The 57,671-nt window shown below is 36.5% G+C and carries 58 protein-coding genes (1 of these 58 cut by a window edge); 10 read left to right on the top strand and 48 right to left on the bottom strand.

Annotation, left to right across the window (positions count from 1 at the left end; translation table 11 throughout):
• On the bottom strand, positions 1 to 269 hold the beginning of the coding sequence (locus tag ACIQ7T_RS05775; RefSeq protein ID WP_402869104.1) for a DUF2201 family putative metallopeptidase. It extends 1,531 nt beyond the left edge of the window; the window shows 269 of its 1,800 coding nt (coding positions 1-269); its start codon is at positions 267 to 269; its stop codon lies off the left edge, out of view.
• A 3-nt stretch (positions 270 to 272) separates the two neighbouring features.
• Positions 273 to 1,277 (bottom strand): AAA family ATPase, encoded by a 1,005-nt coding sequence (locus ACIQ7T_RS05770; protein ID WP_402869231.1) that lies wholly within the window; start codon positions 1,275 to 1,277, stop codon positions 273 to 275.
• 362 nt (positions 1,278 to 1,639) lie between these two features.
• On the opposite strand from ACIQ7T_RS05770, the gene ACIQ7T_RS05765 reads away from it, so the two are divergent.
• On the top strand, positions 1,640 to 2,386 hold the full coding sequence (locus tag ACIQ7T_RS05765) for a glucosaminidase domain-containing protein (protein WP_402869103.1): 747 nt from the start codon (positions 1,640 to 1,642) through the stop codon (positions 2,384 to 2,386).
• Positions 2,387 to 2,578: 192 nt separating this feature from the next.
• Here the strand turns inward: ACIQ7T_RS05765 and ACIQ7T_RS05760 are convergent, their stop codons facing one another.
• The 21 genes from ACIQ7T_RS05760 to ACIQ7T_RS05660 form a co-directional block, all read right to left on the bottom strand.
• The gene (locus tag ACIQ7T_RS05760) at positions 2,579 to 3,436 is read right to left on the bottom strand and encodes an NlpC/P60 family protein (RefSeq protein ID WP_402869101.1); all 858 of its coding nucleotides are present in this window, start codon (positions 3,434 to 3,436) and stop codon (positions 2,579 to 2,581) included.
• On the bottom strand, positions 3,433 to 4,218 hold the full coding sequence (locus ACIQ7T_RS05755; protein WP_370077597.1) for a serine hydrolase: 786 nt from the start codon (positions 4,216 to 4,218) through the stop codon (positions 3,433 to 3,435). Before ACIQ7T_RS05755 ends, ACIQ7T_RS05760 begins: the two co-directional genes overlap by 4 nt.
• 9 nt (positions 4,219 to 4,227) lie before the next feature.
• Positions 4,228 to 5,160, bottom strand: coding sequence for a S66 peptidase family protein (locus ACIQ7T_RS05750; protein ID WP_402869099.1), 933 nt, complete (start codon positions 5,158 to 5,160; stop codon positions 4,228 to 4,230).
• Positions 5,157 to 6,104, bottom strand: a complete 948-nt coding sequence (locus tag ACIQ7T_RS05745) for an ATP-binding cassette domain-containing protein (RefSeq protein WP_402869097.1) — start codon at positions 6,102 to 6,104, stop codon at positions 5,157 to 5,159. Before ACIQ7T_RS05745 ends, ACIQ7T_RS05750 begins: the two co-directional genes overlap by 4 nt.
• The gene (locus ACIQ7T_RS05740) at positions 6,094 to 7,149 is read right to left on the bottom strand and encodes an ABC transporter ATP-binding protein (protein ID WP_402869095.1); all 1,056 of its coding nucleotides are present in this window, start codon (positions 7,147 to 7,149) and stop codon (positions 6,094 to 6,096) included. The genes ACIQ7T_RS05745 and ACIQ7T_RS05740 overlap by 11 nt, the downstream gene beginning before the upstream one ends.
• Positions 7,150 to 7,163: 14 nt before the next feature.
• Complete coding sequence (locus tag ACIQ7T_RS05735) at positions 7,164 to 8,138, bottom strand: ABC transporter permease (protein WP_370077589.1); 975 nt, start codon at positions 8,136 to 8,138, stop codon at positions 7,164 to 7,166.
• Entirely contained in the window at positions 8,138 to 9,082 is a 945-nt protein-coding gene (locus ACIQ7T_RS05730) for an ABC transporter permease (RefSeq protein WP_402869093.1), read from the bottom strand. Before ACIQ7T_RS05730 ends, ACIQ7T_RS05735 begins: the two co-directional genes overlap by 1 nt.
• 161 nt (positions 9,083 to 9,243) lie before the next feature.
• The gene (locus ACIQ7T_RS05725) at positions 9,244 to 11,067 is read right to left on the bottom strand and encodes a peptide ABC transporter substrate-binding protein (RefSeq protein ID WP_402869091.1); all 1,824 of its coding nucleotides are present in this window, start codon (positions 11,065 to 11,067) and stop codon (positions 9,244 to 9,246) included.
• A 165-nt stretch (positions 11,068 to 11,232) separates the two neighbouring features.
• A complete protein-coding gene (locus ACIQ7T_RS05720) occupies positions 11,233 to 12,297 on the bottom strand; it encodes a dipeptide epimerase (RefSeq protein WP_402869089.1) in 1,065 nt (354 codons plus the stop codon).
• A 23-nt stretch (positions 12,298 to 12,320) separates the two neighbouring features.
• Positions 12,321 to 13,115: a M55 family metallopeptidase gene (locus tag ACIQ7T_RS05715; RefSeq protein WP_402869087.1), complete on the bottom strand. Its 795-nt coding sequence runs from the start codon at positions 13,113 to 13,115 to the stop codon at positions 12,321 to 12,323.
• Positions 13,112 to 13,804, bottom strand: coding sequence for a M15 family metallopeptidase (locus ACIQ7T_RS05710; RefSeq protein WP_402869086.1), 693 nt, complete (start codon positions 13,802 to 13,804; stop codon positions 13,112 to 13,114). The genes ACIQ7T_RS05715 and ACIQ7T_RS05710 overlap by 4 nt, the downstream gene beginning before the upstream one ends.
• Before the next feature lie 775 nt (positions 13,805 to 14,579).
• Positions 14,580 to 15,329 (bottom strand): creatininase family protein, encoded by a 750-nt coding sequence (locus ACIQ7T_RS05705; protein WP_370077580.1) that lies wholly within the window; start codon positions 15,327 to 15,329, stop codon positions 14,580 to 14,582.
• Positions 15,301 to 15,951, bottom strand: coding sequence for a bifunctional 4-hydroxy-2-oxoglutarate aldolase/2-dehydro-3-deoxy-phosphogluconate aldolase (locus ACIQ7T_RS05700; RefSeq protein ID WP_370077579.1), 651 nt, complete (start codon positions 15,949 to 15,951; stop codon positions 15,301 to 15,303). Before ACIQ7T_RS05700 ends, ACIQ7T_RS05705 begins: the two co-directional genes overlap by 29 nt.
• 10 nt (positions 15,952 to 15,961) lie before the next feature.
• Positions 15,962 to 16,879 (bottom strand): phosphotriesterase family protein, encoded by a 918-nt coding sequence (locus ACIQ7T_RS05695; protein WP_370077577.1) that lies wholly within the window; start codon positions 16,877 to 16,879, stop codon positions 15,962 to 15,964.
• Positions 16,880 to 16,899: 20 nt separating this feature from the next.
• Positions 16,900 to 18,168 carry a PTS ascorbate transporter subunit IIC gene (locus tag ACIQ7T_RS05690; protein ID WP_370077575.1) on the bottom strand — a complete coding sequence of 423 codons (1,269 nt, stop codon included), beginning with the start codon at positions 18,166 to 18,168 and terminating at the stop codon, positions 16,900 to 16,902.
• A 3-nt stretch (positions 18,169 to 18,171) separates the two neighbouring features.
• Positions 18,172 to 18,459: a PTS sugar transporter subunit IIB gene (locus ACIQ7T_RS05685; RefSeq protein WP_370077573.1), complete on the bottom strand. Its 288-nt coding sequence runs from the start codon at positions 18,457 to 18,459 to the stop codon at positions 18,172 to 18,174.
• A gap of 1 nt (position 18,460) precedes the next feature.
• Complete coding sequence (locus ACIQ7T_RS05680) at positions 18,461 to 18,901, bottom strand: PTS sugar transporter subunit IIA (RefSeq protein ID WP_370077571.1); 441 nt, start codon at positions 18,899 to 18,901, stop codon at positions 18,461 to 18,463.
• Positions 18,902 to 18,919: 18 nt separating this feature from the next.
• On the bottom strand, positions 18,920 to 19,672 hold the full coding sequence (locus ACIQ7T_RS05675) for a GntR family transcriptional regulator (protein ID WP_370077569.1): 753 nt from the start codon (positions 19,670 to 19,672) through the stop codon (positions 18,920 to 18,922).
• A 476-nt stretch (positions 19,673 to 20,148) separates the two neighbouring features.
• Complete coding sequence (locus tag ACIQ7T_RS05670; protein WP_402869083.1) at positions 20,149 to 21,192, bottom strand: DmpA family aminopeptidase; 1,044 nt, start codon at positions 21,190 to 21,192, stop codon at positions 20,149 to 20,151.
• Between the two features lies 1 nt (position 21,193).
• Entirely contained in the window at positions 21,194 to 21,892 is a 699-nt protein-coding gene (locus ACIQ7T_RS05665; RefSeq protein ID WP_402869081.1) for an aspartate/glutamate racemase family protein, read from the bottom strand.
• Positions 21,893 to 22,062: 170 nt separating this feature from the next.
• Positions 22,063 to 22,341 (bottom strand): hypothetical protein, encoded by a 279-nt coding sequence (locus ACIQ7T_RS05660; RefSeq protein ID WP_402869079.1) that lies wholly within the window; start codon positions 22,339 to 22,341, stop codon positions 22,063 to 22,065.
• A 276-nt stretch (positions 22,342 to 22,617) separates the two neighbouring features.
• Here ACIQ7T_RS05660 and ACIQ7T_RS05655 point away from each other — a divergent pair, with 276 nt between their 5' ends.
• Complete coding sequence (locus ACIQ7T_RS05655; protein ID WP_370077561.1) at positions 22,618 to 24,012, top strand: alanine/glycine:cation symporter family protein; 1,395 nt, start codon at positions 22,618 to 22,620, stop codon at positions 24,010 to 24,012.
• Between the two features lie 52 nt (positions 24,013 to 24,064).
• On the opposite strand, the gene ACIQ7T_RS05650 is transcribed toward ACIQ7T_RS05655, so the two are convergent.
• The 3 genes from ACIQ7T_RS05650 to ACIQ7T_RS05640 form a co-directional block, all read right to left on the bottom strand.
• Positions 24,065 to 26,026, bottom strand: coding sequence for a methyl-accepting chemotaxis protein (locus ACIQ7T_RS05650; protein WP_402869077.1), 1,962 nt, complete (start codon positions 26,024 to 26,026; stop codon positions 24,065 to 24,067).
• Between the two features lie 582 nt (positions 26,027 to 26,608).
• A complete protein-coding gene (locus ACIQ7T_RS05645; RefSeq protein WP_370077557.1) occupies positions 26,609 to 28,570 on the bottom strand; it encodes a methyl-accepting chemotaxis protein in 1,962 nt (653 codons plus the stop codon).
• Positions 28,571 to 28,868: 298 nt separating this feature from the next.
• Positions 28,869 to 30,548: a methyl-accepting chemotaxis protein gene (locus ACIQ7T_RS05640; RefSeq protein ID WP_402869075.1), complete on the bottom strand. Its 1,680-nt coding sequence runs from the start codon at positions 30,546 to 30,548 to the stop codon at positions 28,869 to 28,871.
• A gap of 329 nt (positions 30,549 to 30,877) precedes the next feature.
• Between ACIQ7T_RS05640 and ACIQ7T_RS05635 the strand changes: the two genes are divergently transcribed.
• Complete coding sequence (locus ACIQ7T_RS05635) at positions 30,878 to 31,432, top strand: delta-aminolevulinic acid dehydratase (RefSeq protein WP_370077553.1); 555 nt, start codon at positions 30,878 to 30,880, stop codon at positions 31,430 to 31,432.
• A gap of 49 nt (positions 31,433 to 31,481) precedes the next feature.
• On the opposite strand, the gene ACIQ7T_RS05630 is transcribed toward ACIQ7T_RS05635, so the two are convergent.
• The 7 genes from ACIQ7T_RS05630 to ACIQ7T_RS05600 all read right to left on the bottom strand — a co-directional run bounded on the left by ACIQ7T_RS05630 (position 31,482) and on the right by ACIQ7T_RS05600 (position 35,042).
• On the bottom strand, positions 31,482 to 32,018 hold the full coding sequence (locus ACIQ7T_RS05630; RefSeq protein WP_370077551.1) for a DUF1572 family protein: 537 nt from the start codon (positions 32,016 to 32,018) through the stop codon (positions 31,482 to 31,484).
• Between the two features lie 111 nt (positions 32,019 to 32,129).
• Positions 32,130 to 33,044: a hypothetical protein gene (locus ACIQ7T_RS05625; RefSeq protein ID WP_402869072.1), complete on the bottom strand. Its 915-nt coding sequence runs from the start codon at positions 33,042 to 33,044 to the stop codon at positions 32,130 to 32,132.
• Positions 33,044 to 33,556 carry an RNA polymerase sigma factor gene (locus tag ACIQ7T_RS05620; protein ID WP_370077547.1) on the bottom strand — a complete coding sequence of 171 codons (513 nt, stop codon included), beginning with the start codon at positions 33,554 to 33,556 and terminating at the stop codon, positions 33,044 to 33,046. The genes ACIQ7T_RS05625 and ACIQ7T_RS05620 overlap by 1 nt, the downstream gene beginning before the upstream one ends.
• Positions 33,557 to 33,666: 110 nt before the next feature.
• On the bottom strand, positions 33,667 to 34,275 hold the full coding sequence (locus tag ACIQ7T_RS05615; RefSeq protein ID WP_402869070.1) for an SCO family protein: 609 nt from the start codon (positions 34,273 to 34,275) through the stop codon (positions 33,667 to 33,669).
• A gap of 104 nt (positions 34,276 to 34,379) precedes the next feature.
• A complete protein-coding gene (locus tag ACIQ7T_RS05610; RefSeq protein ID WP_082337366.1) occupies positions 34,380 to 34,502 on the bottom strand; it encodes a YvrJ family protein in 123 nt (40 codons plus the stop codon).
• An 87-nt stretch (positions 34,503 to 34,589) separates the two neighbouring features.
• Complete coding sequence (locus tag ACIQ7T_RS05605; RefSeq protein WP_402869068.1) at positions 34,590 to 34,814, bottom strand: DUF2922 domain-containing protein; 225 nt, start codon at positions 34,812 to 34,814, stop codon at positions 34,590 to 34,592.
• A gap of 12 nt (positions 34,815 to 34,826) precedes the next feature.
• Complete coding sequence (locus tag ACIQ7T_RS05600; protein WP_370077541.1) at positions 34,827 to 35,042, bottom strand: DUF1659 domain-containing protein; 216 nt, start codon at positions 35,040 to 35,042, stop codon at positions 34,827 to 34,829.
• A gap of 118 nt (positions 35,043 to 35,160) precedes the next feature.
• Between ACIQ7T_RS05600 and ACIQ7T_RS05595 the strand changes: the two genes are divergently transcribed.
• On the top strand, positions 35,161 to 35,589 hold the full coding sequence (locus ACIQ7T_RS05595) for a DUF2621 domain-containing protein (RefSeq protein WP_370077682.1): 429 nt from the start codon (positions 35,161 to 35,163) through the stop codon (positions 35,587 to 35,589).
• A gap of 174 nt (positions 35,590 to 35,763) precedes the next feature.
• On the opposite strand, the gene ACIQ7T_RS05590 is transcribed toward ACIQ7T_RS05595, so the two are convergent.
• The 5 genes from ACIQ7T_RS05590 to ACIQ7T_RS05570 all read right to left on the bottom strand — a co-directional run bounded on the left by ACIQ7T_RS05590 (position 35,764) and on the right by ACIQ7T_RS05570 (position 40,356).
• Positions 35,764 to 36,930 (bottom strand): M56 family metallopeptidase, encoded by a 1,167-nt coding sequence (locus tag ACIQ7T_RS05590; protein ID WP_370077539.1) that lies wholly within the window; start codon positions 36,928 to 36,930, stop codon positions 35,764 to 35,766.
• 8 nt (positions 36,931 to 36,938) lie between these two features.
• Positions 36,939 to 37,319, bottom strand: coding sequence for a BlaI/MecI/CopY family transcriptional regulator (locus ACIQ7T_RS05585; protein ID WP_402869229.1), 381 nt, complete (start codon positions 37,317 to 37,319; stop codon positions 36,939 to 36,941).
• 1,384 nt (positions 37,320 to 38,703) lie between these two features.
• On the bottom strand, positions 38,704 to 39,201 hold the full coding sequence (locus ACIQ7T_RS05580; RefSeq protein ID WP_370077527.1) for a CcdC family protein: 498 nt from the start codon (positions 39,199 to 39,201) through the stop codon (positions 38,704 to 38,706).
• A 22-nt stretch (positions 39,202 to 39,223) separates the two neighbouring features.
• Positions 39,224 to 39,592, bottom strand: coding sequence for a response regulator (locus tag ACIQ7T_RS05575; RefSeq protein ID WP_370077526.1), 369 nt, complete (start codon positions 39,590 to 39,592; stop codon positions 39,224 to 39,226).
• Between the two features lie 53 nt (positions 39,593 to 39,645).
• The gene (locus ACIQ7T_RS05570; RefSeq protein ID WP_370077524.1) at positions 39,646 to 40,356 is read right to left on the bottom strand and encodes a cytochrome c biogenesis CcdA family protein; all 711 of its coding nucleotides are present in this window, start codon (positions 40,354 to 40,356) and stop codon (positions 39,646 to 39,648) included.
• Positions 40,357 to 40,794: 438 nt separating this feature from the next.
• On the opposite strand from ACIQ7T_RS05570, the gene ACIQ7T_RS05565 reads away from it, so the two are divergent.
• The 4 genes from ACIQ7T_RS05565 to ACIQ7T_RS05550 all read left to right on the top strand — a co-directional run bounded on the left by ACIQ7T_RS05565 (position 40,795) and on the right by ACIQ7T_RS05550 (position 44,557).
• Positions 40,795 to 41,523 (top strand): FadR/GntR family transcriptional regulator, encoded by a 729-nt coding sequence (locus ACIQ7T_RS05565; RefSeq protein ID WP_370077522.1) that lies wholly within the window; start codon positions 40,795 to 40,797, stop codon positions 41,521 to 41,523.
• A 158-nt stretch (positions 41,524 to 41,681) separates the two neighbouring features.
• Complete coding sequence (locus tag ACIQ7T_RS05560) at positions 41,682 to 42,398, top strand: (Fe-S)-binding protein (protein ID WP_402869064.1); 717 nt, start codon at positions 41,682 to 41,684, stop codon at positions 42,396 to 42,398.
• Positions 42,399 to 42,413: 15 nt separating this feature from the next.
• Complete coding sequence (locus ACIQ7T_RS05555) at positions 42,414 to 43,841, top strand: LutB/LldF family L-lactate oxidation iron-sulfur protein (RefSeq protein ID WP_402869062.1); 1,428 nt, start codon at positions 42,414 to 42,416, stop codon at positions 43,839 to 43,841.
• Positions 43,841 to 44,557, top strand: a complete 717-nt coding sequence (locus tag ACIQ7T_RS05550; RefSeq protein WP_402869227.1) for a LutC/YkgG family protein — start codon at positions 43,841 to 43,843, stop codon at positions 44,555 to 44,557. Before ACIQ7T_RS05555 ends, ACIQ7T_RS05550 begins: the two co-directional genes overlap by 1 nt.
• A 203-nt stretch (positions 44,558 to 44,760) precedes the next feature.
• On the opposite strand, the gene ACIQ7T_RS05545 is transcribed toward ACIQ7T_RS05550, so the two are convergent.
• A complete protein-coding gene (locus tag ACIQ7T_RS05545; protein WP_402869060.1) occupies positions 44,761 to 46,050 on the bottom strand; it encodes an MFS transporter in 1,290 nt (429 codons plus the stop codon).
• Between the two features lie 138 nt (positions 46,051 to 46,188).
• On the opposite strand from ACIQ7T_RS05545, the gene ACIQ7T_RS05540 reads away from it, so the two are divergent.
• Positions 46,189 to 47,439, top strand: a complete 1,251-nt coding sequence (locus ACIQ7T_RS05540; RefSeq protein WP_402869058.1) for a helix-turn-helix domain-containing protein — start codon at positions 46,189 to 46,191, stop codon at positions 47,437 to 47,439.
• Between the two features lie 49 nt (positions 47,440 to 47,488).
• Here ACIQ7T_RS05540 and ACIQ7T_RS05535 read toward each other — a convergent pair whose 3' ends face one another.
• The 6 genes from ACIQ7T_RS05535 to ACIQ7T_RS05510 form a co-directional block, all read right to left on the bottom strand.
• Positions 47,489 to 49,393, bottom strand: coding sequence for an endonuclease MutS2 (locus tag ACIQ7T_RS05535; RefSeq protein WP_402869056.1), 1,905 nt, complete (start codon positions 49,391 to 49,393; stop codon positions 47,489 to 47,491).
• Between the two features lie 552 nt (positions 49,394 to 49,945).
• Positions 49,946 to 50,335 (bottom strand): DUF302 domain-containing protein, encoded by a 390-nt coding sequence (locus ACIQ7T_RS05530; RefSeq protein ID WP_370077512.1) that lies wholly within the window; start codon positions 50,333 to 50,335, stop codon positions 49,946 to 49,948.
• 131 nt (positions 50,336 to 50,466) lie between these two features.
• Positions 50,467 to 51,372, bottom strand: a complete 906-nt coding sequence (rarD, locus tag ACIQ7T_RS05525; RefSeq protein ID WP_370077510.1) for an EamA family transporter RarD — start codon at positions 51,370 to 51,372, stop codon at positions 50,467 to 50,469.
• A gap of 124 nt (positions 51,373 to 51,496) precedes the next feature.
• Entirely contained in the window at positions 51,497 to 52,030 is a 534-nt protein-coding gene (locus ACIQ7T_RS05520) for a hypothetical protein (protein ID WP_370077508.1), read from the bottom strand.
• A 168-nt stretch (positions 52,031 to 52,198) separates the two neighbouring features.
• Positions 52,199 to 53,371 carry a toxic anion resistance protein gene (locus ACIQ7T_RS05515; RefSeq protein ID WP_370077506.1) on the bottom strand — a complete coding sequence of 391 codons (1,173 nt, stop codon included), beginning with the start codon at positions 53,369 to 53,371 and terminating at the stop codon, positions 52,199 to 52,201.
• Between the two features lie 67 nt (positions 53,372 to 53,438).
• A complete protein-coding gene (locus tag ACIQ7T_RS05510) occupies positions 53,439 to 53,699 on the bottom strand; it encodes a hypothetical protein (protein ID WP_370077504.1) in 261 nt (86 codons plus the stop codon).
• Positions 53,700 to 54,074: 375 nt separating this feature from the next.
• Between ACIQ7T_RS05510 and ACIQ7T_RS05505 the strand changes: the two genes are divergently transcribed.
• The gene (locus tag ACIQ7T_RS05505) at positions 54,075 to 54,470 is read left to right on the top strand and encodes a VOC family protein (RefSeq protein WP_370077502.1); all 396 of its coding nucleotides are present in this window, start codon (positions 54,075 to 54,077) and stop codon (positions 54,468 to 54,470) included.
• Between the two features lie 335 nt (positions 54,471 to 54,805).
• Here ACIQ7T_RS05505 and ACIQ7T_RS05500 read toward each other — a convergent pair whose 3' ends face one another.
• From ACIQ7T_RS05500 to ACIQ7T_RS05490, 3 genes are read right to left on the bottom strand one after another with little or no spacing between them, the layout of a single operon-like run.
• On the bottom strand, positions 54,806 to 56,056 hold the full coding sequence (locus ACIQ7T_RS05500; protein ID WP_370077501.1) for an ABC transporter permease: 1,251 nt from the start codon (positions 56,054 to 56,056) through the stop codon (positions 54,806 to 54,808).
• Entirely contained in the window at positions 56,034 to 56,939 is a 906-nt protein-coding gene (locus tag ACIQ7T_RS05495; RefSeq protein WP_370077499.1) for an ABC transporter ATP-binding protein, read from the bottom strand. The genes ACIQ7T_RS05500 and ACIQ7T_RS05495 overlap by 23 nt, the downstream gene beginning before the upstream one ends.
• An 11-nt stretch (positions 56,940 to 56,950) precedes the next feature.
• Positions 56,951 to 57,481: a DUF2812 domain-containing protein gene (locus ACIQ7T_RS05490; RefSeq protein ID WP_402869052.1), complete on the bottom strand. Its 531-nt coding sequence runs from the start codon at positions 57,479 to 57,481 to the stop codon at positions 56,951 to 56,953.
• Positions 57,482 to 57,671: the final 190 nt, after the last annotated feature.

The following is a 57,671-nucleotide window of genomic DNA, read 5'->3' as shown; positions in this document are numbered from 1 at the left end:
GGTTGCTTATGGTTTAAACCTAAATGCAATAAGCAATGAGCTATAACATAAGCCCATTCATTTGGCTGGCCATTTTTCTCATTATTAATATATATATTGCCAGAGCTTGTTACATACGCCCAATCTTTTAATGGCATTTCTTTGTACTGAACATAAACAGCTTCAAATAATGCTTCAAATAAAGGATGCTCGCTTACGATCGCTTTTCCTCGAGCAATATTCTTTTCATTTTTATGTTCAATATTCGATTTACTCTTTTTTTTCGCCATTTGCTAATCACCCTTTTTAGCTACTAAACGTGGTAAATCTCTTATAACCTCAAGCATAAACCATGCAGGTAATACCTCACCTTTTTGCTCAGAGACAACCATTTGAGCTATTTCTAGACTTATTGAGGATAATTCTTTAATGAGATCCTTAGAACGGAATGCCAGTTCTCTTTGATTGCCCTTCAGCATTGTATTTTCTTTTGGAAGTTCCTTTATAAGCTGTGCCCGGAAAGATTGGGCCATAAAATATAACAGATCTCTTTCTTCAGGTTGGTCTGGCCAACGCAACTCACCATTCATTATTTTGGCTAAATCGTATTTACTTTGAACTTGTTTAATAAATGCTTTAAACTGACCTGCAACATGTGGAGAAAGGCAACTACTTGCTAGTATTTCAATATCTTTTTCTTGTAGGCTCTTACCATATGCATATAAGCAATCGCTGAGCATATGCCATGATCTCGGTGTTGAAAAGGGCTCCTCGGTTTTAGGAGGCTCACTCCATAAATGGTCGGGGCGCATCTGAATATATTCGATGACATACGGATGAATTTCATGTTCATACGCCCATTCAAGCCAATCTTTATGAGATGCTCTTAGCTGTACGTGAACCATACGGTTGATTAAAGCTGATGACATTGGCTTTACGATGGCACTATCTTGTGCCCGGTTTCCTGCACCAATCACAATTGTTCCCTCTGGTAGTATAAATTCTCCGATTCTTCGATCATGAATCAAACTATAAAAGGCTTTTTGAACCTCTTGTGAACAAGCATTTAATTCATCTAAAAATAAACAATATGGTTCATTGCGTGCAATCATTTTTGGTGGACAAAATACGCTGTAACCGTCCTTTATTTGAGGCACACCAATAATATCTTCTGGCGCCAGTTGACTGCCTAATAAAGAAACACAATTCATGCCTAATTCTGCTGCAAAATTTTCTACAATCGCTGACTTTCCAATACCTGGAGCTCCCCAAATAAAAACTGGTCTAACCGGCGCGATATTTAATATCGTATAATTGTTTTTGAGTAACGTTAAAAATAGTATTCAATAAAGACTTCCTTTCGAGATTAATAGCTTATGAAAGGTTAATAATATCATTTTTTATTTTTTCATGGAACTATTGTAAACTTCTTCTCATTTCAAAAATAGCTGGTAATCGAGGAACAAAACGAAAGCTTTTTTCGTTCTATGAATGATGTACTCTATGCTTACAAAAAATTTGCTGAATGAAGATAAAAAAATATACATGTCTTTATTTCTATTTATGACTCTGTATAATGAGAAATATATGAAACTCGTTATTGAAAAGAAAGGAGGGAGATGTGGTAATCTACCAACATCAATGAACAATGAAATACTTCATGAATTTTTTCAAAGGTCTTCTGATTACTGTTATTGTTATCTGTATTTCGTTTTTTATGGTGACACAATTTTTCAATACTCATGAAACTGAAGAGCCTGTAGTTGTCGATAATAGTCCTAGTGTAGAAGAGTTTATTGGCTCTATTGCTGAAATTGCTCGGAAACAAGGTTCCGATAATGACTTGTATGCATCGGTTATCATTGCGCAAGCGGTGTTAGAAAGTGAGCATGGACAAAGTGGCCTTGGATCCGCACCAAATAACAATTTATTTGGTATGAAAGGCAGTTACCAAAATAACTCCGTAACATTGGAAACATCTGAGGATGATGGTTCAGGTAATATGACGAGGGTGATGGCTGCATTTCGTAAATACCCTTCCTATGAAGCTTCCATACAAGATTATGTGAAATTAATGCGTAATGGGGTTTCCTGGAACAAAAATTTCTATGCAGGAGTTTTTAAAAGCAATGCAAAGTCCTATACAGATGCTACGAAGTTTTTAACAGGCTCCTATGCAACAGATTCACAATACAATGAAAAGCTTAATGCCGTGATAGCAAAGTATGATTTACAACAGTATGACAGTCCAGTCAAAGATAAAAAAACAATTACCGTAGCTGATGGTGACTCTCTTATGCATATTGCAGAGGCTCATAATGTTAAAGTTACATCCATTAAACAATGGAATCAGCTTCGATCTGATAGACTTGAAGCCGGTCAACAATTAAATATTTATAAATATTAATGTAAAAAATCTCCATGTATAATTTTGACATGGAGATTTTTTTATTTCCCGATTCATCTCAAAAATTAAAAAAGAGAAGCCAAGTCAAGCTTCTCTAAATTTTTCATGCTTAACACCATAACGTGTGGTTGATTTCTGTTCCGACAGGGCGCTTTCCTGGGGGCGTCCAGTCTCCACTCCAATCAACTTATATCAATTTAACCTTGGGGTAATTCTAGCTGTTCCTTTGCTTTCGCTACAGAACAAGCTACCAACAGCGGTAATAGATGTCGCCAAATCTTGTCGATATTGCTGATGCTGTTTGTCCAAACTATTAATATTAACCTCATTACCACCAAGCGAAGAATGTACATAAAGGTTGTCACCTATATATAAAGCCATATGTCCTGGGAAGTATAATAAGTCTCCCTTTTTTATGTGCTCTAAAGATATTTCCTTGATAGGAAATCCTTCAATGATTTTGGCATCGCGATAAATATTTACCCCGTTTAGCATATATGCCATCGAACATAGCCCTGAGCAATCAATACCTAGCGGCGATTTACCTCCCCAGCGATAGGGTGTTGCTAAATAGCTAAGCGCCGTTTGAACAACATTTTCTCGTAATTGTTGCTCCGATAAGCTGTTTTCTGGAATTTTTTCTTGCAGCCATTGCCTACGTACATAACCGATCTTGCCCGATACTAATTGCACTGCTGCCCATTCAGGATCTAGCTCATCAATAGTTATCGAACAGATGATTGAGCCTTTAACGATTGTCATCATTTTGCTACTCTGAATTCGAGGCTCCTGCAAAACATCGGCGAAACTTTGGCTAATAAAATGATTTGCTTCTTGTAACCAAGTATCCGTTTTGGCTTCATCAATTAATAGGTTATCCTTTTGGCAATAACCTCCATAGCGATAAGCAGTTTCTATACGTACCCAGCTCTCGTCTATTTCTTCCGTGATTTGAACCGTCATTCCGAATAGTACCTCATCCACTAATTCTGAGGCCGCATCTGGCTTTGCATGTAAATTTGCAATCATTGACGTCACAATGGCATTCATTCTATCATCTCCTTCCGCTTCACCAAGTAATCGTAAACAACTTTGGAAAGACGACCAATTAGCTGTCTCGCTTGATCATTATTAGTAACCTCTGTTATGAAAACGCCAATAAGATAATCCCCCGAGTTGCTGTAGACAATCCCAACATCATGATCTACCGTATCAAGACCACCTGTTTTATGAGCAAGTTTCACATCATCTACTAAATAACGCTTTAGTGATTCGTGTACACGTTGACGACATAAAATATCTATCGTTAGCTCACTAAATGCTGATGATAACAAGTCCCCGCGGTAAATTCTTGAAAATAGCAGTGCCATATCTCTTGCCGTCGTTGTATTATCAAAGCCTTTTGCTAGCCCTTCGAAATCCATCATCTTGCGTTGAATGGTAGTTTGCAGCAGCCCAATTTTACGACAATATTGATTGAGTGCCTCCATCCCTAGATAATCGATTAATACATTTGTTGCTGTATTATCACTCGTAATAATCATCCAAACTAAAAGCTCATATATAGTACTTTGCTCTAGACGCTGTTCACTAATAACACTAAAATCAACCCATTCTTCGGGTGCTATCTTAATCTCTTGCTCTAATGATAGGTTGTTGCTTTCTACATAATTTAGAACAGCAAGCAATATAGGCACCTTAATTAAACTTGCACTGGAAAATGTGTCTTCTAGTTTTTCGCTAATGAAAAAATGCTCAGTCTTACAATCTTTCACAAACATATGCACTTTATAGGGAGCTTTTTGAAGAATGTGTGTAATCGTTTGCTTCATATTTCACACCTACTCTATGACTTTTATCAACTGATTCTCCGTGTCCATTGTGATCGTTCGGCCTAATGGCAGGGACATCGTTGGTAAACAGTGGCCACAAGTAATGTCCTTAATGATAGGTATATTAAGTGGACCTAAAATTTCTTGAAAAATTGTTTGTAGTGATAGGCTGTGTTCGGGATGTTTTGGATTTTCAGGACCACAATTTGTCCAAGCTCCTAATAAGATACCTGCCACTTCATCTAGTTTGCCTGCCAATTTTAGCTGTGTAAGCATCCGATCAACACGTTGCTCACTCTCATCTACATCCTCTAAAAATAAAATTTTGCCCCTTGTATCTATTTCATAAGGTGTCCCAAGAGAAGCCGTCACCAGTGTTAAGTTCCCTCCAATAAGTGGCCCTGTCGCTTTTCCAGCTACAAGCGTCGTCATTGTACGTCCTGGTGGATTTACTAGACAATAGTCCGTACGTTCTGTTGCTGCCACACTTTCGATAAAGGATTTCCAAGTATACTGATCCATCTCCGGCCGAATAAATTCTGTAGAGGGCATTGGTGTATGATACGTGACGAAGCCACATTGTTGGTTAAAAGCGATATGTAATGCCGTTACATCGCTATAGCCAGCAAATACTTTTGGGTTGGCCTTTATCATATCGAAATCCAGAAGCGGTAAAATTTTCGTCGCCCCGTAACCTCCACGTATGCAGAAGATGCCGTCAATATTAGAGTCCCTAAACATTTGATTAACTTCAGAAGCTCTTAATTCATCAGAGCCCGCTAAGTAGCCATGCCTTGCCCGACATGTTTCCCCAGCTACAACATTAAAACCTAGCTTTTCAATACTTTGAACGGCTGGGAGAAATTTTTCAGTTGGGGTTGCACCCGAAGCACTTATTAGACCAATTGTGTCACCTTTTTTTAATGCCTTTGGACGAATCATTTACTTACCTCCATTTTTAGTGAAGTTCGATATTTCTCCAATTCCTCTTCATTAGCCAATACAAAATGACCTTCTTCTATTTCGGTAAATGATGGTGGCTGAATATCATAGTTATGCTGTGACGGATCATAGATTTCTACGACTTTATCACGCTCCTTATAAGGATTTGGCTCCGGTACTGCCGATAATAACGCCCTTGTATAAGGATGAAGGGGATTAGCAAACAGCTTTTCTGTCTCTGCTAGCTCAACAATGTTCCCTTTATAAATAACAGCTGTTCGGTCCGTAATAAATCGGACTACAGATAAGTCATGCGCTATGAATAAATAGGTTAAATCATTTTGCTGCTGTAGGTTTGCTAGTAAATTTAATACTTGTGCACGAATGGATACGTCTAATGCTGAAATTGGTTCGTCCGCAATAATAAACTCTGGCTCCATTACAAGTGCACGCGCAATGCCGATACGCTGACGCTGCCCTCCTGAAAATTCATGTGGGAAGCGACTAGAAAACTCCGGTAATAATCCTACATTTAATAAGGCATTGCGTACCTTCTGTTGACGCTCAGCCTCATTTTTAAAGTTTTTTGTATTAATAAGTCCCTCTGAAATAATATAGTCTACCTTTGCGCGTTCATTTAGCGAAGCCATAGGATCTTGAAAAATCATTTGGATTTTCTGTGTAATTTCTCGATCCCACTCTTTCGATATTTTGCCATTTAGTTTTTTACCGTGATACAGTATTTGTCCTTCAGTGACTTCATTGATACGCATAATAGCTCTGCCGATTGTTGTTTTTCCAGAGCCTGATTCACCTACTAAACCAAATGTTTCACCTTTAAAAATATCGAAGCTGACATCATCAATCGCTATAAATTTATGTTTACCTTTCCCAAAAACAACCTTTAAATTTTTCACCTCAACTAATACTTCTTTATGACTCATGCGCGTATCGTCTCCCTTCTTCGAAAAAGGCTTGTAGCGCTTCAGGAGGCTCTACTTTCGGCGCAAGTGGATCTAATAGCCATGTACGAGCATAATGCGTGTCACTGACCTGAAAAAATGGTGGACGTTCCACAAAATCAATCTTTAACGCATATTGATTGCGAGGAGCAAAGGCATCTCCTTTAATTTCTTGAAAAAGATTTGGTGGAGTACCCTTGATAGAATAAAGCTGCTGCCCTTTTGAGCCTAGTTGCGGTAAAGAAGAAATGAGTGCCCATGTATAAGGATGCTTGCCATTAAAGAAAATTTCATGCGTCTTCCCTATTTCGATGACATCACCTGCATACATCACTGCAATACGGTCAGCAACCTTCGCTACAACGCCTAAATCATGCGTTATATAAACGGTCGTTAGTCCATATTTTTGTTGTAGATTTTTTAAAAGTTGCAAAATTTGTGCTTGAATTGTTACGTCTAATGCAGTTGTCGGCTCATCACATATTAAGATCTTAGGCTTACACGCTAGCGCAATAGCTATTACAATTCGTTGACGCATGCCACCTGAAAATTCGTGAGGATATTGCTTATAACGCTTTTCAACATCGTGAATGCCAACATCTTTTAACAATTTTAAAGTTTCTTCGTATGCTGCCTTGCCCTTTAAATTCTGATGTAAAATAACACATTCCTCAATTTGCTTACCAATCGTTTTCAGTGGATTTAATGATGTCATTGGATCCTGTGTAACCATTGCCACTTCTTTTCCACGAATGCTTAGCCACTCCCGCTCGGTTTTAAACTGCGCTAAATCCCGATCTTTGTAGATAATTTCCCCCTGATCGATGTAGCCATTTTTATCGAGCAAGCCCATGATTGATTTCATTAGAACAGATTTTCCTGAACCTGACTCGCCAACGATTGCTAGACTTTCACCTTTGTATAAATCAAGGGAAATATTACGAATGGCCGTTAGTACTCTGCCACGAAGTGTAAATTTTATGACAAGGTTTTGGATGGTTAAAATAGGTGATTTATTTTGTGTCATTTCCATCATCCCCCTTATACGTGATTTTTCGGATCTGCTGCGTCTGCAAATGAATTTCCTATAATATAAAATGCAATTGTAATGATACTTAATACAATACTTGGGAAAATGAGCTGATATCTTAATTCTGGAGACATCATGAGTACTCGTCCTTCATTAATTAAATTTCCTAAAGACGGCTCACTAATCGGTAGTCCTAATCCGATATATGTTAAAAATACTTCTGAGCCAATAGCAAATGGGATGGCTAGACTCATTCGTAACATAATGACGGAAATGAGATAGGGTAATAGGTTTTTTAAAATAATTCGATAATCAGGTGTTCCTAAACATTTTGAGGCTAAGTTATACTCACGATCACGCAAAATAACAATTTGATTGCGTATAAATCTTGCCATTTCTACCCAGCCCGTAATACACATGGCAATAATAATGGTTGAAATACTTGGGCGCAAAATATAGGACATTAAAATAAGTACAATCGTTGTCGGTATGTTATCCACGACGTTGTAAAGCTGTGTGATAGGCACCTCTAATTTCCGTGAAAAGCCCCAAAGCGTACCTATCGTAATACCGACGATAGCCTCTACTAAAGCAACCACACAGCCGATAAATAACGAGGTCCTTGTCCCTGCCCAAATACGTGACCATAAATCCTGCCCAATGGAATTTGTCCCAAACCAAAATTCAGCGTTTGGTGCAACATTACGCGCTTGGAAACCTGTCTGCTCATCTAAATATATTTCAGTTGGTGATTTTTGCGCTGGTAAATACGGCTGTAAAATGGTAAAAGCTACGATAATTAGCACGCCAACTAATAAAAAGACAGCGATGCGATTTTTCAAAAAGGATTTCCACGTTGAACGCCAATAGGAATAATTAGAATAGGCTGTTTCTTCAGCTTGACGTTCATCTACTTCCGCAAAATCGAACAATGTTTCACGTGATTTGTTTGAAATATTGTTTATTTCTTCTGAATACATTCCCATTAACGTACACTCTCCCCTTTCCCTAATTTAATGCGCGGATCAACAAGGGCCATTGCAATATCACCTAAAATTAGTCCGATAATTCCAAGTGAAGAGAACACAAGCACTAAGCCTTGTACAATCGTATTATCTTGTCGCTGTATAGCATCTACGAGTAAGCCCCCCATACCAGGAATGGAATATAAGGATTCAATGTAGATGGAACCTGTAATGGTAAAAAGAATAGTTGCTGGTAAATACTGTGCCATCGGAATAAAAGCGTTTCGTAGTACATGTTTAAACATTAATGTACGCTCTTTAACCCCTTTTGCTCTCGCTAGCTTAATATAATCTTTGTTTAGTTCATCCACCATGTAACGACGCATCCACATGGCATAGGAAGCAGTCGGTGCTAACGCCATTGAAATCAGTGGTAAAATCCAAGTAATAGGATTGTACTCATCAAAAAGCATTGGTAAATGAAAAATTTCTGTAATATACATTTGAATGACTAAATAATAGACGGCGGCTGGCACTGCAACGACAATGACAATATAGCCAGTCCCTAAGCGGTCTAGCCAACGTCCCTTCATCTGGGCCATCAATATGCCGAGCGGAACTCCAATTAGAAGAGATAGCACAACTGCACCTAAACCAAATAGCAAGGAATACATGATCTTATCTGCAATAATCGTAACGACTGGTACATCTGTCCGATATGTAACGGATTTACCTAAATCACCATGAAACAGCTTAGCGTAAAAATTCCCCAATTGTACAAGTAACGGGTCACGCAAACCTAAATTCGTTAAATATATTTCTTGTTGTGCAGGTGACATTTTATTCGCTGCTGCTCCTAAATAACCTTCTTCTGGCATTAAACGTAGTAATGAAAAAACAATCGTAATAATAATAAATAGTGTTAAAACTGATTGTAATAAACGTTTCCCTATATACCTCAGCATCATTTCATCCTCCTTCTTCAGAAAGACAGAAGGAGATGCCGACTTGTTTTTTCGGTATCTCCTTCATCAATACTCACCGCTTTTGACTGTTTCTTGAATGTAGCAATGATCCTAATATTTATTCCAGCATTAACTGCCCTAATGCCCGATTGTTTCAACTATCATTTCGCTGCTTTAGCTAACGCATCCGCACGTTCTTGCTCCCACTTCGTTAAAGCTGCTTTAAACTCATCGTTACTCATTGGTTTGTCTAAAATTTGCTGACCTTTAAATTTCTCGGAAGTCACACCAAATGGAGAATATTGACCTTCAAATGGATTTAATTTAGAAGCAACATAGCCGCTACCCCCTACTGAATAAGGAATAACAAATGCCTCATCAATTAAAAAAGATTCCGCTTTGGCAAACAGTTCGTAACGTTTTGCTGTATCAATCGTCGCATTTGCTTCGTCCACTAAGCTTTGATATTTTGATTTTCCGTTTGCTTCGGTATAGCCTTCAGCTAGCTCCGGTTTATTATAAGTACCTTCTGCAGTGAATGGATCCGTATACGTTGATGGGTCGGCATAGTCTGGACCCCAGTTTGCTTCGAGCAATGCAAATTTACCAGGTTTACGAACCTCTGATAAAAAGCCTGTAGATGGTCCGGCCTCTATGATAATATCCACATAATCAGTACCTAATAATCTTTCAATCTGCTGTTTCACTACTTGTGAGCGATTTGCCCAATCTGGCATACCGGAGTTATAAGGCATCAACACTTTTACTGGGAAAGTTACTTTTCCTTCTAGCGCTTTTTTCGCTTTTTCCTTGTATTCCAATGCCTTCTCTTTGTTGAAGGAATCGTTCTTTGTAATATCAGCTAATGGTGCTAACTGTGTATAGTCAACCCCCTCCACATTGACAAAGTTTTTCGGAGTAATCGTGTTGCTAAGCAAATCTTTTGGATTATAAGGTTCTAAAGTTAGCATTGCAGATTCACGGTCGAATGCATGGAACAATGATTTTCGGAAATCTTTATTATTGACCGCTTTCTTCCAATTATCAGGCTCATATTCTGCATCAAATTGCGGGTTAAAGTTTAATGCATAGAAATACGTATAGAAGTTATTTTGTGTTTGACGAATTTGTGATTTTTTCTTTTCATCTTTAAACCACTCATCAATAATAGAAGTTGGAATAATCGCTGAATCGACTTCTCCTCGTAAAAATAATTCAGGTTCAACTGTAGCCGCTTCTTTATTGTATTTATAACGAATACGATCAATCAGAACATTGTTTTTATCCCAATACTTATCATTTTTCACAAGTACTCGTTCATTTTGCGGTTCAAATTTATCTAAAATATAAGATCCGTTATAAAGGAAATTATCATTAGTTGTACCGAAACTATCACCTTTTTCCGCTATAAACTTACCATTAACAGGGAAGAAACAGACATAGTTCAACATAGATAGGAAGTAAGGTGTTGGCTTTTCTAAAGTATATTCTACTGTATGTTCATCTATTGCCTTTATGCCAACCTTCGTAAAATCTGTCATATCACCGTTATAGAAGGCTTCCCCATTTTTTACGACCGTAGCAATCCAAGCTGTTGATGATTCATTTTTTGCATCAAGTACATAATGTAAGCCATCTACAAAATCTTGAGCAACAACATCCGCATACTCTTTCCCATCATGAGTAACCCATTTTGCATCGTCACGTAGCTTGAACGTCCAAACTGTAGCATCGTCATTTGATGACCATTCTTTGGCTATGCTTGGTTGTACAACACCATACTTATCATACTCAATTAATCCATCGACCAAGTTCGCAGCCATAGCAAACTCATTCGTTTCAGAGGTCTTTAAGTAATTTAACGTTTTTATTTCCCCTGAATAAACCACGCGATACTCTGATTTTTTTTCACTTGAAGAATCATCGCTACAGGCTGCACAAAGCATTACAACAAGACACACGAAAAGCAACCAATACCTTTTCATCATAAGCATCCCCCTAGTAATCTTAGTTATCTACATAAAGTGACAGTTAAAAACCCAACTATAGCGAAAAAAAAAGTGAGAGATCAACTATCCATAAAGCCAGATTTGTTCTATTTACAGTCAGTAAGGGTGACGAACCCCCGCCCTGATTAAAGCAACACTTTATTATGAAAATCCTATTCCAACTGCATCCGTCATCCTAATTCGATCATTTTCAAATATTGGACCACCTGCAATAGGATCTTTCAAACATAAACTTGGTCCGTCTAAATCTACCATCGTGATATTTTTCTGTGATGCGGCAAAATGTGCAGCGGCACTTACGCTAATTTTTGTCTCGAGCATACAGCCAATCATACATGGTATGTCATTTGCCTCCGCAATGTGGCAAATTTTTTGCGCTTGGTAAATGCCTCCTGTTTTCATGAGCTTAATATTAATCAAATCTGCAGCTCGCTTTTCGATAATTTCATAGGCATCTTTTGCAGAGAAAACACTTTCATCTGCCAAAATATTTGTCAATGTATTAGAAGTTACGAATTGCATTCCTACTAAATCATAGCAATGAACAGGCTGCTCCACCAATTCAACATTTGCACCTGCATCTTCTAGTGCACTAATAATTTGTACAGCTTGCTTCGGTGTCCAGCCCTGATTCGCGTCAACTCGCAATGTTATGGCGTGTCCAACTGCTTCACGAATGGCAACAACTCGCTTTACATCACCTCCTGGATCTTTCCCCACCTTGATTTTTAAAATTTGAAAACCTCGTTGTACAGCGGCTATACTATCCTTCACCATTTCTTCAGAATCATTTACACTTATCGTAATATCTGTTATTAATTCTTTCCGAAAGCCCCCTAATAATTTATACAGAGGTGTCTGATAGTGCTTAGCAAATAAATCATAAATCGCCATATCTACCGCAGCTTTTGCACTTGTGTTTTGATAAATACTGCTGTCAATTCGCTCCATGATTTCTGTCAATTCTTCAATATCCATCCCAATAATGGCTGGCTTTATATACTCTTCTATAGCGTGCGAAATAGACCCGAGTGTTTCACCAGTAATGGCTGCAGTCGGTGCCGCTTCACCAATGCCTATTTGCCCATCATCAGTGTGAACATAGACGGCAATATTGTGAATGTTATGCACTGTTCTCAGTGCTGTTTTAAACGGTGTTATAAGCGGGGCCTCCACCTTCCCCACGACAATATTTTTAATTTTCATCCATTCACCTACCTTTAAGTTACTTATGTTAAGAACTGTAAAAGTCGAAGCACCTCATAAAAATCATCCGTTACGAATTCCACTGTATTATGTGGTTTAAACGTAGCATTCGGATAGAAAGAATTTCGATATGCTCGTGTATGATCACGATAAATGATTTCCACTACAAAGTGCTCCGGTAATGTCACTTGTAAATCTTCACGTGCCACCTTCATCGAGTCCTCAACAAGTCGCTTCGTTTCTTTAATCGTCAGTTGTGGACTCACGCTAATGGTCGCATTTCCTATCCCTTCTTTCGTGGCAAATGTGATGATGTTATTATTGATAGATTGAATTTCCTCTGTTAATCCCACATCTCCACTGACAAACGAAACGGGAACACCGTGTAAAATAGCCGCGTACGTATTAATTAAAAATTCACTTGCATATTCACCATTTATTTTCACATCGGCAAAAACACATAGCGTATGTGCTAAAGGATTACGCGCACTTCCTCCTTTACTGTGATAGCCAATAAAAATAGCGCGATCAAAGCTCTTATCAAGTCCCGCAACCATACACATCGGGTCATACGTCCACCCACGAATGACCTTGCAGTTTACTGGCAAATTAGAAATATCAAGATTACGTGCTGAATCATGAGCATCCTTTAATAAAATTTCGGTTGCTCCACCAAGAATAGCCCCCTCTATAGCGGCTTCTACTTCCTTTGTCATTTGCTTTTGGAAAAACTGATAATCTGGCGCATTTAGCTCCGTCTCGCTCCAAGCTGTTGTGCCAGTAATCCCTTCAATATCTGCACTAATATAGACCTTCATAGAAATCGAAACTCCTTTACTTTATTGTCTTGGATCATTGCTTCCACAGCTCCATAACTAGCTTCTTGCGCCCCAACACGTCTTGCCCATGAAACATTATTAAAATCGTAATGCCACCATTCCTCTGAATAATTTGTAAACCCAACCATTGTCATACAGTTATATAGAAGACGTCGATGAACACAGGCTTCCCAATCTTCCTCTGGATGTTGTTCAAAATAGCGTGTCGCAGACTTTTCACTGATTTCATCAAATGCGGTACCTAAATTTAAAGCATTGCCTTCTAAATCTCCTAGCGTCACATCAATCGCTCCACCTGTTAAATGAGGGGCAAAATGAGCATGACCAATGCTAGGAAACGCAACATACTTTCGCGTTTCTTTTACAACCTCTTGCTCAGTAAAATGGGGAAAACGCTGTGCGATTTGTTTTGAAAAACTCTTAAACAAAAATTGCTGCACTTGGAACGGACGATAGCCATCATATAAGATAAGGCTATAATTTTTAGACAATAATAACAGCGCTTGTGTTAATCGTTCATACACACTCTGTCGTAAATAAATTGCTTGTAAACTGTTTGGTATTTTTTGATGATAGTAAATTGGTTTAATAAAAATCCTCGAATGTTCTTCTCCGATTTGAATGAATGGCTCGCCATTTTCGCGAATTACCGGCGTTGAGTCCCCCATTGAAGTTTTATTTACTTCAATAGGATAAAAAACAGCGTCATGTATAGTACACACCTCCAATTTCAAATTTCGATAAAATTTTTGGATAATTCAGTTTTTAATGAATGTATCATACATTATATTTATTGACTAGATAAAAAAAGAAATATTACAGAGTACTAGCTATTTTCTGTTTTTTAAACAATATCCGCCAAATAATTGATGCAAGAAGTCGAAAAACAATGTTTCTTCACCTATTTAGGAATTTTATTCGCGAAGGGGATAGATGATTACCGAAACTTAATAAAAAATGGCGAATAAGCATCTTTTCTTAGTTTGCTCTTCGCCATAACATGTGGTTGATTTCCGTTCCAACTGAACGCTTTCCTCGGGGTGTCCGATGAGCTGCTTCGCTGCAGGGTCTCGAGCCAATAAAATGTTGGCCACGAAGGCGTTATCACAGGACGTGATGGTTTTTTCCTTAGTTCCTCTACTACTAATCCCCGAGGAGTCACCCGCCTCTACTCAAATCAACTTATATATAGTTCATCATAAATTTAAGAGATGAACCCTTTATTCCCTAACTTGATCATTAGTTTAACAGATTATATCGATGTGAAATTCCCTAAGCATGTAGATATAGTTCGCTTGTTAGCTTCTAGTATTATGGACGATTGCGGATAATAGGAGATAGCTCTAGCTCCGCTTCTAAATTGCTGTTGATATGGCTAATTAGAATACTGTGTAAGTTTTAGCCAAAGTGAAATTTATCTGAGGTCTTTTTTTATACATACTATTATTCTCTTATAACAAACTCTTTATAACCTTCATTTACTAGATTAATCATTTTATCAGTAAATATTTTTGCCATCTTCTTTCCTTTGTCTTTTGTAGCAAGAGTGGAATCTCCGAATACACCACTTTTACTTAAATCACCAAGTGAAATTGTAGATGCTCCGTAGAGATTTGGCGTCTCGGGATATTCCTTAATAGTTTTGTTCATATCAACTAGTGTTTCATTAACATGGAGCATTAATGAGGTCTCAAACTCGCACGCATGAATCATACCATTCCAAGTTGGAGACTCACATACTTCTTTAATAACTTCATTCATTCGAGGATAGAAGAGATAAATGACTGGCATATCAAGCTCATCTTCCAACTCTCTAACTGCATACTTCATAGATGAGTTGTTAGAATCATGCCCATTTATTAAAACAAGCATCTTTCCTCCATAACGTGATACGCTATGAGCAACGTCTTTGATAACAGCTTCTACTAAATCTTGTTGTAGCGATATAGTTCCAGGAATATCCCTCCAAACCCATGAATAGCCAAAAGGAAGTGTTGGTGCTACAAGAGCACCAGTTGCTTTGGCTACTTCCTTCGAAAAATATTCGGAGAGGTAAATATCTACACCTAATGGTAAATGGTGACCGTGTTGTTCAGTTGCACCTAGAGGTAATATTACAACAGGAAATTCTGCTAAACTCTTTTTAACTTCGTCTCGTGTCATATTAATCATTAATTTCGGTTGATTTTCCATCAATTTCATCCGCTTTCTTTATTGAACTAATAAATAATTTAGCATTACTTTTAATAACAGGGATATCATTTTGAGTTGCTCCTCTAGGAACTAGTTCACTGCCGATCCCAAAGTGATGTATACCTAATTTTTTGTAGAATTTAATATTTTCCGGTGTAACGCCACCAACAGCCATAATATTTACCTTGGGAAACGGACCTCTAATAGCTTTTAAAAAATTCTCATTGAGACCGTTAATAGGGAATAGCTTAAGATACTCAATGTTCAGTTCTAAAGCTTCGGCAATTTCTCCAGGAGTATATACTCCTGGATATACTGTTAAGTCTATTTCTAAAGCTTTCTTCACTAGTTCTTTATTCCAACCAGGAGTAATAATATACTGAACTCCAGCATTTTTTACTGAATACAACTGCTCTTCATTTAGAACAGTACCTGCCCCTAAATAAATTTGTTGCGGTGTAAAATAAGAGACTAGAGTTTCAATACATCCTATACCCAATGTTTGATTACTTAATGAGACTTCTAAATTCTTTATCCCTTCATCAATTAAGGCTTGAACTATTGGAACAATATCGTTTGGCGAAACATCTCTTATTATTGCCATTAAATTATCAAGTTTCATTTTATCACTCCTAAAATTTTGCTAACCAATCAGCTGGGTTTGTATAGAAAATTTGATTAATAGCATGTTGGGAAATTCGCTCGTTCAACATTCTAGGAATGAATTTTTGTTTAATATATCTAAAACCAGGACCACCACCATAAGCGTGTAAATAGCTTTGTCTCCCCATATCTCCTGATATGAGTAACTTATGACCATATCCATGTGCTAGAACATTTTTAATTAAATCTATTCTAATATTATCTGGATAATATTTGACTTTCCCGGGTCCATCGAATTGGATATAGGAGCCACGTTCTAAAATATTTAAGTGATAATAAGGATCAGCATTTCTATCGCTATGTCCTACAGCAACCAAATGCAAATCTACCCCTTCATCCTCTAAAATATCTAACATTTCTACTCCCAGTGTTCCGGATTCAGTATGTAACCATACAGGAGCACCAGTTATTTTTTGAGCTCTTCCGACAGCTCGTGTTATCTTTTCTTCCAGTGGAAGTATAACGTTATACCATGATCCAGCCTTTAATATTCCAGCTTTTGCATCGGATCCATCCATTCCAACTTGTATATCATGAACTAATCTATCTACAATTTGATCGATACTTTCTGTTTCAACCCAATCATCAAAATAGATATGTTTATTGAAACCAGTGACCCCTAACACATTAATGCCACTTTCCTCAGCCATTCTTTTAAGTTTATTACCATCTCTTCCATAGTCGAGGGTAGAAGCATCTACCAAAGTTTCACCCCCGATATTTTTGAATGTTTTTAATTCTTCCAGGGAAGCTTCGTAATTTGTTAATTCGAAATCTCGATCTTTTTGTTGTGGAGGAGGGCAACACCATAAATGTTCATGGGAATAAGTAAACCCAAGTGCTTCTTTGCTAATATCACCTAAAACAGTTCTAATTTTGTCAGTCATATTTATCACTCCTTTAGATTTTATATTGCAATACCAAACAGGGAGCCGATTAATCTAATAAGTAAAGTGACGATGATAGCATCTGTAGAAGCAAACCACAATCCGCTTATGCCATAATCGCTCAAATTAATAATTGGATAAGCTAAAGCCACTATCATTTGAAATGTAAATCCTAGTACCACGCCAGCAATTATGGCGCCACGACGTCCCCCCATTGCATTCCCGAATACACCTGCAGCTCCTCCCATAAAAAATAAACCGATCACAGAAGGTAAGACCACTACAGGTAGCATAGTAGAAATGAGCGTTGCCCCCAATCCACCTACTAAGGCAAATAAAAATCCTATAGTCGTTGCCGTTGGTGCAAAAGAATAGAAAATAGGGATATCTAGTGCTGGTTTTGCACCTGGAACAAGTTTTTCGCTAATTCCTTTGAAAGCAGGTACTAGCTCACCTAGGAACATTCTAACTCCTTGTAATAATACAAGAATACCGACAACAAATGTAAACGCTTGCATAATTGCGAAGAGAGCAATGCTTTGACCACCCGAAAGCTCATTCATAAGTTTAGTGTCGACAAAGAATGAAGTGACCAAATAAATAACAGACATAACAATTCCCATTAAAATTGACATTTCTTTTAAGAAATCTAACTGCTTTGGAACATTCATGTTCTCAGCTGAATGTTCTTTATTTCCTAATTTCCCACCAATCCAACCACTTATCCAAACAAGGGAACTTCCCCAAAATCCAAATCCTACATTATCGTTTTTAGTTACTTTTCTTACGAAAGGTTGCGCTAATGCAGGAAATAGCACACTGGAAATCCCTTGAATTATTGAACCTAGTAGAATAGCTTTCCATCCGTAAATACCCATTTGATCTAAAACGATGGCCATTGTCGCAGCAAAAGAGAACATCATATGACCAGTTAAAAAGATATATTTCCATTTTGTTATTCTGGCTAGAATAACGTTGACGATAAAACCAAAAACTAGAATTAAAGAAGTTTCTGTTCCAAGCACATTTTGCACAGCAGCAGCTATAGCATTATCTTCTGCTATAACGCCAGTTAATTTGAAAGCGCTTTCAAATATTTGACTAAATGGAACTAAGCTATTTACAATGATGTTTGCCCCTTGCTGTAGCATAATGAAGCCAAAAATAGTTTTTAAAGTACCTTTAATAATATCAGATCCAGATTTTTTGAGGGCTATCAGTCCAATAGCTGCGATTATTCCTAAAATAAAGGCAGGGGTTGATAAAACTCCAGTAATAAAACTTAGCATTTTTTATCCTCCTCGTGTATGGATTTGCATAATATATGGCAGTACTTTTTCTTCAATTTCATTTTTATCCAGTAAATTAATGATGGAAACTACAGGTATATCGTTATTTTCAAGCTCCTGTGCTATTTCGCTTGATGCTACTATCAAATCGGCGTTTTTTCCTTTTGCAGAACTTAAATCGGTAGCTTCTCCATCAATTATAAAACCATTTTTATTTCCTAAATCTTGAATTTCCATTAGTAACATTAAACTTGTTCCAAATCCCATACCACAAACAGTTAAAATAAACATTTTAGCTAACTCCTTTCAATATATTATAGATTTCCATTGTGTCAGTTGACTCTTTTAACCTAGTTACTTTATCTTCATTCATCAAGACGGCGCTTAAATCTCTTAACATATTTAAATGAAATTGTTTGTCTACACCCCCAATCGGAATAATAAGTTTAACGTTATCATTTTGTGGATGTCCAAAAGATAGAGGAGTTTTGACTCTCACAAAAGCTATACATTGTTCGTTCACTCCGAATTCTGGTCTTGCGTGTGGAATAGCTATGTTAGGTGCTAACACAATATAGGAACCGAACTTTTTATAACCATTAATCATTTCTTCTACATAACTTTGTTCAACACTTTTAGATTGAAGTAGTAAATTTCCAGCGAATTGAATGGCTTCTTCGGGAGATGTAAGCTCTACATCTAATGCAATTTGTTCAAATTTTATTGGTAACATTGTATCTCTCCTTTAAGCTTATGGAATGATGTGTTTTTTTCTTCTGCCTTCTAGTTCAACAAAATACTCATATCTATCGCCACGTACAACCATATCTACTACTTCTACAGGGATTTTGTTCTTTATGAATGAAGTTCTTCTAACATGTAAGACGGCAGTGCCTTCTGGAACCCTTAATTTACTTGCTTCATATGAGGTAGCAGACCTAGCTGTTATAACCTCCTCAGCACTTTCTAAAAAAATATTGTATATTTCCTCTAAATCCTTATATAAAGAATCAGAAGATAGACCTCTTTTTTCCAAACCAGGGACATACTTGTTTTTTAAATAGTTAATCATTATAACGACCGGCTCATTTTCAACCGCTCGGACCCTTGCAATAGATACAACTTTTTCGTCTGGTGCCAGTTTTAAAGAGTCACGCAATTTTTTTGAAGGTTCTACTTCCTGAATAGTCGTTTCCAAAGTTAAAGATTTTTTCTGCTTAATTGCCATTTCTTCAGTCCAGCTAAAAATAGTTCCAATATCTTGTGTCATTTTATTATTGTTAACAAAAGTTCCTCTTCCTTGTTGCTTAACAACAACACCACTTCTTTGTAACTCATCTATAGCATTTCGAACTGTCATTCTGCTAACAGTATAAAGTTTTTCTAGCTCCTTTTCTGTTGGAAGAATTTCCCCAATTGTCATATTTTTCTCTATATATTCTGTAAGTACTTCTTTCAATTGAATATACAGAGGAACGGAAGATTGTTTGTTTAGTTTTTTCAATTTGTTACCTCTTTCAATTTTCTTGATTACATCATACAACATCATGACCTATAAGTAAAATTTTTATTAAAGGTTATTACCTTTGATTTTAGAGAGAGTGATTAATTATTGAATATGTTTGTAAGCATTTCGTTGTTTCAGGATTGCTAGACTGCAGTTCTCATCTGTGATGCTATTCCCCAAGGAGTCGCCCAGTCTCCACTCAATCAGCTTATCAAACGTTTTAACAAATGCATCCACTACTTTCGGTGATGAGCCTTAGTTAAAAGAATCAAATTTAATTAGCAATAAAAAAACCTCCATTTTGATATTAATCAAAATAAAGGTAAAATCCTCCAGTTAACAAGGCTAACTAAATAGTATTTTTATTAATATTTCACGTACTAAAGATGACGTTTCATTTACTGAAGAACGAATATGACATTGAATAATTTTATTATTATAGCTAAACCAGAACTTTCTTGCTGGATATAAAGTTAAAATTGATATGCTTCAACCTTATGTCCATTTCGACCAATTGTAGTCTGTGCCTGTGAAAGTGAATTTAAAATGGCTTCCTCTGTTGCTTCTGCAGCTGCTGCAAATAATTGATTCATGATAGGATGATCCTCACGTAGTTGTGTCCGTGTTTCGACAAGCTGATCTGATAGATGGGCGATATGATGTGCTGTTGTAAAGCCAATGACAATATCACCGCTGCCATGTGAAAAATGACTACCTGTACGCCCTAGTCCAATACCACAACGTTTAATGACTCGTGTCAGTTGACGACTACTAAGCGGAGCATCTGTGGCAAGTACGATGATAATGGAGCCATCTGTTGGAGATAATGTCGATTCGCTTTGACCGTTAGAAGCAAGATATTGGTGTGCTAAAAACTCAGAGCTTTGCCCGAAATTACTAAGGACCATACAGCCTACCGTATAGTTCGTTGACCCATGTGTCACGATTCGGGAAGATGAGCCAATCCCACCTTTATAGCCAAAGCACATCATTCCTTTTCCCGCACCAACTGCCCCTTCCTCTGCAGTTTCAGTTGATGCTTTACGAATCGCTTCCAAAGCATGCTCAGGTGTGATTGGACATTCTCGAATGGAATTTAAATAACTATCGTTACATTCCCCAACAACGATATTAATAGTTCCTGTTGAATGACCTATTTCACTATTCGTATCTAGCATAAATTGCAGCGTTCCCTGTGTGACAGCTGGAACGCCAAATGTATTCGTTAACATAATTGGTGATTCAATAACCCCAAGCTCATTCACCTGCACGAGCCCTGTCGTTTTTCCAAAACCATTTAACACATAGCTTGCAGCAGTAACCTTTTGCTGAAATAAATTGCCTTCATGCGGTAAAATTGCAGTTACTCCTGTACAAGCATAAGCGCCGTCTTGATTCATTTTCTCATCAAGCGTTATATGACCTACACGCACGCCAGCTACATCAGTAATACAATTTTTCTCACCAGTTGATAACGTGCCAACGACGATCCCCATTTCTCGTACTTTTTTTGGCATATTAGTCCTCCTTATGAATCGCCATATTTACAGCAGCCTGTGCATGTAAAACTGTTGTATCAAAAACAGGTACGTTCACATCTTCTTGTTTAATAAGTAATCCAATCTCTGTACAACCTAATATAATTCCCTGTGCTCCAGATTGAACAAGGTTTCCAATCACCTGTAAATAATAGTCCTTCGATGCTTGTTCAATTCGACCCAAGCATAATTCTTCATAGATGATACGATTGACCTCAGCGCGCTCCTCAGCAATCGGAACAAGCACTTCAATGCCAAAACCCTCTACTCTTGCTCTATAGAAATCTTGCTCCATCGTGTACTTTGTCCCAAGAAGGGCAACTTTCTGTAAACTAGCTTTTTCTATTTGATTTGCTGTCGCATCAGCTATATGTAAAATTGGAATGGTGATCTTTGCCGTTATGATATCAATAACCTTGTGCATTGTATTTGTACAAATAACAATAAAATCTGCCCCTGCACTTTCTAAAGATTGCGCTGCCTCTGCAAGAACTTGCCCAGCCTTTTCCCATGCTCCTTCAGCTTGATAATGCTCGATTTCTTGAAAATCTACACTATACAAAATACATTTTGCTGAATGTAAGCCACCTAATTGTTGCTTTACCTCTTCATTCATCAGACGATAATACTCTACCGAAGACTCCCAGCTCATACCGCCAATCATGCCAATTGTTTTCACGCGTATTCCCCCATTTATTTATTTGACTATCATCATACCTGCATACGGTTGATATAGGTTTTAACAAACGTCATCCCCACCTTTTGGTGATGAACCTTTAATTTTAATTATTATACTAAAAATCCAAGGGCAAATAAGGGAATTTTCAAAAAAAATAAACTTTACTAGCTTTATTCCACTTCCATTTCTTCAGCTTTTCTTATCAAAAATAGCAAATATCTAATTAACAAGATGGGTATAGAAGCAACAACAACATTTATACTAATAAAAAAGTAAATACCATCCTTAAAATCAATGCATATAGAATACACAAAGCCCATTAAACCACTAATGATCAATACAACGATAGATGGAAACTTTGGGAATAAAAAAGTGACAATTCCTGCAACTATCATAATCACCATAACCATCAGCAGAAAATGCCAATATATAAGAAAATAAAATGCCATACTTAACCTCCTTTTCATTACACATGCATTTTTCTATCACATCATTATATTATTTTCTCGCTGTAAAGTTTCGACAAATGGTTCATCACAATAATCTATTTCTACTCTAATGTATAAGTAAGTCCTTCACTGCACTTGCATTCAAACTAGATATTTCAACTATTGGAAAAATATTTATTAATAAAATCATTTTCTAAAATTCAGTATTTTCAAAAAGTGGATATATTACAAAAAAACAGTGTAAACTGAAGCGTATTGAGATTGGAGGTATGCAAAATGGAATGGATTTCGAATATTGTAAATGATGCTAATAATGTTTTATGGACATATATCCTCATTATATTGTTATTAGCTGCAGGATTGTATTTTTCCTTTGGCACAAAGTTTGTGCAAATTCGACTTTTCCCTGAAATGTTTCGTTTAATAGTGGAAAAAAGAGATGGAGAGTCAGGCGTTTCTCCGTTCCAAGCCTTTACGATTAGCGCAGCCTCTCGTGTAGGTACTGGGAACATTACTGGTGTTGCATTAGCAATCGGAGTAGGTGGACCTGGCGCCGTATTTTGGATGTGGATTATTGCCATATTAGGAATGGCGACTGCCTTTATTGAAAGTACGCTTGCACAGGTGTACAAAGTAAAAGATGGCGATACGTTCCGTGGTGGACCAGCTTATTATATGGAAAAAGCGTTAGGTCAACGTAAATTAGGGATTATTTTTGGTATTCTTTTAACGTTAAGCTTTGGCTTTATATTTAATGCTGTACAATCGAATACGATTGCAACATCTGTTGGTGAGGCATTTCATATTGAGCCCTATATCATTGGTATTATGTTAGTTGTGTTAACGGCCTTGATTATTTTTGGTGGCGTACATAGAATTGTAAAAGTTACGCAAGTACTTGTACCCGTGATGGCTATTTTCTATTTAGCCGTAGCCCTTTTTGTTGTTTTGACGAATTTTTCTGAAATACCTGCCGTTTTCAAGCTGATTTTCACAGAAGCGTTTGGTCTTCGGGAAGCTGCTGGTGGAGCGATTGGGATTGCTATTATGCAAGGTGTACGTCGTGGTTTATTTTCTAATGAAGCCGGTATGGGTAGTGTTCCTAATGCTGCAGCTACCGCTAATACCTCACATCCTGCAAAGCAAGGATTAGTGCAAAGCTTAGGTGTATTTTTTGATACAATTATGATTTGTTCTGCAACAGCGTTTATCATTATTTTAGCTGGGCTTTATAATACTGGTGAAAGTAATGGAATTATTCTTACACAAAATTCCTTAGCTGTACATGTAGGTGATTGGGCTCCTTACTTTATCGCTATTTCTATTATTTTCTTTGCATTTAGTTCTATTGTCGGAAATTACTATTACGGTGAATCTAATATTGAGTTTATGAATGCTCATAAAGGTTGGATGTTTGGCTACCGTATTTTAGTTCTTGCTATGGTGATGTTTGGTTCTCTTGCGCAAGTAGAGCTTGTTTGGAACTTAGCAGACCTATTCATGGGACTAATGGCTATAATCAATATAACAATCATCCTGTTACTTGGTAAAATCGCCTTCCTCGTGTTAGACGACTTTACAAAGCAAAAGAAAGCAGGAAAAAATCCTGTATTTTATGCAAAATCAATCCCAACATTGAAAAATACTGATTGCTGGGAAGAAGATCGATAATTAGTCAAAAACGCCATTCCTCAAGCGGAATGGCGTTTTTATTATGTCTGTATTAATATTTAAATTGACTAATTAGCTGTTTTAGCTCATCTGCCATATGCGCAAGAGCTTGTGCAGAAGCATTAATTTCTTCCATCGAAGCTAATTGTTCCTCTGTAGACGCTGCAACGTCCTCTGAAGCAGCTGCATTTCCTTGTGCAGAGAATGCTAAATCCTCCGTAACAGCTGTCACTTCTTGTACACTTGCTGACATTTGTTCAGATGCAGAAGATACCTCTTCCATTTTAGGCGTAATTTTATCCATGCTTGTCTTAATCACTTGGAATTTCGTGATAGCTTCATCTGATACATGTAGTCCATTTTGAACATCCTCTGTAACTGTTGCCATGATGTTTACAGATTGTTCTGTTTCTAATTGAATGCCATGGATTAGCTCGAAAATTTGCTTTGCAGATTCCTGTGATTGCTCCGCCAGTTTTCTTACTTCATCAGCCACGACTGCAAAGCCTTTCCCGTGCTCTCCTGCTCTTGCTGCCTCAATCGCTGCATTGAGAGCAAGTAAATTCGTTTGATCTGCAATGCTTGTAATCACATCTAAAATGGACGTAATTTGCTTAGAGCGTTCATATAGTGATTGGATTTTCGTGTTTGAATCAGTTACCGATACATGAATAGACTGCATTTGATCTTTTGTATCTCGGACTGCCTTTCCACCTTCATCTGCTTGTAGCGTTGCATGCTGTGAAAGATCGGTCACAGTAGAAGAGATCTCCGCAATATGAAGAATGGCCTTCGAAAGCTCCTGTAACGATTCTGCATTCTTATTGGCACTCGTCGTTTGCGTGTCCGCGCTCGTTGCAACATCTTGAATCGAAATGGCCACTTTTTCTGTAGCAATGCTCGTTTGGTTAGCATTGGCTGTTAGTTCTTCTGCCGACGAAGCTACCTCTTCGGCATTTTGTTCAATTTTTTGAATAAGAGTTCTTAAACTATCTTGCATATCGTTAAAGGCTTGCCCTAACTGTCCAATTTCGTCATGAGAAGTGATTGTCACTTTCTCTGTTAAATCACCTTCACTAATGGTTACTGCACTATCCTTTAGTAATCTAATCGGTTTTATAATTGCCTTCATGACAAAAAAGAATACAATCGAACTGATTACAATCGCAGCAATTAGTACGAGAAACGTTTTTTTCAAAATGGGTGATGCTGATTGGTCAATTTCCTTTGCAAAAATTGTCCCTGTGATTTTCCAATTTGTCAGTTCATTCGTTGTATAGAACATAATACGGTCATCACCGTCAAAGACATAATCATACGTGCCAGATTTGCTGTCATACATTTGATTAAGGAAGCTCTCGTTTAATTCCTTACCTGCTTCTAATGTAGGATGTGAAATGACCAAGTTATTTTCACCAAAAATAGAAGAATATCCATTTTTCCCTATTTTTATAGAGTCCGAAACTTTTTGAAGGTCTGTCAATTTTAAATCAATAGCCACTACCCCAGATTGATCTTTTACCTGGCGAGCTACTGTTACGACCATATCTCCAGTCCCTGCATCTATGTAAGGGTTCGTAATTAAAGTCTCACCTTTTAATTCCTCAGCCTTTTTATACCAATCTCTTTCTAAAGGATTATAATCCGCGTTATTTATTTTTGGTTCTTGAATAAATGTTCCGTCATTTGTTCCAACATAAATGCTTAAAACATCTGGACTCAGCTTCATATATTCCTGAAAATTTGGTAGTATTTTAGTTTCCTTCTGATCGTACTTAGAAGAATTTATTTCCTCGCTAAAAGTAACGATTTCATTCATTTTTGTACTAATAGCACTATCAATTAACGTATTCAAAATTTTAACACTTTCATCCGCACTAAAAAGTATTTCTTCTTTTATCGAATTTTTTGCTGAAAGATACGATAAGCTTCCTACAGAAATAACTGGGATTAGTAAGATAAGAGCAAATAACGTGTAGAGCTTACCCTTAAAGCTTCCAAATAATCGTTTCATACAACAGCTCCCCTTTTGTCTTTACTAGTTCATAAAATGTGTTTTGTCCAATTTTGTGGTTTCTTTTTAGACTCAAAGAAGCCCCTAGCACATAACCTCCCCTTCTCTTATCGATTAAATTTTCTTCTTATGTTTTTATCGGACAAAATACTTAAATTTAAAACAACTTTTTTCATTTTTTTGATTTAACTAGGCTTCATTATAAGCTTTCAGAAGAAAAACCAGGTGCCATCTATCGACAACGAAAAATCAATGTAGAATCTGTTTTTGGATTCTTAAAGACTAATTTTCGTTTCATTCGATTTTCTTTCCGTAGTAAATAAAAGGTTGAACACGAAATAGGCTTTGTATTGACGCCATTAATTCTCCGGAAATAGACTACCATTATTAAATAAGGTAAAGAACATAGAATGACTTGGTCAAACAAGAAAAAAGAGAAATCGTTACTTTTCGATTTCTCTTTTTCTTTGCCGAAGAGCCATACTTTATTAAAAATGAAACCTTCATCTCATTGACACAATAGTTTTAATAATATAGAACGCCATCCCTCAAATGAGGAATGGCATTTTTTTCGTATATCTATTAATATTTAAATTGACTAATGAGCTGTTTTAACTCATCTGCCATATACGCAAGCGCTTGTGCAGAAGCATTAATCTCTTCCATTGAAGCTAATTGTTCCTCTGTAGACGCTGCAACGTCCTCTGAAGCAGTCGCATTTCCGTGTGCTGAGAATGCCAAATCCTCCGTAACGGCTGTTACTTCTTGTACACTTGCTGACATCTGTTCAGAGGCAGAAGATACCTCTTCCATTTTAGGAGTAATTTTATCCATGCTTGTTTTAATCATTTGGAATTTAGTAATGGCTTCATCTGATACTTGTAATCCATTTTGAACATCTTCTGTAACTTTTGCCATGATGTTTACGGATTGTTCTGTTTCTAATTGAATACTATTAATTAGCTCGAAAATTTGCTTTGCAGATTCCTGCGATTGCTCCGCTAACTTTCTTACTTCATCAGCAACAACAGCAAAGCCTTTTCCGTGCTCCCCTGCTCTTGCTGCCTCTATCGCTGCATTGAGTGCAAGTAAGTTCGTTTGATCTGCAATGCTTGTAATTACATCTAAAATGGATGTAATTTGCTTAGAGCGTTCATGTAGTGTTTGAATTTTCGTATTCGAATCGGTCACAGATACATGAATAGACTGCATTTGATCTTTTGTATCCTGGACTGCCTGTCCACCTTCATCTGCTTGTAGCGTCGCGTGCTGTGAAAGATCTGTCACAGTAGAAGAGATCTCCGCAATATGAAGAATAGCCTTAGAAAGCTCCTGTAACGATTCTGCATTCTTATTCGCACTCGTCGTTTGCGTGTCTGCGCTTGAAGCAACATCTTGAATTGAAATGGCCACTTTTTCTGTAGCAATGCTCGTTTGGTTAGCATTGGCTGTTAGCTCTTCTGCCGACGAAGCTACCTCTTCGGCATTTTGTTCAATTTTTTGAATAAGAGTTCTTAAACTGTCTTGCATATCATTAAAAGCTTGACCTAGCTGTCCAATCTCGTCATTGGAAGTGATTGTCACTTTCTCTGTTAAATCACCTTTACTAATGGTTACTGCACTATCTTTTAGTAATCTAATCGGTTTTATAATGGTCTTCATAACAAAAAAGAATACAATCGAACTGATTACAATCGCAGCAATTAATACGAGAAACGTATTTTTCAAAATGGGTGATGCTGATTGGTCAATTTCCTTTGCAAAAATTGTCCCTGTGATTTTCCAATTTGTCAGTTCATTCGTTGTAAAGAACATAATACGGTCATCACCGTCAAAGACATAATCATACGTGCCAGATTTGCTGTCATACAGCTGATCGAGAAAGCTTTCTTTTAACTCGCTACCCGGTTCTAAAGTCGGGTGTGAAATGACCATCTTATCTTCACCAAAAATAGAAGAATATCCATTTTTTCCGATACTAATAGAGCTTGCGATATTTTGAAGGTTTGTCAATTTTATATCAATTGCAACTACCCCAGATTGATCCTTTAACTGACGAGCAATTGTTACGACCATATCTCCAGTTCCAGCATCTATATAGGGATTCGTAATTAAAACTTCTCCCTTTAATGCTGTAGTTTCTTTATACCAGTCTCGTTCCAAAAGATTATATTCGGCGCTATTCGATTTTGGTTCTAGAAATAATGTTCCCTCATTTGTTCCAATATAAATGCTCAGAACATCTGGATGTAGCTTTATATATTGTTGGAATTTTGTATGTACTGCAGATCCTTGCTGTTCATATTTAGAAGAATCTATTTCCTCGCTAAACACATTCATGTCGTTTATTTTTTCACTAATGGTATTATCAATCAACGTATTCAAAATTTTAACACTTTCATCTGCACTAAAAAGTATTTCTTCCTTTAACGAATCTTTTGCTGAAAGATACGATAAGCTTCCTACAGAAATAACTGGGATTAATAAGATAAAAGCAAATAATGTGTAAAGCTTACCCTTAAAGCTTCCAAATAATTTTTTCATACAACAGCTCTCCTTTTGACTTTACTAGTTCTTTAAATGTGCTTTGCCCCATTTTATGGTTTCTTTTTAGACTCAAAAAGAATGCCACTCCCTGGTTCACAATCGCCTCCTCTTCTATCGATTAAATTTTCATCCTATGCTTTTTTTATCGGACGAAATACTCAAATCCGAACCCCCTTTTTCATTTTTTTGATTTTCTTAACATAAATTCTTCTATTTTTGCACTTCTTCATTATGTAGTTAAACATAAAACCCCTATGTATCATACTTTAGCTATGATGCATAGGGGCTCCTGTTGTTAGTATTTAAATGCTTGAATTGATTCTTGTAAGTCAATCGCCATTTTTGCCAAATGTGTAGAGGCTGCAGCTACTTCTTCCATCGCTGCATTTTGTTCCTCAGAGGATGCTGCAACACTTTGAACATTGCTACTCGATTGCATTGATACTTCGCTAATGTAATCGATTTCTTTGACAAGTTTTTCAATATCTTGATGGATCGTTCGAATAGCCGCTGTAACTGATTCGGTTTGAGCTTGTACATCATTAATGGCATCGTCAATTTGTATAAAATTATCTCTTGCCACATTTACCTTTTCACGGCCAAGCATTACTGAATCATTACTACTGATCATATCTTCCTCGATAATTCTTGTATCTTCAGTAATTTGCAAAACAACCTTTTCAATGTCTACTGCTGCTAAATTCGATTCATCTGCTAGCTTCCGTACCTCTTCTGCTACTACGGCAAAGCCCTTGCCATGCTCACCGCTTCGTGCTGCTTCTATAGAGGCGTTGATAGCCAATAGATTTGTTTGGGTAGCAATATTTTTAATAACATTGACTGCTGAGACGATTGCTGCTGTATTTTCGTCTAAGTCTTTAACACGTGTACTTAGCTCTGCTGTATTATCCGCAATTTCATTCATCTGTTCAATGACATTACGAACTGAGGAACGTCCTATGCTAGCCATATTTTTAGTTTCTACCGTTGCACCGTTCACATGATCAATACTCGTTGATATGTCATTCATTTTTTTCAAAATGTGAGAGGATAAGTTACGTACATCACCTGTTAATGTATCCTGTTCTTCAATACCATGGGCAATATCTTGAATCGATTCTGAGACAACTTCTGTTGCCTGTGTCACTTCCATACTACTCGCTGTGAGCTGCTCGGAAGTTGCCGCAACCTGCTCGGATGAATTAGCGACATGCTTCATAGTATTGCTAAGCTTTTCGGACATCGAATTAAACGAAGCTGCCAGCTGTGCAAACTCATCTTTTGTTTTAAATTGCAGGTGCGTTTGTAAATTGCCATTTGAGAACTTGTCCATTTCTACTACAGTTTGTTGAATATTTTTCGCGACTCTACGACCAAAAACTGTCGCAATAATAATGCTTATAAGTAAGGAAACAATCGCTAGTATGGCAATCTCTTTGCCACTGTTGTCGCCTTTTTGCTTAGTAGCCTCTACACGCGCCTGCATTTCGTCTTGCTGAGCCGTTGCCATCGTTTTCCCAAACTCAACAAGCTTTAGCGAGCCTTTCCCTAAAATCGGTAATGCCAATTCCTGCGCTTGCTGTTTTTCACCACTTTGAAAAAGCGGTACAATTTGTTCATCTATAGGTTTTTCCCATTCCTCTAACTGCTTTAAAAACTGTTCAAAGTCCATATTTTTATGTCCAAGTTCTTCAATACGATGAATAGATTTATGTAAAGTATCTCTTATTTCGAGATGATTATTGAGCATGTCTTCTTTACCATATAACATATACCCCCGGATGGCAGCGTTTGCCCGAACCGTTTGGAAGGAAATATCATTATACAAGTTGATTAATTCCGTCTTTTTTTCGATTTCCGCAAGTGTTTGTTTATTATCATTTAAAAAGTACATAGCAATACTAGTAATTAGTAATAGAAATACTAAAACTATACCAAAAGAAAATTGCAGTTTTCGTTCTACCGTTGATCTCATACGACTCCCTCTATTCCCTTTTAACATTAATCATCTTGAGTATAGACTAAATATCCCAATCGTCCCATAAGGAATGCGTCTTTTATCATAAATTAACACAAAAATTTTACAAAAATAAAACACATCACCAAATGTCTTGACTTCTCTAAATTCTATATCGCAGTATTAGTATTGCAAAAATGAACACATAGCAAGTCACTCAACCAAAATGTTCCTACGGCTATCCGGTTTTAAAAAAATAGTCAGTGAGCTTTTATCATCAATTTGGTTATAATTCACAATTTTAGATATACTATTACCATAAGTATAAATAAAGGAGAATATTAGAAATGAGTAAGCCAGATTTGTATGTTAGTTTAGTAGTAGGCTCTAATTGTGATATCGAATCACTTGCATTGCGCTCAGTTCTCGAATCATTTGGTGTTCGAGTAACACTTCATTTAATAGGAAGACCAAATGATTTTATTGATGTTTTATCTGGAGAAGATTTAGATGATCGAGTAGATTATTTAATTTTAAACTTCCACGGGGATGAAGGACGTTTTTGCATGCCTGAGCTAGGTGCAGATATTTATGAGTTAAATGAACCACGAGGTGAATTTTTCGGTCCTCAAGAGGTCTTAAAATATAGTAAATTAAAAGATGTGAAGGTTATTGCCTCTGGCTGTACTTTAGGTGAAAAACAGCTAGCAACTGCGTTTTTAAAAAGTGGTTGCCATTCATATTTAGGACCGGATGATTACATAGATGGCAATGCAAACTTAATGTTTCTTATAAGATTTATGTACGAAATTATTGCTAATGAGCGAACACAGCAAGAAGCCTTTGAAATCACAAAATCAATTGACGAAGAAACTTCAATGTATCAACTTTATTTTGCTTAGAAGACAAATCCAAAAAAATCGTAGCATATGCATGCTACGATTTTTTTATTTATTGTTGATGTTTTTTTACCATAGACTCTGTAAAAGCCTGAGATTGCCCCTTTGGAATACTTAATGTTTCCCAATCAGAGCCCTTTAGTTGCTTAGCGATGTAAACAATTTGACCGACATGTTCTGAGTAGTGGGACATTTGTCTTTCGATAGCGTCTATCACTGAATGCCTCTCTCCTCTTATCGTTACAAATCCTTGTAAATCAGCTTCCGTTAATCCTTGTAAAGCGTCTAAAAATACTTGCCAACCCTTTTCCCATACCATCATTACCTCTTCTTTTGTCTGAAGGCTATCGGTAAATTCACCGTCACGATTTCTCATTGCTTTCTCGCCATCTGTCGTTAGAAAGTCCGTCCATCTCGATATCATATTACCACTAACATGTTTTACGATAACGGCAATGCTATTGGATTCTTCGTTAAAAGCCCAATGCAGTTGTTCGTGATCCAATTGTATGAGTGTTTTATCGCCTTGTTCTTTCACACTTTTAAACCTTTTCTGAATAACATTTAAATAAGTCTGCCCCATACTCATTCGTAAACGCCCCCATTATTTTATATCAACTTTCTTGGCTACTGAAAACATTGTCTCCCCCTTAAATCTAAGTTTAACTAGTTTAATAAGATTGTGAAGGGAATTATTACTTTACAAATCGTTACCCAATATAAATTCTTTTACAAGCTCAATCATTTTCTTTTGCATATCTTCCTGATCTGAATGTTCTAATTGATATCCAACGTGGAAAACATAACCGTTATAATAAGTGTAAAGCTCATTGGCTTCATTGCTAGTTAGACGAACCTTCTTATTTTTTATATCAAAGTCATAGTAAAAATAAGACAATCTACCACTACCAGGTGTAGCGATTGGATGAAATAATGGACTTTCTCCGATTAAACCCTCATTCTTAATAGTATTGCCTAAAAAATCACTAATATCATGTGTAATATCATAATTTGCTAATGGATTACTATCTACATTAGTGACTGTAAAAATAGCAAATTGTTGATCTTTACCACTTAATGCTTTTTGTAAATAAGTAAATTGCAATTGATTTTGTAAGCGACCATTAGTCATTTCTGAAGTTACAGCATAAACTTCCTGTATATTGGCCTTAAAAGGTAGTTTCTTAGGATCAATCGGATGAACGTTATTCCCCAATACTGTGGCTACCTCTTGCATTGCTTCAAAACCTTTCACAGGCTCGTAAAATTTTGGGTTTTTACGGTCATTGAGACGATCAGCTGTTTGAAAATACTGACTATAGGTTACCATAGATCCTTTGACCTCGGTGTTAAATAGATCTGTTAATTGTTTAGACACTTCCTTCCCTTCTATTTGCGAAGTATCAGTTGTCATTTTTAAAATATCATATTTTGTTAGCTGCAAGGCGACGAACAATAAAACGGAACAGGTAATGGTCAATGTGACAATACGATAGGACCAACGATGTCTCTTTGGCGAAGATTGTTCTTCATTAATTTTTATTTTTACGTTTCGAATAATTGCTTCTTTATGCACAGATATATCCTTTAACTCTCTTAATGTATGCTTATCCACTAAAACAGTACCTCCCATTCGATATCCTGAAGATCAATTTTTAATAGCTCTTTACCTTTTTTCAGCCGTGATTTGACTGTACCTTCTGGGATTTCGAGTAGTTTCGCAATTTCTTTAATCGACATATCTTCTAAATAAAAATACACAATAGGTTCTCGTTGCTTTAACGGTAATTTCAAAATGGCTTCATCTAAAATCGTTTGTTCATCCTGTTGAATAAGCGTGTCTTTTAGAACGGATTTTTGCTTAGGGAAAAGCTTGGATTGAACTGAAATTTTCCGATATGCCCAGCTTTTTAAATAATCCTTACTTTTATTTATGGTCATACGTGCTAAGTAAGCCCGCATCTCTCCTCTTTCTTCATAATGCTTTTGATGATGATAAAATTTAATAAAAACATCTTGAACAATATCCTCAGCTATTTGTAGATCTTTCGAATAGTAGTAAGCGATTCGAAATAAATGCTCTGTATGTAGTTCCATTAGTTGCTCTAAATATTCTGTATCAGACAAAATCTCTCCCTCCTTCTACACTATAAACGAGGCTAAAGTTATAAAAGATTAAATTTGAACCACAAAAAAAACCGTCTCTTCATAATATTGAGACGGTTTCCTTCTATCCATTATAAATTTTCATCAATATATGTTTCTATATCTGATGCAATTGTGTCAATAGGGACATCCTCGGCATTATCTGCAAACCCAGAATACATTTTTACGATTTTGCCATCTTTATCAACTAAGAAAAATTGATTTCCGTGTACCACTTGGTCGGTGTTAGGATCATCTTTCACCCATATTTTAGTTGATTTGACTGCGAACTGTTCGATATATTTTTGTGAATATCCAGTAAGTAGATTCCATTTTGATTCATCTGGAACATTATATTTGCCTAAATAATTAGCTAATATTTCTGGCTTATCTACATCAGGATCAATTGAAAACGCAACAATATTATAATCTTCCACACCTTTTTTCTTCAGCTTTTCTTGAACTTGCGTCATATTAAAGGTCATTGGTGGGCAAATCGATGTACAATTTGTAAAAATATACATACCAATCCATGGTTTCCCTTTTAAACTATCTAAAGAAACTTTTTCTCCGCGTTGATCTACATGTTCAAAATCTGGTAACTCCAAGCTATAATCTGCTTTAAATTTTGTATTTCCACACGCACTGAGCACTGCAGCTAATGCAAAAAGTAGAACAAGCCCAATTATTTTATTTCTCATCTTTAACACGCTCCCTACTTACACTATCCTCATCCTATCGTACGATGTAAATATTGGCAAGGACACTCAAGTGACAGCTTTCGTACATCTTTGTGAAATCGATTTCACTTTAAGGAAACCAGTGCATCATGGATTGCATCTAATTTAACTTCTACTCGGTGCAGTAAATAAAACGACACTAAGATAGGAAAACCGATATCTGATATCATGTTTAACCACTGTTCCATGTTGACCCCTCCTTCACACTAAGCTTATTAAAACCATTATTGTCGAAAATGGTCCTTGCAGGAAATTCTGCAAAGACCATTTTGTGACTATTCGATCTCTAATTCAAATTCTCTTACTTGTCGATCAACGATGCGAGCCCCAGTCATTGCAACCAGAGCACTAGCTTGTCCATCAAAAACATTTTTAGCGATGATCGTTTGCATGACCTGTTGAATTTCCTCCGCTGTTACATTTGGCTTCGGCGCATCAATCGTTATCGTTGTCGTTTTCCCTGCTGCTGTCTCAAATTGCAGCTCTAAAACTTGTGTCATAGCTTTCCCCCCTTAGGATAAATCTGTTGTTTCTTGTTTTACAATGCTATCTAGTGCGTGTGAAGATAGACTTGCAATAGCCTTTGCTACCTCTACTAAATCCTCTGCTGAATGCGAGCCGTTTAAATTGCGGTACGTTTTAATTGTAAACATGGGCTCGTTTTGTGCATTGTGTCCAGCGACATACTTTAAGCGTAGTGTAGCACCTACGAAATTGACTTTTGCCATGAGCGTCACCTCCTTTACACAATATATACTGACTTATTGCTAAAAAAGGGACATTTAGGATGGATTTTTTTCTGCAAGCTTTTATAATAGAGTAAGAGAAGGCAAAGAGGTGAACGATTTGTTAACTGGTTGGTTTTTATGGTTTATCCTATTTTGGGTAGTTGTACTCATTTCATTTATGGGGATAGGCGGATTTTTCATGTTCCGCAAATTTTTAAAGGCATTACCGAAGCAGGACGGTAAATCTGATTTAGATTGGCAAGAGTATTATTTAGATAAAACCATTCATTTATGGGGACAACCTGAGAAGGAGCTTTTATATGAACTTGTAAGTCCTGTACCTGAGCTATTTAGACAAGTAGCTAAGGAAAAAATAGCAGGAAAAATTGGCGAGCTTGCTTTAGAAGAAAAGGCACCTGCCATAAACCATGATTTGATTATTCGTGGCTATATCCAAGCAACACCTAAGCGCGACCATAAATTTTTACGCAAAAAATTAGATGAAATGCAAATTGACATCGCTCCATATGAACATTTGTTTGATTAATGGTACGCTGCACAATGATATGTGCAGCGTTTTTAGAAAAATTTCCTACAGTTCAATAAAAGCCGTTTCAGCGATATACTTGACTGCTCTATCATTCGCTTTGCCAGGGAAATGTGAATTTAAAAACGTACATGCGCAAAGAATCCCGTATTATAAAAGTACAGGATTCTTTTATTATTCTTCTAAATGAACTTCACCTTTTTCAATTTGCTTGAGAACTTTTTGCCACTCATCTTTTGTAAACTTGGATTCATCAGACATTTTGACTGAAATCAACTCGGAAAATCCTCTCTTTGATTCCTCTTTTTCTCCATTTGAAGAAACTAATGTTGCAACTTTGTTTTCTTCTTGAATAATTTCTCCTGAAATAGATGGTGTATTTTTTTGGGCTAATGTAGCTCCTCCTACGCCAATACTTGCAAGTGCTAATAATGCAACAGTGGATAAGGCTATAACAGGCTTACTCATTTTTTTAACTTTTAACATTTTCATCAATCTCCTTTTTAAATTCATTTGTTCAGTTGAAAAAGTGGTGCCATAGATATATGAATTAGATTGCTCATTTGATCGTTCAATCATATTCAAAATTGTTTCTCCATATTTTTTCCTCTCTACATGAGACATTTTCATAACAACATCTTCATCACAAGAAAGCTCACTCCACATAAGTACTTCTTTTTTTAATAAATAAATTAATGGATTATACCAATGGATAATCGTTGCAATTAGCATAAACCTTCTTATCCATAAATCTTTTTTCTTAAAATGAATCAATTCGTGTTTAATAACCATCTCTAATTCATCATTTGGAATCTTATACATCGGCAACACAATAGTCGGTTTTAAAATCCCGATTAGAATGGGACTTATATTACACTTGTTATACAAAATCTCTATATCAGACGAGCAATTCATACGATCCATATTTTTAGTAAGAAGTTGGTGTACTTCACTTTCTTTTGGAACTAAAAAACTTGATACTTTTATTTGCTTGTTGAATCTTTGATACGAATAGAAAGACCAAACACTTTTACCGATTACTCCTACAATCCAAATGGCAAATAAAACTTGGACAGCAGTTAATGATACAGTTAATGTATTTTTAAGTGCTACAGTCTGATTCCCCAAAGCGATATCATTATTTGTTTTCCTAAAAATGATAAGTAATTCAGGGAAAACAAAGATTGGAACTAGAAAAAAGAAAAGAGACAGTTTTCTACTCAAATAGTTCCATTTTGCAGTGAGTAACTCTTTTGTCACATACGTGATCAAAAAGGAAAGTGATAGAACGATACTTCCAGCGACCGACAATGTCACCAAGATTCTTAACCACTCATTCATCATCACACCTACTTATCAGAAAACCATTTTTTTAGTTCATTCAACTCGTCAGATGGAACCTTTTCGTCATAGAGCGTTGCTAAAAAGTTCTTTACTGAACCTTGATACAACTTATCTAATAGGCCTTGCGCTTCTTTCTTTTTATACTCTTTTAGCGAAAGAAGAGGGATATACACATTTGATCTACCTTCCCTTTTTACATCCAGCAATCCCTTGTCAACCAATCTTGTCAAAAAGGTAGAAATGGTTTGAGACTTCCACTGCTTCCCTTTCTCTCGATTAAAGAAATCTAATAATTCTGTAGATGTAAACTTACGATTTTGTTTCCATATAAAGTCCATCAATTCCTCTTCTGTTTCGGACAATTTATTATTAACCACCTCTGTCATTCCCTTCACTTTAATTACTACACCATTGTAGTAATTAAAACATACTACAATGGTGTAGTGTGTGTCAATCGTCAAAATTCATATACTATTTTTCCAAATGTCTTTGATATTCATTTTCTCGCACATTCATCAGTTGCTCTGATTTCTTTCCGTCGCTTTTGTCTTTCTTTCCGTCGCTCAAATTTCTATCCGTCACTTTGACTCTTCTTTCCGTCGCTTGGTCGATTCTTTCCGTCGCTCCAGCAACTCCATCCGTCGTTCCGGCAACTCTATCCGTCGTTCCGGCAACTCTATCCGTCGCTCAAATTTCTATCCGTCACTTTCACTCTTCTTTCCGTCGTTTGGTCGATTCTTTCCGTCGTTCCGGCAACTTTATCCATCGTTCTAATTTCTATCCGTCACTTTCACTCTTCTTTCCGTCGTTTCTGTCTTTCTTTCCGTCGTTCCGGCAATCCTATCCGTCAATTTGGCAATCCTATCCGTCGTTCTAATTTCTATCCGTCACTTTGATTCTTCTTTCAGTCGTTTCTGTCTTTCTTTCCGTCGTTCCGGCAATCCTATCCGTCGTTCTAATTTCTATCCGCCACTTCGACTCTTCTTTCCGTCGCTTGGTCGATTCTTTCCGTCGCTTTTGTCTTTCTTTCCGTCGCTTTTGTCTTTCTTTCCGTCGCTTTGGCTCTTCTTTCCGTCGCTCTGATTTCTATCCACCACTTTGACTCTTCTTTCCGTCGCTTGGACGACTCTTTCCGTCACTTCGGCAATCCTATCCGTCGCTCTAATTTCTATCCGTCACTTTGACTCTTCTTTCCGTCGCTTGGTCGATTCTTTCCGTCGCTCCAGCAACTCCATCCGTCGCTCTAATTTCTATCCGTCACTTTGACTCTTCTTTCCGTCGTTTCTGTCTTTCTATCCGTCGTTCCGGCAACTTTATCCGTCGTTCTAATTTCTATCCGTCACTTTGACTCTTCTTTCCGTCCTTTGGTCGATTCTTTCCGTCGCTCCGGCAACTCCATCCGTCGCTCTAATTTCTATCCGTCACTTTGACTCTTCTTTCCGTCGTTTCTGTCTTTCTTTCCGTCGTTCCGGCAATCCTATCCGTCGCTCTAATTTCTATCCGTCACTTTGACTCTTCTTTCCGTCGCTTGGTCGATTCTTTCCGTCGCTCCAGCAACTCCATCCGTCGCTCAAATTTCTATCCGTCACTTTGACTCTTCTTTCCGTCGTTTCTGTCTTTCTATCCGTCGTTCCGGCAATCCTATCCGTCGCTCTGATTTCTATCCTTCACTTTGCCAAGCCTCTCTATCGCTCGGACCGCTCTATCCATCAGCCAAACTACGCGCAAAAAAAGACTACACTAGATAAATTCTCTAGTGTAGTCTTCCTATTAAATATTCTTTAGCGGAACTGTTTTTTTGATTTTAATAAATTGAACAAGCATTGCGATTCGCCAAGGAAGTAACATAGCGAACGCTAAAATCCAAAACATTCCTGCTAATTCACCAACGTCGATGGAGCTACTTAATATCATTTTTGCAATTACACGGAATACTAACAGTCCGATTAATATAAAAACGAATGCTTTTGAACGTTTTAAATAAATATCTTGACCTTTTACTTCAAATTTAGAAGTGGCAATTAAGATTGTTGAGAACACCATGCCGACTGCTGCCGCTTCAAGGATTTGCATGGGTGGCACTCGAAATTGTTCGAATAAAAACATTAACGCACCTGAAGACATCGCAATAGGTGGAATGATAATTTTCTTCTCATTTGTCGGTTTCTTAGATGCACGCATACGAATAACCATGACAAAGGTACCCATAAAAATGGCCATTATGGTTGAACCTATTACATAATATTGAGAAGGGATATTGTCAAACATAAAATTTCCTCCTCTAATGTCATTAACAATTTTGTCCAAGTAATTGATCAACTACAGCTTTTAATCTTTCTGGCTCGAAAGGCTTTGTCATAAAATCCTTTGCACCACTTTCAATTGCTTCCACGACTAACTTTTGTTGTCCTAAAGCTGTAATCATAATTATTTTTGCATCTGGAAATTCAGGGATGATTTCTTTTACTGCTGCTATACCTGTCATAACGGGCATTGTTACATCCATCGTTACTAGATCTGGTTGTAACTCACGATACATCGCCACAGCTTCTTTACCATTCACTGCCTTGCCGACTACCTCATAACCCCATTCAGTAAACATATTACTTATTGCAACACGCATAAAAAGCGTATCATCCACTACTAAAACTGTAGGCACATGTTCATCTCCCTCCACGTTAAAGTACGGTATTGCCTCTTTAGTTTAGCAGATTAGAAGCCTGTAAATCCACCAAAAATAGGCTGTAAAATGCGTGTTAAATACGATAATCCGTCAAAGAATAACAATACACCAACGACAATCATAATATAACCGCCGATTTTCACGATTTTTTGGCTGTGTGTACGAATCCAAGTCATACGTGCTATAAAGAAAGATAACACGAAGAACGGAATCGCAAAACCTAAATAATAAGCTAACATATAGCTAAATCCTGCTGTTGGATTTGCACTTGCTAATGCAATAATCGATGCTAAAATTGGACCTGTACAAGGCGTCCAACCAGCCGCAAAGGCTATTCCGATTAATACCGATCCCAAATAACCCGATGGTCGGTTTTTAAATTGGAATTTTCGGTCCTTCATTAAAAAGTCAATTTGCAGTAATCCCACAATCATTAATCCAAATACAACGATTAAAATGGCTCCAACCTGACGTAATAATGTTTTATAATTAAGGAAGAACTCGGCTGCTAATGATGCACTTAGACCAATCAAAATAAAGATGATTGAAAATCCTAGTAAAAAGAACAGGGTGTGCAAAATTGCACGTTTTTGCATCATACCTCGTTCCGATTTTAGCTCATCTAATGACATACCTGTTATGTATGATAAAAATGCCGGATACAGCGGTAGAGTACAAGGTGAAATAAAACTTAAAAACCCTGCACCTAAAGCTAAAAATACGTTAATATCAGTTCCCATATTTTCTCACTCGCTCCTTACAGTTACTGTCTCCATCGTACCAAAAATCACTGTAAATTGCGCCCTTCTTGTTTGTGAACGTTTCATGGCAAAAAGGTGTTAAAAAAGTGAAGTTCCATCATATTATCATACTTATTTAATTTTCAGACCTTATTAAATCAAAGTATATTTGCTAATGTACTTTTGCATTATGCGCCCCCTTATATTATCTGTCAACAAAATTCACCATAATTCTGCAATTCAAGTTATGTCCTTCTAAGCATATCCAAAAGGCACTAGAACAGAGCTATGGTGGGCTGTTGTAAAGCCGTTACCTACCGCTTATTTCAGAGTTGTAGTACCCTTTTTAATTTACTGTTATTAGTTAGTAAATTAACTTTCTTCATGTATAATAAAAAAACAATAGAGCAATTGATAGAGATAAATGAGGTGTAGTCCTTGGAATTAAGAAAAATTAAACCGAAAAAAATATATGAGGAAGTATCTGAAATCCTCTATGAAAAAATTAGAGCTGGCGAACTGAAGCCGGGTGACCGACTTGATTCAGTAGAACAACTTGCTGAACAATTACAAGTAAGCAGATCTGCCATCCGAGAAGCTCTTTCCGCTTTAAAAGCAATGGGACTTATTGAAATTAAACAAGGCTCAGGTACATTTGTTAAAAGTAATCAATCCAATCAACTCGATTTCCCCTTATCTACTGCCATTTTAACAAATAAGCAAGATATCTCAAATTTGTTAGAAGTACGTAAAATTATCGAAGTAGGCACAGCGGCTAGCGCAGCTATTCATCGAACAGAAGAAGACATACAGTCCATGTTGCAAATTTTGGATGAGATGAAACGAGTACAAGGAGATGGAGAGCTAGGAGAGAAAGTGGATTTTCAATTTCACGCGGCCATTTCTGCAGCATCTCAAAACCCCCTACTTACAACTATATTGGACCAGGTTTCAGGTTTAATGATTGAAACGATGAAAGAGACACGTCGAATTTGGTTGTACTCTAAAAAAATTACGAGCGAAAAGCTGTATGATGAACATATGCAAATCTTCCTCGCGATTAAACAGCAAAATGAAGAGCTCGCAAAACATGCTATGGCTTCACATTTAAGTAATGTGGAAAAGGTCTTAATGCAATATTTTGAAACAACTGAATCTATGAAATAACAGCAGCTGCCTAGTTTTTACTATAGGCAGTTTTCGAATTTTTTGAAAATTAATAATAAACACCTTTTATTCATCTGTACAATTGTAGTAATATAAAAACAAAGTCATCAGATGACCTGTTGAATTACGGGTAATAAAGATGAAAAGGAGCGATTCTCATGAAAGTAACACTTTTTGCGACTTGTTTAGTTGATATGTTTCAAGGTGATGTAGGAAAAGCTGTAGTAGAAGTTCTTGAAAGGCTCGGTTGTGACCTAGACTTTCCTGAAAATCAAATTTGCTGTGGGCAGCCTGCCTACAATAGTGGCTATGTAAAAGAATCTAAAAATGCTATGAAAAAAATGATTACAGCGTTTGAACATGCCGAATACGTTGTCTCCCCTTCTGGTTCCTGCGCTTATATGTTTAAGGAATACCCAAAAGTGTTTAAGGGAGATCCTGTTTGGGAGCCAAAAGCGCAAGCATTAGCAGATAAAACATATGAATTTACAGAGTTTATCGTAGATATATTAAAAGTCGAGGATGTAGGAGCACATTTAGAGGGCAAGGCTACTTATCATACTTCCTGTCATATGACACGTCTACTCGGAGTTACAGATGCACCGTTTAAACTATTAAATCAAGTTAAAGGACTACAGTATGTAGAACTCCCAGGAAAAGAAAGATGCTGTGGATTTGGCGGAACATTTTCAGTAAAAATGGGCAATATTTCTGGAGAAATGGTTAATGAAAAAGTACAAAATGTTGAAGAAACAGGTGCAGACATTTTAATCGGAGCTGATGCAGGTTGCTTAATCAATATTGGTGGTCGAATTAATCGACAAGGTAAGCCTATTAAAGTCATGCATATTGCGGAAGTATTAAATTGTCACTAAGAGGGGGTAAAAGAAATGTCCATGAAAACAAGTGATGAACGCTTTAATCATCGTGTAACGAAAGAATTAGAAAATACGTTTATGCGCGGAGCTGTGTCAAGCGCACAGGAGCGCTTACAAACACGTCGGCTAAAACAAGCTGATGAGCTCGGACATTGGGAGGAATGGCGCTCTCACGGCGAAGAAATTCGAAAGCATGTGCTGGAGAACTTAGATTATTACTTATATCAGCTAAGTGAAAACGTCTCTAAAAGAGGTGGACATGTTTACTTTGCGCAAACAGCGAAAGAAGCGACGGACTACATTCAAAGTATCGCGAAAAAAAAGAATGCTGCTAAAATTGTAAAATCAAAATCTATGGTGACGGAGGAAATTGATTTAAACGCCGCTTTAGAAAAGCTCGGGTGTGAAGTTATTGAAACAGATCTTGGAGAGTACATTTTGCAAGTAGATGATCATGAGCCACCATCTCATATCATTGCTCCAGCTATGCATAAAAATAAGGAGCAGATTCGTGACGTTTTTAAAGAAAAACAAGGTTATGAGAAAACCGAAAAGCCTGAAGAACTAGCTCTATATGTACGTGAAAAATTAAGAAATGAATATTTAACAGCAGACATTGGCATTACAGGCTGTAACTTTGCTATTGCAGAGAGTGGCTCGATTACGCTCGTGACAAATGAAGGGAACGCAGATTTAGTAACAGCTTTGCCGAAAACACAAATTACGGTAATGGGAATGGAGAGAATTGTTCCAACATTTGAAGAGATGGAAGTACTAGTAAGCTTATTAACAAGAAGCGCAGTTGGGCAAAAGCTAACAAGCTATATTACCACATTAACAGGGATCAAAGATGAAGGTGACACAGATGGACCAGAGGAATTCCATTTAGTAATTGTTGATAATGGACGTTCTGATATTTTAGGCAGTGAATTCCAGCCTATTTTACAATGTATTCGCTGTGCAGCTTGTGTTAACGCTTGCCCTGTTTATCGACATGTTGGCGGACATGCTTATGGTTCTATCTATTCTGGGCCAGTAGGTGTCGTTCTTTCACCATTATTAGGTGGCTATGAAGATTTTAAAGAGTTGCCATATGCCTCCACATTATGTGGCGCCTGTACAGATGCTTGTCCTGTCAAAATACCATTACATCAGCTTATTCATAGACATCGGCAAGTAATTGTCGAAAACGAAGGAAAGGCACCTGTATCGGAAAAGTTACTAATGAAGGCCTTTGGTCTAGGTGCTTCCTCCCCTGCCCTATATAAAATGGCGACAAAAATGGCTTCACCAGCAATGGCTCCATTTACAAAAGATCAAAAAATTTCTAAAGGCCCAGGCCCACTAAAAGCATGGACGGAAGCAAGGGATTTTCCTGCCCCCAATAAAGATAATTTCCGTGACTGGTTTAAACACCGCCAAAAAGGAGGCGATGAATGATGACAGGTACTATTGAAAATAGAGATGTATTTTTAGCAAACATTGCGAAACAGCTTGGACGTACACCAAAAACAGAAATCGTACGACCTACATGGCAATATAACCCTCAAGATCGCGTCCTAAATGAAGCGACAAAAGATGAGTTACTAGAGGTTTTAGTTGAACAATGCAAAAATATTCATACGGATATTGTCATTACAAATACAGCTAATCTTCCTGCAGATTTACAAAAAGTAATTGGAAATTATGGAGGTCAATCTGTTATAACATGGAAAGATGAGCGTTTCCAAAACTATGGCCTAGGAAAATTAATGACCGAGCAATGGCCTCAAGAAAATATTCAACTGTATGAATGGGATTCTGAGCAACCAGAGGAAAATATTCGACAAGCTGAAAAAGCTAACATTGGCATTACAATCAGTGAAATTACATTAGCAGAATCAGGAACTGCTGTACTTTTTAGTGATAAGGATAAAGGTAGATCAGTTAGCTTTTTACCAGAGAAGTCTATTATTTTAATTCCTAAAAGTACCATTGTTCCACGAATGACACAAGCGGCTCGTTGGATTAGCGAAAAAGTTAGAAATGGCGAACAAATTGCTTCCTGCATTAACTTTATAACAGGACCAAGTAATTCGGCAGATATCGAAATGATTTTGATCGTTGGTGTACATGGACCAATTAAAGCCACTTATATTGTGATTGAGGATCAGTAAAACCAATCAACCAGGCATACTTCAACATTGAAGAAATGCCTGGTTTTGTATGTTGCCTATATAATCTCGTTGATAGATGGTTACGAATCGCTGGTAAAACTGCTATTATCGCTGATAAAGTCTCACTAATCGCCGATAAAACCGCTATTATCGCTGATAAACTCCCATTAATCGCTGATAAAACTGCGCATTTCGCTGTTACATTAATTAGCAACACTCTCAGTTACTATCTTCTTTTGTTCATAAAACTCTGGATGTGCTTCTTTTAAGACAGATGTTCGTAGCATAACTAGTGATATCGTCACGATAATGACACTTGTGACAAGTAAAATAACCGTTGCTGGGAATGTATCGTACAAGATGCCGTAAACGACCATACCAATCGGCATCATTGACATTGCCATTGTTTCCATTAATCCCAATACGCGTCCACGATATTCTTCTGAAATCAGCCTTTGCATATAAACCCCAATTGGCATGTTAATCCCCATCTCAAAAACAGCGAAAATAAAGTAGATTACAATATAAAAGATAACAATAGCTAAATAGGATAAATTCGTTACTAATGGAACAACCGCCAGCCCTAAGCTGCTAGCCAACAGCAATAAGCTGATTTTAGAAAAACGTAGTGGCGCCTTAACCTCTTTCCGTGTAGCGAAAATGAGGGAAGCAACAAGCATACCTCCTGCACCTGAAGCTTCAATAAAACCAAAATGAGTTGATTTTACTTTTAGTAATTCAATAATAATATAGGTCCCCCCAACAACAATGGCAGAGAAAAACAAATTAATCCATAATGAAAGCCACATTACTGTTTTAACAACTTTTTGTAGCTTAATATAGCGAAAGCCACTAACAAGCCCAGCCCACATTTTTTCCTTTTCTATAGCCTGATCTCTTGTACTATAGAGAGTAAAATTCATTGTTGCTTCTAAGCAAAATGCAATCACATAGGCCACCATATGTACAAGCAAAAATGCTTTCATGGAGAAAAATCCATACATCATTCCCCCGATTACTGGCCCACCAATTGCTGCTAATGACACTGACATTTGATTGAATGACATTGCTTTCTGTAGGCGTTCTGGATTTACTAGTGTTGCGATTGAGGAAGAAAATGTTACACCTGAAAAGGCTGAGCATATTGTATTAAAAACAGTTGCTATATAAATAGCATAAACCGACAGACCGACCATTTCTGTATAAAGTAGTAGCCCAGTAACGGTCAAGATCGTTCCTGCTTGTGCTAATAAAATCGTGCGTTTCTTTGAATAATTATCAGCTACATACCCTGCCAGAGGCGCGACTAATGCACGAGGCAAAATGGAACATATCATAGTTGTCGCAAAACTCATCGCTGACCCTGTCAGTGCCAAAATATATAACCCTATCCCAAATGACAATACATGTGACCCTAACAACGAGATCATTTTACTGGTTGTGAATGTCCATAAATGATACGTCGCCTTTTTATATTTTTGCTCTTCACTCATCTAAAATCCCTCCGTATTTTTAATTATATTAAAAAGTTTAATTTAATTAAACAAAATATAACACACCTCCCACTTTTCACGCAACAAAAAGTTTAATATAATTAAACAAAGGACATGATTTAAAAAGGAGGCGAGGCAGTGGACTCTTTAGGCACACGAATTCGCAAATTAAGGAAAGAACGAAAATTAACATTAGAGGAATTTGCTGGTGAACGTCTAACAAAAGGTATGTTAAGTCAAATTGAAAATGATAAGGCCAAACCTTCGATGGAAAGTCTTGAATATATTGCGGAGCGTTTAAAGGTAAAAGCAAGTGAATTACTTGAAGAAATAGCACCTTCTACGATACGTCATCTTTTAGAGCAGGTGGAGACTATATATGCTGAAATAAAACTAGGTAATACAGAAAATCTGCAGCAAATCATAGAGATAATTAACCCTTATGTAGAAGATCTTCCGCTTAGCTATGAAGCTGGTCGTTTACTGTATATTTACGCAACAGCACAATATCAAATGGGATTAACAACATGGGAGTCACCACTCCAACAAGCACGCTTCATGTTTAAAGAAATTAATTTACTGAGCCATTGGTTTGAAACCTATATATTACAGTCGGCCATATTCACAGAAGGTCGAAACTATAAAATGGCGTATTCCTGTATCTTACAAGCTAAAGAAGAAGCTGAGCAAGAAAATTATCAATTAGATTCACGAGATGCCGGAAAAATGGCTTATTATATTAGTGTTTTTCAATTAGCAGTCGGAGAATATGAAGCCGGTAAACAACTCGTTAAAGAGACAATTGCCAATGCACATAAAAATCAATTTTACTCTTATATAGATGATATGTATCGTATTGCAGCGTTTTGTGCTATGGTTGACAACGATTTTGAGCAAGCAGAACATTTGATAAAAAAACTTGAGCAGTATCGAGTTTTTGCGGAACAAGTGGAAGTAGATGCCTTTATTTTCACATTACGAGCGCATTATTATAACAATTTCACTCATGATTATGAAAAGGCACTAGCGGAAATAGAGCGGTTTCGTCCACTTATGGATATGGGATTGATTAAATTTGATAAAAATCTTTACTATGCGGAAAAAGGAAAATCCTTATATTTGCTAGCCCGATATGAAGAGGCTAAAGAAGCATTTGAACATTTAACAAACATTCCCCCATTCATCTTACATCCATTTGACATATTAGGCTTTAATGAGTGTTTTTCTTATAAAGCTCTTTGCTATGCACACTTCGGTGAATTAACAACTGCCTACGAAATCGCCAAAATGGCCTATATGGATTCTCAGTATTTAATTGATCTACCCTATAAACAAAAAATTGAAGAAACTTATTATTCAATAAAAGCACAAATTAACTCGGTTCAATAAATAAAAGGGATTGCACATTTTATAATTTATGTGTAATCCCTTCATATTATTAGCTCGATTTATCTCTCTTTATTTCCTTCTGAATCTTTCGAAGGGCTTTTTTCGAACCGCGCTCTATGTCATGCTGAAGCTTTCGTTCTTTATAATCCACAAACAATGTCTCTACATCATATCCTTCTGGGTATAATTCTGTTGCCGGAAGCTCTAATGCCAAACGCTTGACATTTACATTTATAAATTCTCCCTCGTAGAAAACGACAACATTATAGAAATTATCCATTTCTTGATAAACAATTCCAACGTCATCATGATCTAACAGCTTCACACGATCTCCCTTTTTAAAGTCATACTTTGCTTTGGTTCTCTCTTGCTCAATCTTAGGCTTCCTGATTTTACTGTCATTTACTTGTTCTAGATGATAATCCTTATTGTCAATATAGCCCTTCGCTCTTTGCAATACTGTTTCACGTATATTCATTTTCTTAGAAATCCATAGCGCATTACTTTCTCCAGATGTTCCGATAACTAATTTATACAAAGGTTCTAAAGTTTCACTATTGAAACGCATAGCCGCATTCATAAAATCACTATGCATTTCAGAGAAACGCTTAATTTCTCCATAGTGAGTAGTTGCCACTGTCATACAGCCCATATGATAGAACTCCTCTAAAATGGAAATCGCCAGTGCTGCTCCTTCATTCGGTTCCGTACCACTTCCTATTTCATCAAATAGCAAAAGCGTATTATTATTGGATGCCCTCATAATATCCGAGAGATTTTTCATATGGGATGAGAACGTACTAAGTGCATTTTCAATACTTTGATTATCACCAATGTCTACAAAAATATGATCGAATACAGCTATTTCTGTACCTTTATCTGCAACAATATGGAAGCCTGACATAGTAGCCAATGTTAACAAGCCAATGGTTTTTAGGACAACGGTTTTACCACCAGCATTCGGTCCTGTAATGATTAAGCTGCGATAGTCTTTACCAATTTCAAAATGAAGTGGCACCGCCTTCCCTGTTAACAGTGGATGCTTACAATTAACGAGCTTAATATAGCCATAATCATTTAAGCTTGGTTCAACTCCTCCAATGTGCTTGCTAAACTTAGCTTTGGCAAACACCATATCATATTGGCTAATCAATTCCTTGTTGATGTTGATTTCACGGATATTTTCCATCAGTAGCCCAGATAATGTCGCCAAAATCTGATATTCCTCCACCGCTTCTTCTGCTTTCAAAGTGGCCAATTCCACATTTAATTTACCTACTGTACTTGGTTCCATAAAGACCGTTGCACCTTTAGACGAAACCTCTACTATTGTCCCTTGCACATGATTTTTATAAGAAGCCTTAATAGGAATCGTGTATCGATCATCCTTCTTACTAATAAAAAATTCCTGGATATATGTTTTATTGGCACTATTATTTAAAAATTTAGTTAAGCGCTCTTTAATTTTTCCCTCAGTTGTTTCGATATGATTGCGAATCCGCTTTAACTCCCTACTAGCAGCTGAATCAACACGATTTGCTTTAATAGCAAAGTTAATCTCCTCTTCTACACTTTTAAATTCAGACATCGAATTTGCATAGGATGCAAGTACTGGTGCAAAAAATTCCTTCTCCAGCATAAACTTTTTAATTTTTCTACAGCCTCTTAAAAAGTCAGAGATGCTAACCAATTCACTAGGGTCTAAAATTATCCCTTTTTCAAGTTTTTTAATCGTGTTGTCAATATTGGATACCCCTAAAAACGGGACATGACCTTCCGCATCTAAAATCGCTCGTGCCTCAGTCGTTTCATTCAAACGATTTTTAACAACTGTCAAATTTGGGCTCGGCGTTAATTTATCTAATAACTGTTTACCTAATCCACTAACACAGTATGATTTAACGATATCCTTCAATTCATTGTATTGTAACTTCTCAAAAGTAGAATGATTCATTTTAAATTCTCCTCACTATGATTTTTCCATAATCATTCATGAAGATACCTACTCATTAGATAGCAATGATTTTAAATTGGTTCTACATCTAATGTTGGAGTGAAGCACTAGGTGAAGTCTCACCAAGGTTACGACAACTGTCCTTCCCTTTGTAGGGACACCTCAACAAATAGTTTGAAAACCTTTATATTCAATTAAAAAACAAAAAAGCTGCGGGGATCCCACAGCTTTTACATTACAAGGCATGTGTAAAAAGCATCGTGAAAAAGACTTCAATCAAAATGAAGCATTTTCAGACCATTACACGCTTTATAAAGTATTGTAGGTATCTTCATAGGTATCGAAATAAATCCACGACTAAATAAGGGGTCACTTTATGACACAAATCCCCTGTCGTCATTAAATTTACTTCATTAAGTTGTTCCTATTTAGAACCTACCGCACTCATCAAAAGCACCTCTCATTTATATAATTTATAATCATTGTTATCTAATTGATTGACATCATATTACTATATGCTGGCAGAAAAGTAAAGTTCCTTATTACTATTCATCATTTGCTTTTCTCTAATACATCAATTAAAATCTTTTCAATTTTTTCAGCAACTAATTTTAATTCTGGGTCATTTAACAAACCTATCATCGCAGTTGGTTTTGGAAGGCCGATTTTCTTTTTCTCTGCATCTTCATAAACCGTTATCTTACACGGCAGAAAGTATCCAACTAATGCATTATGACCAAGTACCTTCGCAGCCTCTACCGGATTACAAACCTCGAGAATTCTATAAGGCATTTTAAAACTATCTACGCCTTTTTTATGCAGCGTTTCAGTCAAGTTGAGCTCCCATAAAACGCCAAATTTATGTTCTTTTAAATTTAATGCTATAGCTGAAATTGTTTCTTCAATCGTTTTATTTGATGTGACTGTATAGTGAAAATCCATAAAGTAGTTTCTCCTCTTTCATTGTAAACGAAATTCATTCGTGACATTTTTTATCTGAGTTAAAGATAGAATAGCTTAATTTTTATGGAATATGCAAAAAGGACCTGTAGAAAATATCTACAAGTCCTTTTTTAGGCTGATTTATGATGAGCTCTTCTCACTTCAATGATTTTCGAACCTGAAAACAGTAGTAAGGCTGCCCAAATAATACTAAATGCTAATAGCTCTATTTGACTAAACGGTTCTTTATAAAGTACGATCCCTAAAACTAACACAATCGTTGGTGATACGTATTGAATAAAGCCTAATAAATAGAGTGGAATATTTTGAGCACCTTTCGCAAATAAAATTAATGGCACTGCTGTCACTATACCACTCACAATCATGAGGATGTCTGTTTTCACATCAACATGTAAAAATGATGCTTGATTCGTTGTAAAAAGGTAAATATAGTAGCCTAAAGCAAACGGTAGAATAAATAACGTTTCAATGGCTAGACCTCTTGTCGCATCAAGCGTAATTTTCTTTTTTAGAACACCGTAAATGGCGAAGGATAAAGCAATAAGAAGTGCTACCCATGGGATTGACCCATAATTAATCGTTAAAATAATTACAGCGATAAAGGCAATTCCTGTAGCTGCCCATTGCGCACGACTAAGTGCTTCTTTAAAGAAAATAACCCCAAAAATAACTGACAGTAAGGGATTAATATAATAGCCTAAGCTCGTTTCAATTAAATGATTATGGGTAACTGCCCAAATATATAAATACCAGTTCATTGAAATAACAAATGAAGCTCCCGCAAGCTGCCAAAAATGCTTTTGGTGTGACCACAAATATTTTAAGTCTGCGATAAGATCTTTGCGCATTCTAAATACTATTACTGCTAGTACTGTAAAGACAAAAGACCAAATGACACGCGATAATAAAATTTCCATACTCGGGACATGCTCAAGCAATTTCCAATAAAGCGGAAATGCACCCCAAAAAGCATAGGCTAAAAATGCCGCCAAAACGCCTTTTTTCTCATTTGACATTGCCTCTAACTCTCCTACTCTATTTTGAATCTATATGTTTTTGCGTTATATTTCCATTTGAAGAATAGACTAATTATAGGTCTTAGATTGGAAACTGTAAATGACGAATTTTAACAAATCGACATTACTCTTTATGTTCAGATTCAAGCTCAGAAATATATTTACGCACCATACTATAACTAATATCAGGGTTAATTTGACGTTTAATGCGAATCTGAATTTCTTTAATACCAACACCCTGCTCCCGCATATCACGTATCATAGATTTTAACGGACCTGACAGGTTTTCCTTAGATAAAGTAGTATGTTTACTTAATTCAATTAATAGCTCTGTATTTTGTCTACGGATCTCCTTCAGCTCTCCTACGATACAATTGTATTCCATTAGCTTTTTTTGCAAGACTGCATTTTGCTGCTTCATTTTTTGCATATCATCCATAAGCTGTATATTTTGTCTCTTTAAATTTTTTTGCTCCAGCTCCTGAATATGATGCTTTTCATCTAAATCTTTATGTAAAGCATTATATAGCTCAGCTATATGTGTCAATTCTTGATAGCGACTTTGCGATAACAGCATCAGTGTTTCTGTTATATCAATAGAAAGTGTTCCATCTTTTAACGTTGCACACGATAATGTAGTTGGATTTATTTTGTTCATAGATTTTTCTTCACTCCATCACTAATGAGTTCGTGTAATGGCATAGCTTTGTTTAACATTTTTCCGCTTCCTTTGAAAAAATTTTTCATTGGTCTAATTATCGTATTAATTTCTATTTTGTCAATGTAAAAAAGCTTCTTGCGAAGAGAGATGCAAGAAGCTTTTCGATTACATTTTTTTCAGTTTCTCATATTCAAGCTGCAGACGTTCAATACGTTTACGGCCTTCCTCACGATTTTTAGCTGTTTCTGCTTGAATTTGCTTCGTTTCTTGAATACCAGACATAATTGTTTGCCATGTCGTTTCAATGGTTTCGATCTTAATACTTGGGCTACCAGCTGCACGCGCGATATTAACACTATTTTTACTAATATTTTCTGCATTTCGTACAAGCATTTCATTCGTACGACGGTCTAATTCAGTCATTGAGTCTGAAATAAGCTTTTGGCGTTTTAACGTCACCGCATGAATAAGCCCTTGCTTGAATATAGGAATTGTCGTCACAAACGCAGAGTTAATTTTAGCGATTAAATGGTTATTCCCTTGCTGCATTAATCGAATTTGTGGAGCAGATTGGAATGAAACTTGTTGCGCCATTTCTAAATCATAACGACGTTGTTCTAGTAAATCAACGGCACGTACCATCGTTTCATAGTCCATTGCCGCTAATTGATCACCAGTTTGTGCTTTTTGTTCAAGTGCTGGTAATGATGAACGTACTTCATCTGTTTTCACTTCAATTGCCGCAATAAATTTACTTAAAGTTTGGAAGTAATTTAAGTTTTGATCATATAAATTTTCAAGATCAATTGTATTACGTTTCATTTCACCTTCGTATTTTTGAACCTCACGGAAAATGACATCCACTTCCTTGTTCATGCTGTCATATTTGGATAGAAACTTTTCTAATTGTTCCTTTCCTTTACTAAACAGCTTAGTAAGGAAGCCACCTTTTTTATCCTCCGCAAAATCTTGAGGATCAAATTTATCCATAATTCTATTTAAATTATTTAATAATACACTTGATTCCTCAAGTTTACTTGTTTTCATCGTTGCTAGCATTTTATCTGAAAAAGTAGAAATACCATTCGCAGTTTCTTTTCCAAGCTCTAGCATAGCAATTTGGTCTTTGACATCAATTTTTTGTGCTAATGCATGAACCTCAGGATCTTGCTTTAAAGCAAGTTGATTTTGAGCAATTTGTGATAGCTCTTGCTCAGAAACAAGTACTGGTTTTTTTGGCTCTTGCTCCACCTGTAATAATGGATTAGGTTGTAATAATGGATTTTCTGATGCAAATGGATCTTTTGATTTTAATAGGTCGTTGTCGAATTCAGACATAAAAGTTTTACCCCCTGCGATTTATCTCTTTTATTAACATACGATTCCAAGCTGAAAAAGTTTCATTTTAATCAAGTCTTACAAAATAAGAGTCACTTAATATATATGAAGCCTCATGATGCTCTAGTTGAAAGCTATAATGAGATGTATTAGAAATATTGACAAAAAGCTTTAATCGCTTACGATTATTTAAAATTCCAGCCAATTCATTTCTCATAGGTAGCTGCTGCTCAAGCTTCACAAAGAACTGTTCTCTCTCCTCTTGTGTTGCAAGGCGTTGAATTGGTGATTTTTTTAATAATGCTTCAATCTTTGCTTGTGATAACATATCTTCACCCTCTTACATAAATTATAGCTTGTTTCAGTAGGAAATTCGACTGAATCAATGAAATACTTTACATTGTTTTCTAAAATTAGCAGAGGCTTTCCCCTATAATGTTGGGTTGATTTCCGTTCCGGCTAGGTCGTCAGATGAGCAAAAAAGTAGCTACTTTCGTTTTATTAAAAGTCAACATATTTCCAATATGCTTAGTCGTTAGTTAATAAAATAGATAAAACATTTAAAAGTGCAGAACCATCAAAAAAACAGGCTGCTTCTGTTTTTATTATTAATGCTGATTTCTCGAAGATTGTTGTTTTCTGGATAAATAATTAAAAGTCTGGAATTATCTGATAAAATAACATGTAAAAAGGAGGTAATCCGTTGTCACAGGGACTAATACACCACATTGAAATATATGTTTCAGATTTAAAGAAGTCAATTACCTTTTGGGGGTGGTTATTAGAAGAATTGGGATATGAGCCATTTCAGGAATGGGATCGTGGACAAAGTTGGAAGATTGGAGAAACATACATCGTTTTCGTTCAAACAGATGAACGATTTATGGACATACCTTACCATAGATGTCGAGTAGGTCTAAATCATTTGGCGTTCCATACAAGTTCACGTCAACAAATTGACGATATGACAAAAAAGTTAAAAGAAAAAGGTATTAAAATTCTTTATACTGATAAGCATCCCTTTGCAGGAGGGGAAGAACACTATGCAGTTTATTTTGAAGACCCAGACAGAATTAAGGTTGAATTAGTAGCGCCCTAACCTCTATATTTAGAGGTCTTTTTATGTTTTCCTTAACCTTTCGACTGTTGTATAGTTGGACTTTTAACACGCTGAAATTAACTTTGTTTATCTCGCTAAACCTTCCAGTTATTAGTGGCACTCCGTATCCGCTCTCACTCTCATCCCACACCTTACGGATGGGGCTTTCCCGTTCGGAAAATCTGTCATTATAAAATGTATAACCCCTTAATAAATCATTCAAAATAAAAAAACACATTACTAATTTTTTCATAGTAATGTGCTTTTTAAATGTTAATTAAATTCAAAATACAATTACTTGTACTTAATCTTAAAGAGTGTAGCTGCTTTAATCATCACGTTGTCACTTTTAGCACAGTTTTAATTTTCTTAATAACGCCACCTGAACTATAAGTCAGCACGCTGCGTTTATAGAATGAAATGCTGAATAAGTAAGCCACAATAATTGTTGCGATTAAAATACCTAACGATAAAAGTGGTACAATTAAGCCTATATCAGTACCCCCAATACGCATCGGCATGAGCATTCCAGACGTAAATGGAATATAAGAGAATACCTTAATGATAAGTGTATCTGGATTACCCATTCCCGTTATCATAACATAGAAACCAATGATAGTAATCATCATGGCTGGCATTAATACTTGGCCTGATTCTTCCACTTTAGACACTAAAGAACCGAATAATGCTCCTACAATTAAGTAAAGAATAATTGTTAATAGTAAGAATAGAATGGCGTATATCACATAACCTATCGATAATTCTTTAACAATGCTAGCTGCCATATCCCAAACAAAACCGTTCTTCGCAAATTTCGCATAGATTAGGAAGACAACTGTAATAATACCCATCTGTGTTAATGCGAGTAAAAGCACACCAGCAATTTTTGCTTTAAAATGGGTAGCTGGCTTTACACTAACAAGTAGCATTTCCATTGCACGTGAACCTTTTTCAGTAGCAATTTCCGTTGTAATCATAGATAGGAATGTAGAAATAAAGAAATAGATTAAAATTCCAACTGCATAAGATACAACTAGCCCTGATTGTTTTTCTTCTTCGCTTTTACCACCATTAGACTCTTTATTTAAGTTTTTATTAGAGATTATCGTTTTTGCACCCATAATTTGAGTTGCTTGTTCTGGTGTTAGTGATAACTGTTGTACAGCATAATTTTGGCCAGCAAGTTGCAGTATCGAATTTATCGCACCTTGATCATTTAATTTCAATGGAGTGAAAGTGGAAATTTCAGCGTGAAGCTGATCATTTTGATCTGTTATTTTAACGATTGCATCTAACTTTTCATCCTTAACCTTTTTCTCAAGCGCCGATATATTTGACTCATTTTGTATAAATTCCATATCGCCATTTGATACAAAGAGGCCGCTTAAATCTGCTGTTGTTTCGTTGATAATCGCAATTTGTTGGGTATGATCATCACCCGTAAAAAGCTCTTTAATATCCGACCAGAAAACCGCAACAGACATCCCAAGTATATAAATGCATGTCATTACAACAAAGGATTTTGATTTTATTTTTGATTTGTATAGCTGTTTCATTAATAAATTAAACTTCGACAACGTTGCCACCTACCTTATCTTTAAAGATCTCATCTAACGATAAGTAATCTAAACTAAACTTTTCAATATATTTACCATTTGAAAGCTTTTCGAAAATGCTTTGCGCATAGCTCTCATCCTCTAGAGTGAGTACCGTTTGCTCTTTCTCTACTCGAATATCTTTGACACCTTCAAGTTCCATCAATTGAGTTGTAGACCACTCTGTACGTACTGCCAATCTTGTTTTCCCGTATTGTTTCTTTAAATCTAGTAGACTACCTGAAAATAAAGAGACTCCACGTTTTAATAGACAAAGATGATCGCATAGTTCCTCTACATTATCCATTTGGTGACTGGAGAACAAAATCGTAGTGCCTTGTTCTTTTAAAAGCAATATAGCATCCTTCAGTAAATCTTTATTCACAGGATCAAGTCCACTGAATGGTTCGTCTAGTATTAAGAACTGCGGCTTATGAATAAAGCTAGCAATCAATTGTACTTTTTGCTGATTCCCTTTTGACAAAGTTTCAGCCTTATCTTTCCGTCTTTCTTCTAGCTCAAATCGACTAATCCAATAATCAATCTCCTTTTTTAACACAGACTTCTTCATGCCACGTAGCTCACCGAAAAAGTAAAGCTGATCCTCTACCTTCATCGTCGGAAAAATGCCTCGTTCTTCTGGTAAATAACCAAGTACATCTCGGTTGATAGCATTAACCGGCTTGCCATCCCAAGTAATTGTACCAGCTGTTGTCTCCTGTAAATCTAAAATCATTCGGAATGTCGTTGTTTTACCGGCTCCGTTTTGTCCAATCAGCCCAAAAATCTCCCCTTTTTCAATGGTGAAATTTAAGTTGTCGACCGCTGTGAAGTCTTTGTATTTCTTCGTGACATGCTCTAATTGTAATGTCATCTTTTTTCCTCCTACGATTCAAATATATGTAATTCTCGTTGTAGTCCTTTTTTACGTCTTTCAACTTTCAAAATTTGTGTACACATTATTATTACGACTACAAAATTTAAGAATGGTACTCCCGTGTATAAGATTCTTTCTGTTGATTCACCAAGTAAAATATAAAGATTGATAAATCCAATTAATAAATTAAGAAATGTTGCGGCAATAAAAAGGCGGCTTATTAATGTTAAATATTTTATTTTCGAAGAACTATCTGAAAATAATTCAAATGGACCTTCTGATTTCTTTTTGCGGTAATAAGCCCATACGCCAAATTTTGAAACAAACTCAATATTCATCGTCTCTAAAAAATCAAAGTAGTCCTGCTTTTTACCTTTAACTAGTTCATTGCGATATATGTATTGACCAGGTTCCCCTTTTTCAAAAATAAAGTATCCCACCATTGTACGCTTTAGATGCCAACCTTGTTCTGCCATATCATTAACCCATGCTTCTTCCTTTTCATAATCAAGAAAAAAACGATACACTCTTTTTTTCATAAAGTCCCACCTCCATTCTATTAATCATACAAAACTGATGCGAACTCCTGGTTAAATATACGCATAAATAATAGTCTTATAACTATTGATTGATTTTTCTGATTTCCCGGAAAATAATTTTGAAGCAAATATGAAATCCCATACTGTAGCTTTCTTTTTGGCATTAAATGCAACCATTTTTCAGCCATAC

Origin of the sequence: Lysinibacillus sp. NPDC096212 (assembly GCF_044763105.1) — a bacterium.
In the GTDB taxonomy this organism is placed as follows: Bacteria; Bacillota; Bacilli; order Bacillales_A; family Planococcaceae; genus Lysinibacillus.
Note: the sequence above shows the minus strand (reverse complement) of the source record. Positions and strands in the feature narration are given on the sequence as shown.

Bases quoted from the DNA above. Each gene is read 5' to 3' on its own strand.
- ACIQ7T_RS05630 (WP_370077551.1), bottom strand. From the start codon at position 32,018: ATGAGTATGGGGCAGACTTATTTAAATGTTATTCAGAAAAGGTTTAAA.
- ACIQ7T_RS05650 (WP_402869077.1), bottom strand. From the start codon at position 26,026: ATGAAACGATTATTTGGAAGCTTTAAGGGTAAGCTCTACACGTTATTT.
- ACIQ7T_RS05680 (WP_370077571.1), bottom strand. From the start codon at position 18,901: ATGTTACCAATAAAATTTGAACAAATTGCATTAGATGTAGAGCTTACA.
- ACIQ7T_RS05765 (WP_402869103.1), top strand. From the start codon at position 1,640: ATGAATTTTTTCAAAGGTCTTCTGATTACTGTTATTGTTATCTGTATT.
- ACIQ7T_RS05555 (WP_402869062.1), top strand. From the start codon at position 42,414: ATGTCCATGAAAACAAGTGATGAACGCTTTAATCATCGTGTAACGAAA.
- ACIQ7T_RS05560 (WP_402869064.1), top strand. From the start codon at position 41,682: ATGAAAGTAACACTTTTTGCGACTTGTTTAGTTGATATGTTTCAAGGT.
- ACIQ7T_RS05530 (WP_370077512.1), bottom strand. From the start codon at position 50,335: ATGGATTTTCACTATACAGTCACATCAAATAAAACGATTGAAGAAACA.
- ACIQ7T_RS05495 (WP_370077499.1), bottom strand. From the start codon at position 56,939: ATGACATTACAATTAGAGCATGTCACGAAGAAATACAAAGACTTCACA.
- ACIQ7T_RS05710 (WP_402869086.1), bottom strand. From the start codon at position 13,804: ATGGGGGACTCAACGCCGGTAATTCGCGAAAATGGCGAGCCATTCATT.
- ACIQ7T_RS05755 (WP_370077597.1), bottom strand. From the start codon at position 4,218: ATGAAGCAAACGATTACACACATTCTTCAAAAAGCTCCCTATAAAGTG.
- ACIQ7T_RS05760 (WP_402869101.1), bottom strand. From the start codon at position 3,436: ATGAATGCCATTGTGACGTCAATGATTGCAAATTTACATGCAAAGCCA.
- ACIQ7T_RS05715 (WP_402869087.1), bottom strand. From the start codon at position 13,115: ATGAAGGTCTATATTAGTGCAGATATTGAAGGGATTACTGGCACAACA.
- ACIQ7T_RS05600 (WP_370077541.1), bottom strand. From the start codon at position 35,042: ATGGCAAAAGTCAATTTCGTAGGTGCTACACTACGCTTAAAGTATGTC.
- ACIQ7T_RS05550 (WP_402869227.1), top strand. From the start codon at position 43,841: ATGACAGGTACTATTGAAAATAGAGATGTATTTTTAGCAAACATTGCG.
- ACIQ7T_RS05690 (WP_370077575.1), bottom strand. From the start codon at position 18,168: ATGCTAAGTTTTATTACTGGAGTTTTATCAACCCCTGCCTTTATTTTA.
- ACIQ7T_RS05610 (WP_082337366.1), bottom strand. From the start codon at position 34,502: ATGGAACAGTGGTTAAACATGATATCAGATATCGGTTTTCCTATCTTA.
- ACIQ7T_RS05645 (WP_370077557.1), bottom strand. From the start codon at position 28,570: ATGAAAAAATTATTTGGAAGCTTTAAGGGTAAGCTTTACACATTATTT.
- ACIQ7T_RS05580 (WP_370077527.1), bottom strand. From the start codon at position 39,201: ATGTTTGACAATATCCCTTCTCAATATTATGTAATAGGTTCAACCATA.
- ACIQ7T_RS05740 (WP_402869095.1), bottom strand. From the start codon at position 7,149: ATGACACAAAATAAATCACCTATTTTAACCATCCAAAACCTTGTCATA.
- ACIQ7T_RS05635 (WP_370077553.1), top strand. From the start codon at position 30,878: ATGAGTAAGCCAGATTTGTATGTTAGTTTAGTAGTAGGCTCTAATTGT.
- ACIQ7T_RS05695 (WP_370077577.1), bottom strand. From the start codon at position 16,879: ATGACTGACAAAATTAGAACTGTTTTAGGTGATATTAGCAAAGAAGCA.
- ACIQ7T_RS05700 (WP_370077579.1), bottom strand. From the start codon at position 15,951: ATGAAACTTGATAATTTAATGGCAATAATAAGAGATGTTTCGCCAAAC.
- ACIQ7T_RS05735 (WP_370077589.1), bottom strand. From the start codon at position 8,138: ATGGGAATGTATTCAGAAGAAATAAACAATATTTCAAACAAATCACGT.
- ACIQ7T_RS05655 (WP_370077561.1), top strand. From the start codon at position 22,618: ATGGAATGGATTTCGAATATTGTAAATGATGCTAATAATGTTTTATGG.
- ACIQ7T_RS05570 (WP_370077524.1), bottom strand. From the start codon at position 40,356: ATGGGAACTGATATTAACGTATTTTTAGCTTTAGGTGCAGGGTTTTTA.
- ACIQ7T_RS05720 (WP_402869089.1), bottom strand. From the start codon at position 12,297: ATGAAAATTAAAAATATTGTCGTGGGGAAGGTGGAGGCCCCGCTTATA.
- ACIQ7T_RS05520 (WP_370077508.1), bottom strand. From the start codon at position 52,030: ATGAACAAAATAAATCCAACTACATTATCGTGTGCAACGTTAAAAGAT.
- ACIQ7T_RS05730 (WP_402869093.1), bottom strand. From the start codon at position 9,082: ATGCTGAGGTATATAGGGAAACGTTTATTACAATCAGTTTTAACACTA.
- ACIQ7T_RS05535 (WP_402869056.1), bottom strand. From the start codon at position 49,393: ATGAATCATTCTACTTTTGAGAAGTTACAATACAATGAATTGAAGGAT.
- ACIQ7T_RS05705 (WP_370077580.1), bottom strand. From the start codon at position 15,329: ATGGAAAATCAACCGAAATTAATGATTAATATGACACGAGACGAAGTT.
- ACIQ7T_RS05590 (WP_370077539.1), bottom strand. From the start codon at position 36,930: ATGAATGAGTGGTTAAGAATCTTGGTGACATTGTCGGTCGCTGGAAGT.
- ACIQ7T_RS05660 (WP_402869079.1), bottom strand. From the start codon at position 22,341: ATGGCATTTTATTTTCTTATATATTGGCATTTTCTGCTGATGGTTATG.
- rarD (WP_370077510.1), bottom strand. From the start codon at position 51,372: ATGTCAAATGAGAAAAAAGGCGTTTTGGCGGCATTTTTAGCCTATGCT.
- ACIQ7T_RS05490 (WP_402869052.1), bottom strand. From the start codon at position 57,481: ATGAAAAAAAGAGTGTATCGTTTTTTTCTTGATTATGAAAAGGAAGAA.
- ACIQ7T_RS05640 (WP_402869075.1), bottom strand. From the start codon at position 30,548: ATGAGATCAACGGTAGAACGAAAACTGCAATTTTCTTTTGGTATAGTT.
- ACIQ7T_RS05585 (WP_402869229.1), bottom strand. From the start codon at position 37,319: ATGACAGAGGTGGTTAATAATAAATTGTCCGAAACAGAAGAGGAATTG.
- ACIQ7T_RS05510 (WP_370077504.1), bottom strand. From the start codon at position 53,699: ATGTTATCACAAGCAAAGATTGAAGCATTATTAAAAAAATCACCAATT.
- ACIQ7T_RS05685 (WP_370077573.1), bottom strand. From the start codon at position 18,459: ATGTTTATTTTAACTGTTTGTGGTATGGGATTTGGAACAAGTTTAATG.
- ACIQ7T_RS05725 (WP_402869091.1), bottom strand. From the start codon at position 11,067: ATGAAAAGGTATTGGTTGCTTTTCGTGTGTCTTGTTGTAATGCTTTGT.
- ACIQ7T_RS05745 (WP_402869097.1), bottom strand. From the start codon at position 6,104: ATGAGTCATAAAGAAGTATTAGTTGAGGTGAAAAATTTAAAGGTTGTT.
- ACIQ7T_RS05515 (WP_370077506.1), bottom strand. From the start codon at position 53,371: ATGTCTGAATTCGACAACGACCTATTAAAATCAAAAGATCCATTTGCA.
- ACIQ7T_RS05615 (WP_402869070.1), bottom strand. From the start codon at position 34,275: ATGAGAAATAAAATAATTGGGCTTGTTCTACTTTTTGCATTAGCTGCA.
- ACIQ7T_RS05605 (WP_402869068.1), bottom strand. From the start codon at position 34,814: ATGACACAAGTTTTAGAGCTGCAATTTGAGACAGCAGCAGGGAAAACG.
- ACIQ7T_RS05545 (WP_402869060.1), bottom strand. From the start codon at position 46,050: ATGAGTGAAGAGCAAAAATATAAAAAGGCGACGTATCATTTATGGACA.
- ACIQ7T_RS05750 (WP_402869099.1), bottom strand. From the start codon at position 5,160: ATGATTCGTCCAAAGGCATTAAAAAAAGGTGACACAATTGGTCTAATA.
- ACIQ7T_RS05670 (WP_402869083.1), bottom strand. From the start codon at position 21,192: ATGCCAAAAAAAGTACGAGAAATGGGGATCGTCGTTGGCACGTTATCA.